General features: G+C 68.3%; 42 protein-coding genes and 1 pseudogene. 8 read left to right on the top strand and 35 right to left on the bottom strand.

All coding sequences use genetic code 11. The features are described from left to right. From ACHZD8_RS04090 to hisD, 3 genes and pseudogenes are all read right to left on the bottom strand, one after another. Positions 1-383: pseudogene (locus ACHZD8_RS04090) on the bottom strand (dihydroorotate dehydrogenase (quinone)); the annotation flags it as partial. A gap of 32 nt (positions 384-415) precedes the next feature. After that, positions 416-889, bottom strand: a complete 474-nt coding sequence (gene nrdR, locus ACHZD8_RS04095; RefSeq protein ID WP_394768876.1) for a transcriptional regulator NrdR — start codon at positions 887-889, stop codon at positions 416-418. Positions 890-934: 45 nt separating this feature from the next. After that, the gene (gene hisD / locus ACHZD8_RS04100; RefSeq protein ID WP_394768877.1) at positions 935-2,245 is read right to left on the bottom strand and encodes a histidinol dehydrogenase; all 1,311 of its coding nucleotides are present in this window, start codon (positions 2,243-2,245) and stop codon (positions 935-937) included. Positions 2,246-2,333: 88 nt separating this feature from the next. On the opposite strand from hisD, the gene ACHZD8_RS04105 reads away from it, so the two are divergent. Then, a complete protein-coding gene (locus ACHZD8_RS04105) occupies positions 2,334-2,843 on the top strand; it encodes a flavin reductase family protein (protein ID WP_394768878.1) in 510 nt (169 codons plus the stop codon). Positions 2,844-3,540: 697 nt separating this feature from the next. On the opposite strand, the gene ACHZD8_RS04110 is transcribed toward ACHZD8_RS04105, so the two are convergent. Continuing rightward, positions 3,541-3,765, bottom strand: a complete 225-nt coding sequence (locus tag ACHZD8_RS04110; RefSeq protein ID WP_394768879.1) for a hypothetical protein — start codon at positions 3,763-3,765, stop codon at positions 3,541-3,543. Between the two features lie 102 nt (positions 3,766-3,867). On the opposite strand from ACHZD8_RS04110, the gene ACHZD8_RS04115 reads away from it, so the two are divergent. The 3 genes from ACHZD8_RS04115 to ACHZD8_RS04125 all read left to right on the top strand — a co-directional run bounded on the left by ACHZD8_RS04115 (position 3,868) and on the right by ACHZD8_RS04125 (position 5,917). Further along, positions 3,868-4,038 (top strand): hypothetical protein, encoded by a 171-nt coding sequence (locus tag ACHZD8_RS04115; RefSeq protein ID WP_394768880.1) that lies wholly within the window; start codon positions 3,868-3,870, stop codon positions 4,036-4,038. Between the two features lie 71 nt (positions 4,039-4,109). After that, positions 4,110-4,568 carry a hypothetical protein gene (locus ACHZD8_RS04120; protein ID WP_394768881.1) on the top strand — a complete coding sequence of 153 codons (459 nt, stop codon included), beginning with the start codon at positions 4,110-4,112 and terminating at the stop codon, positions 4,566-4,568. 38 nt (positions 4,569-4,606) lie between these two features. Continuing rightward, positions 4,607-5,917 (top strand): wax ester/triacylglycerol synthase domain-containing protein, encoded by a 1,311-nt coding sequence (locus ACHZD8_RS04125; protein ID WP_394768882.1) that lies wholly within the window; start codon positions 4,607-4,609, stop codon positions 5,915-5,917. Here the strand turns inward: ACHZD8_RS04125 and ACHZD8_RS04130 are convergent. The 24 genes from ACHZD8_RS04130 to ACHZD8_RS04245 all read right to left on the bottom strand — a co-directional run bounded on the left by ACHZD8_RS04130 (position 5,862) and on the right by ACHZD8_RS04245 (position 31,548). Further along, complete coding sequence (locus ACHZD8_RS04130; RefSeq protein WP_394768883.1) at positions 5,862-6,224, bottom strand: iron chaperone; 363 nt, start codon at positions 6,222-6,224, stop codon at positions 5,862-5,864. The genes ACHZD8_RS04125 and ACHZD8_RS04130 overlap by 56 nt on opposite strands. A gap of 80 nt (positions 6,225-6,304) precedes the next feature. After that, complete coding sequence (locus ACHZD8_RS04135) at positions 6,305-6,574, bottom strand: hypothetical protein (RefSeq protein ID WP_394768884.1); 270 nt, start codon at positions 6,572-6,574, stop codon at positions 6,305-6,307. Positions 6,575-6,690: 116 nt separating this feature from the next. Then, complete coding sequence (locus ACHZD8_RS04140; protein WP_394768885.1) at positions 6,691-7,470, bottom strand: hypothetical protein; 780 nt, start codon at positions 7,468-7,470, stop codon at positions 6,691-6,693. Positions 7,471-7,719: 249 nt separating this feature from the next. Then, a complete protein-coding gene (dnaE, locus tag ACHZD8_RS04145) occupies positions 7,720-11,241 on the bottom strand; it encodes a DNA polymerase III subunit alpha (RefSeq protein WP_394768886.1) in 3,522 nt (1,173 codons plus the stop codon). Between the two features lie 58 nt (positions 11,242-11,299). Further along, positions 11,300-12,220: an RluA family pseudouridine synthase gene (locus ACHZD8_RS04150; RefSeq protein ID WP_394768887.1), complete on the bottom strand. Its 921-nt coding sequence runs from the start codon at positions 12,218-12,220 to the stop codon at positions 11,300-11,302. Positions 12,221-12,228: 8 nt separating this feature from the next. After that, the gene (gene lspA, locus ACHZD8_RS04155) at positions 12,229-12,828 is read right to left on the bottom strand and encodes a signal peptidase II (protein WP_394768888.1); all 600 of its coding nucleotides are present in this window, start codon (positions 12,826-12,828) and stop codon (positions 12,229-12,231) included. Continuing rightward, a complete protein-coding gene (locus ACHZD8_RS04160) occupies positions 12,815-13,603 on the bottom strand; it encodes a DivIVA domain-containing protein (RefSeq protein ID WP_394768889.1) in 789 nt (262 codons plus the stop codon). The genes lspA and ACHZD8_RS04160 overlap by 14 nt, the downstream gene beginning before the upstream one ends. 116 nt (positions 13,604-13,719) lie before the next feature. Then, the gene (locus ACHZD8_RS04165; protein WP_394768890.1) at positions 13,720-14,025 is read right to left on the bottom strand and encodes a YggT family protein; all 306 of its coding nucleotides are present in this window, start codon (positions 14,023-14,025) and stop codon (positions 13,720-13,722) included. A gap of 23 nt (positions 14,026-14,048) precedes the next feature. After that, the gene (locus tag ACHZD8_RS04170) at positions 14,049-14,522 is read right to left on the bottom strand and encodes a cell division protein SepF (RefSeq protein ID WP_394768891.1); all 474 of its coding nucleotides are present in this window, start codon (positions 14,520-14,522) and stop codon (positions 14,049-14,051) included. Between the two features lie 35 nt (positions 14,523-14,557). Then, entirely contained in the window at positions 14,558-15,238 is a 681-nt protein-coding gene (locus ACHZD8_RS04175) for a YggS family pyridoxal phosphate-dependent enzyme (protein ID WP_394768892.1), read from the bottom strand. A gap of 27 nt (positions 15,239-15,265) precedes the next feature. Then, on the bottom strand, positions 15,266-16,438 hold the full coding sequence (ftsZ, locus tag ACHZD8_RS04180; RefSeq protein WP_394768893.1) for a cell division protein FtsZ: 1,173 nt from the start codon (positions 16,436-16,438) through the stop codon (positions 15,266-15,268). Between the two features lie 175 nt (positions 16,439-16,613). Beyond that, positions 16,614-17,501, bottom strand: coding sequence for an FtsQ-type POTRA domain-containing protein (locus tag ACHZD8_RS04185; protein WP_394768894.1), 888 nt, complete (start codon positions 17,499-17,501; stop codon positions 16,614-16,616). A gap of 154 nt (positions 17,502-17,655) precedes the next feature. Next, the gene (gene murC, locus ACHZD8_RS04190) at positions 17,656-19,071 is read right to left on the bottom strand and encodes a UDP-N-acetylmuramate--L-alanine ligase (RefSeq protein ID WP_394768896.1); all 1,416 of its coding nucleotides are present in this window, start codon (positions 19,069-19,071) and stop codon (positions 17,656-17,658) included. Next, a complete protein-coding gene (locus ACHZD8_RS04195; RefSeq protein ID WP_394768897.1) occupies positions 19,068-20,159 on the bottom strand; it encodes a UDP-N-acetylglucosamine--N-acetylmuramyl-(pentapeptide) pyrophosphoryl-undecaprenol N-acetylglucosamine transferase in 1,092 nt (363 codons plus the stop codon). The genes murC and ACHZD8_RS04195 overlap by 4 nt, the downstream gene beginning before the upstream one ends. After that, a complete protein-coding gene (gene ftsW / locus ACHZD8_RS04200) occupies positions 20,156-21,475 on the bottom strand; it encodes a putative lipid II flippase FtsW (RefSeq protein WP_394768899.1) in 1,320 nt (439 codons plus the stop codon). Before ftsW ends, ACHZD8_RS04195 begins: the two co-directional genes overlap by 4 nt. Beyond that, the gene (murD, locus tag ACHZD8_RS04205) at positions 21,435-22,940 is read right to left on the bottom strand and encodes a UDP-N-acetylmuramoyl-L-alanine--D-glutamate ligase (protein ID WP_394768900.1); all 1,506 of its coding nucleotides are present in this window, start codon (positions 22,938-22,940) and stop codon (positions 21,435-21,437) included. The genes ftsW and murD overlap by 41 nt, the downstream gene beginning before the upstream one ends. After that, complete coding sequence (gene mraY / locus ACHZD8_RS04210; protein WP_394768901.1) at positions 22,940-24,037, bottom strand: phospho-N-acetylmuramoyl-pentapeptide-transferase; 1,098 nt, start codon at positions 24,035-24,037, stop codon at positions 22,940-22,942. Before mraY ends, murD begins: the two co-directional genes overlap by 1 nt. Then, positions 24,034-25,443, bottom strand: coding sequence for a UDP-N-acetylmuramoyl-tripeptide--D-alanyl-D-alanine ligase (gene murF / locus ACHZD8_RS04215; RefSeq protein WP_394768902.1), 1,410 nt, complete (start codon positions 25,441-25,443; stop codon positions 24,034-24,036). Before murF ends, mraY begins: the two co-directional genes overlap by 4 nt. Next, positions 25,443-26,981, bottom strand: coding sequence for a Mur ligase family protein (locus ACHZD8_RS04220; protein ID WP_394768903.1), 1,539 nt, complete (start codon positions 26,979-26,981; stop codon positions 25,443-25,445). The genes murF and ACHZD8_RS04220 overlap by 1 nt, the downstream gene beginning before the upstream one ends. A 31-nt stretch (positions 26,982-27,012) precedes the next feature. Then, entirely contained in the window at positions 27,013-28,767 is a 1,755-nt protein-coding gene (locus ACHZD8_RS04225; RefSeq protein ID WP_394768904.1) for a peptidoglycan D,D-transpeptidase FtsI family protein, read from the bottom strand. Positions 28,768-28,798: 31 nt separating this feature from the next. Beyond that, positions 28,799-29,443 (bottom strand): hypothetical protein, encoded by a 645-nt coding sequence (locus tag ACHZD8_RS04230; protein ID WP_394768905.1) that lies wholly within the window; start codon positions 29,441-29,443, stop codon positions 28,799-28,801. After that, entirely contained in the window at positions 29,440-30,393 is a 954-nt protein-coding gene (rsmH, locus tag ACHZD8_RS04235) for a 16S rRNA (cytosine(1402)-N(4))-methyltransferase RsmH (RefSeq protein WP_394768906.1), read from the bottom strand. Before rsmH ends, ACHZD8_RS04230 begins: the two co-directional genes overlap by 4 nt. Before the next feature lie 105 nt (positions 30,394-30,498). Then, the gene (mraZ, locus tag ACHZD8_RS04240; protein ID WP_331899676.1) at positions 30,499-30,930 is read right to left on the bottom strand and encodes a division/cell wall cluster transcriptional repressor MraZ; all 432 of its coding nucleotides are present in this window, start codon (positions 30,928-30,930) and stop codon (positions 30,499-30,501) included. A 252-nt stretch (positions 30,931-31,182) separates the two neighbouring features. Continuing rightward, positions 31,183-31,548, bottom strand: a complete 366-nt coding sequence (locus ACHZD8_RS04245; RefSeq protein WP_394768908.1) for a DUF3040 domain-containing protein — start codon at positions 31,546-31,548, stop codon at positions 31,183-31,185. Between the two features lie 77 nt (positions 31,549-31,625). On the opposite strand from ACHZD8_RS04245, the gene ACHZD8_RS04250 reads away from it, so the two are divergent. Continuing rightward, entirely contained in the window at positions 31,626-32,747 is a 1,122-nt protein-coding gene (locus tag ACHZD8_RS04250; RefSeq protein WP_394768909.1) for a polyprenyl synthetase family protein, read from the top strand. Between the two features lie 62 nt (positions 32,748-32,809). Here the strand turns inward: ACHZD8_RS04250 and ACHZD8_RS04255 are convergent, their stop codons facing one another. Continuing rightward, on the bottom strand, positions 32,810-33,151 hold the full coding sequence (locus tag ACHZD8_RS04255) for an Rv2175c family DNA-binding protein (RefSeq protein WP_147783354.1): 342 nt from the start codon (positions 33,149-33,151) through the stop codon (positions 32,810-32,812). Positions 33,152-33,320: 169 nt separating this feature from the next. Here ACHZD8_RS04255 and ACHZD8_RS04260 point away from each other — a divergent pair, with 169 nt between their 5' ends. Together ACHZD8_RS04260 and pknB are read left to right on the top strand one after the other, a co-directional pair. Further along, positions 33,321-34,601 carry a LysM peptidoglycan-binding domain-containing protein gene (locus ACHZD8_RS04260; RefSeq protein ID WP_394768910.1) on the top strand — a complete coding sequence of 427 codons (1,281 nt, stop codon included), beginning with the start codon at positions 33,321-33,323 and terminating at the stop codon, positions 34,599-34,601. A 58-nt stretch (positions 34,602-34,659) separates the two neighbouring features. Then, positions 34,660-36,624 carry a Stk1 family PASTA domain-containing Ser/Thr kinase gene (gene pknB, locus ACHZD8_RS04265; RefSeq protein WP_394768912.1) on the top strand — a complete coding sequence of 655 codons (1,965 nt, stop codon included), beginning with the start codon at positions 34,660-34,662 and terminating at the stop codon, positions 36,622-36,624. 132 nt (positions 36,625-36,756) lie between these two features. Here pknB and ACHZD8_RS04270 read toward each other — a convergent pair whose 3' ends face one another. The 3 genes from ACHZD8_RS04270 to ACHZD8_RS04280 form a co-directional block, all read right to left on the bottom strand. After that, positions 36,757-38,085 carry a class II 3-deoxy-7-phosphoheptulonate synthase gene (locus ACHZD8_RS04270; RefSeq protein ID WP_394768919.1) on the bottom strand — a complete coding sequence of 443 codons (1,329 nt, stop codon included), beginning with the start codon at positions 38,083-38,085 and terminating at the stop codon, positions 36,757-36,759. Positions 38,086-38,196: 111 nt separating this feature from the next. Then, positions 38,197-38,886 (bottom strand): lysophospholipid acyltransferase family protein, encoded by a 690-nt coding sequence (locus ACHZD8_RS04275; protein ID WP_394768913.1) that lies wholly within the window; start codon positions 38,884-38,886, stop codon positions 38,197-38,199. 78 nt (positions 38,887-38,964) lie between these two features. Further along, positions 38,965-39,915 carry an ROK family glucokinase gene (locus tag ACHZD8_RS04280; RefSeq protein ID WP_394768914.1) on the bottom strand — a complete coding sequence of 317 codons (951 nt, stop codon included), beginning with the start codon at positions 39,913-39,915 and terminating at the stop codon, positions 38,965-38,967. 181 nt (positions 39,916-40,096) lie between these two features. Here ACHZD8_RS04280 and ACHZD8_RS04285 point away from each other — a divergent pair, with 181 nt between their 5' ends. Then, positions 40,097-41,917: an AMP-dependent synthetase/ligase gene (locus ACHZD8_RS04285; protein WP_394768915.1), complete on the top strand. Its 1,821-nt coding sequence runs from the start codon at positions 40,097-40,099 to the stop codon at positions 41,915-41,917. Here the strand turns inward: ACHZD8_RS04285 and ACHZD8_RS04290 are convergent. From ACHZD8_RS04290 to ACHZD8_RS04300, 3 genes are all read right to left on the bottom strand, one after another. Beyond that, positions 41,914-42,402 (bottom strand): peptide deformylase, encoded by a 489-nt coding sequence (locus tag ACHZD8_RS04290; RefSeq protein ID WP_394768916.1) that lies wholly within the window; start codon positions 42,400-42,402, stop codon positions 41,914-41,916. The two genes, ACHZD8_RS04285 and ACHZD8_RS04290, sit on opposite strands and share 4 nt — an antisense overlap. A 149-nt stretch (positions 42,403-42,551) precedes the next feature. After that, positions 42,552-43,868 carry an AAA family ATPase gene (locus tag ACHZD8_RS04295; protein ID WP_394768917.1) on the bottom strand — a complete coding sequence of 439 codons (1,317 nt, stop codon included), beginning with the start codon at positions 43,866-43,868 and terminating at the stop codon, positions 42,552-42,554. Positions 43,869-43,967: 99 nt separating this feature from the next. Next, a partial coding sequence (locus tag ACHZD8_RS04300; protein WP_394768918.1) for a pyruvate carboxylase occupies positions 43,968-46,620 on the bottom strand: 2,653 nt, incomplete at its 5' end.

A 46,620-nucleotide genomic window follows, 5' to 3' on the forward strand; every position in this document is an offset into this window, starting at 1 on the left:
GGTGCAGCATCCGCCGCTCCCTGATTGTTGAATCCCATGCGGTTGATCACTGCGCCGTCCGCGACGAGGCGGAAGAGTCGAGGGCTCGGATTGCCCGGCTGGGCGATTGCCGTGATCGTGCCGACCTCGACGTGCCCGAATCCGAGCTGGCCAAGTCCCCGGATGGCGCGGCCGTCCTTGTCGAAACCGGCAGCGACGCCGAATGGCGAGGCGAACCGCAGGCCGAGAGTGTCGACCGCGAGGGACGGATCCGGTTGGCTGAGCCGGCGCAGGATGGCGCCGACTCCGAGGCGAGGGAGCCAGCGAATTATGTCGAACGCGAGGTGGTGGGCGGTCTCCGGGTCGAGCCGGGTGAGGACGAGCCTGAAAAGTAGTCGATACATGCCGTGTTCAGGCTAGCGGGCCGCCGACGCCGTCAGTTCTCAGTGACCTCTTCCGCCGCATCGTGTTCGACGCGGAGAAGGGTGATTGCCGCCTCGAAGTCCTCGAGCGAGTCGAACCCCTGGTACACGCTGGCGAAGCGCAGGTAGGCCACTTCGTCGAGCTCGCGAAGCGGAGGGAGGATCGCGAGTCCGATGTCGTTGGCGTCCACCTGGGACGCGCCGGTCGCACGGATCGTCTCCTCCACCCGCTGGGCGAGCATCGCGAGATCAGTGTCGGTGACCGGTCTGCCCTGGCACGCTTTGCGCACTCCGGACACGATCTTCTCGCGGCTGAATGGCTGCACGACACCGCTTCGTTTCACGACGTTGAGGCTCGCGGTCTCGGTCGTGGAGAATCGCCGTCCACAATCCGGGCACTGCCGACGGCGACGGATAGACATCCCGTCGTCGCTCGTGCGCGAGTCGATGACGCGGGAATCTGGGTGCCTGCAGAAGGGGCAAAACATGGTTCTCAGGATACCGGCTGCCCGGCGCGTTCGTGCGAGGGCGGGTCAGCGCTCGGAGAATCGGGCGGTGACCGCCGCGGCGTGGGCCGGCAGGTCCTCGGCGGTGGCGAGGGCCACGATGTCGGCCTCCACCGCGCGAAGCGCCTCCCGGTTGTAGCGGATCACCTGCTGCGGACGAAGGAAGGTGTACGCCCCGAGGCCCGGCGTGAACCGGGCCTGGCCGCCGGTGGGCAGCACGTGGTTGGAGCCAGCGAGGTAGTCGCCGAGGCTCACCGGGGAGTTGTCGCCGAGGAAGATCGCCCCGGCGCTTTCGATCAGGTCGAGCACCGCACCCGGCTCCGCCGTCTGGATCTCGAGGTGTTCCGGGCCGTACACGTTGCTGAAGGCGGCCGCGGCCGGCAGGTCGTCGACGAGCACCACGGCGGACTGCTGCCCGCGGAGCGCCGTGTCGACCCGGGCGCGATGCGGCGTGAGCGGTGCGATCCGCTCCAGCTCGACGCGCACGCGATCCGCGAGTTCCGGAGAATCGGTCACGAGCACCGCCGCCGCGAGTTCGTCGTGCTCGGCCTGGCTGAGCAGGTCGCTCGCCACGAGGAAGGCGTCTGCCGTGGCATCCGCGATCACCAGGATCTCGGTGGGACCCGCCTCAGAGTCGATTCCGACCTGGCCCCTGACTAGCCGCTTGGCGGCGGCGACGTAGACGTTTCCTGGCCCGGTGATCACCTGAACGGGGTCGAGGCCAAGCTCCGCGACCCCCCAGGCGAAGGCGCCGATCGCCCCGGCGCCGCCCATGGCGTAGACCTCGTCGATGCCGAGCAGGCCGGCGGCCCCCAGGATCGTGGGGTGAACCAAGCCGCCGAATTCCCTCTGCGGAGGCGAGGCGAGGGCGATCGACGAGACGCCGGCGATCTGCGCCGGCACGACGTTCATGACGACGCTCGACGGGTAGACGGCCTTTCCGCCCGGAACGTACAGCCCCACTCGCTGCACGGGGCTCCACCGCTGGATCACCTCGGCCCCCGGGCCGAGCCGGGTGACCGTCGGGGTGGGAAGCTGGGCGCGTGATGCGGAGCGCACGCGATCGATGGCCTCCTCGAGCGCGTCGCGCACGTCGGGACGCAGCCCCCGCACGGCAGCGGACACGGTGGCGACGTCCAGGCGCACCCGGTCGGGGCGCACGCCGTCGAGTCGGGCCGCCTGGTCGATGAGGGCCGCCGCGCCCCGGCGCCGCACATCGTCGATGAGCTCGCTCGCGACGGCGGTGGCGGCGGACACATCGGTGAGCGACCTCGGGATCAGATCCAGGAGTTCGGCACGGCTAGGCTTGAGACCCCGCAGGTCTATCGTCTGGATCATGGCCAGACCATCCTATTCGACGGCGGCGCCGGGCATCCGCCCGGGAATAACGACCGCGCCGCACTGATTGGCATTGAGGATGAATGACATGGCCCCGGCGCCCCACACCGAAGAGCCGGATGGGCTCGCGGCGTTCAAGCACGCCTTCCGGCGGCACGCGGCCGGCGTTGTCGTGATCACCGCCCTCACCCCGGAGGGCAAGCCGGTCGGCTTCACCGCCACCTCCCTCGCGTCTCTCGCCGCCGTGCCCCCGCTCGCAACCTTCAACATGGCCCGCACCGCCAGCGCCTGGCCGGCGATCGTCGGCACGGACTACGTCGCGATCCAGACGATGGGCGTGCGCACCCGCCATCTGGCCGAGCGGATGTCGGGCGACCACGCCCTGCGTTTCGACGGCGACCATTGGTACGAGGGGCCGCACGGCATCCCGATTCTCAAGGGCGTCACCTCCTGGATGATCGGACGCATCGTCGAACGCCTCAACGTGGCGGGAAACGCGGTGATCGTGGTGCAGATCGAGGAGGGTGCGCTCGGCGAGCCCGACGACGCGCTCCTCTACCACGAACGCCGCTACCTCAAGCCGGGCGACGAGGTCTAGCGAGGTGTACTGCCCAGGCAGATTGGTTGATTGGGTGTGACGACTCGCTTCAGTCGGTGAACGTGAGCGAGGTCCTCCTGTCCCACGCTGATGCTGCTGTGACTCCAAACACCGTTACGGACCGACCGCGTGTGGCCGTCGGCGACGGTGCGAATCTCGTGGCCGTGGACCTCGACCCCCGTCGCGGCCGCCCTCCGCCATATGCCGCCTGCCGCATGCCGGTCGCCGGTCGCCGCGACGATGCTCGCCGGAAGCTGGAACTTCTCGGCCCTCTAGCTGTTAGCAGTGCCGCCCGCGTCGGTCGGGCCGTGTTCTGCAGGACGGGCCCCGGAGGCGCGGATGCCTACTCCACAGACTCCAGTTGTGCAGGACAGCTTCTGCAGGACAGCTTGGGCAAGACAGCTTGGGCAAGACAGCTTGTGCAGGACACGGCAGGGGTGTGGCGACCCGCACGGTCCCGGTCTGCAGGACGTTCCCGTCGGGTCTGCACTTATCACACTCGCTATCCGCCCGAGCCATCCTGCACAACCCGTCCTGCCGTCCTGCACAACCCGTCCTGCACAACCAGAGTCTGCAGAGCGGACACCCGTGGACGCCGGAGCCGTCCTGCACACGAATCCAATCAACACAGGTCCCACACCGCGATCGGAGGCCGCCCACTCATCAGCCGGTTAACCAACGTCCCTGGGCAGTACAGCTAGCCGCGGGACTGCGGCTTCTGCACCTGCCGCCGAGCGATCACCCGCGGGGCGATCCAGAACAGGGCGAAGGTTCCGATCGCGGCGCGCACGCCCGCGAACACGAGCACCCACCAGCCGACCGTCATCCCCGAGAGCAACAGCCCCACCCCGAACAAGACGAGGACCGCGTCCGCGGCGTACGGCACCTTGAGCCAGAACAGCAGTCGCTTCGTCGGGTCCATGCCTCCATGATCCTCCGTCCGGCTGGGCACTGGACGCGCGCGCCGAACGGGCCTACCGTTCAGGCCAGCGAGGTGTTCGCTGCGACGACGCGGAGGTGCACAATGAGCGGCAACAACGGAGAGTCCCCCGACGAAACTCCGGTGGGCGACATGACGGGCGATGGCCAGACCGAGGTCGGTCCATACCCGTCACTGACCAACATCGAGAACATGGAGCAGGCCGACCTCGAGGCGGAGGCGAACAAGCCGGGGCAGCCGTCCGAGAAGGACTGACGACCCCGTGGCGGGGAAACCGGGACCTTCGCACCTAGTGAGGGGCCCGGGTCTGCCGGGAGACTTCTCGCATGTCGACCATCGCCCCGCGCCGCACGGAAAGCGCGACCGCCAGGCGCGTGGGATACGCGCTCGCCGTCGGGATCAACGGGCTGCTGCTCTACGGCGTCAACGTGTGGCCGGGGTGGAGGGCGCTGCCGTTCCTCACCGAGGACACCACGCAGGTGCTCGGCCTGGTCACTCTCTCACTTGTCGCCGGGGCGATCGTGAACGCCGTCTATGTCGTGACGGATCGAACCTGGCTCAAGGCGCTGGGCGACCTGGTCACGCTGGCCATCGGCATGGCGACGCTGGTGGCGTTCTGGGAGGTGTTCCCCTTCGATTTCTCCGGCTCGTCGCTAGGTTGGGCCACAGTGGCGCGCGTCGTGCTGATCGTGGCGATGGTCGGCACGGCGGTGGGGCTGGCCGTGCAGTTCGTGGTGCTGATCGCCAGTCTCCTGCACGGCAGGCGATCCCCGGGCCGACGGTGAGCCCCCCGAGAGTCGACCGTGCTAGCAGCGACGACCTCATGTCGCTGGCCTCGGACCGCGGATCCGCGCCGATGCAGGTGGGCGCCGTGCTGATGCTCGACGTCGGCCAGGGATTCGAGCCGGAACGCCTGGTGCGGGCGATCGAGCAACGGCTCCCCGCAATCCCGCGGCTGAGACAACGGCTCGAGCGGGCGCCCTTCGGATGCGGGAGGCCGATCTGGGTCGACGATGCAGAATTCCGGCTGGCCGACCACCTGTCGATAGTTGCCTGCTTGTCGCCGCCCGGCCCGGCCTCGGTGCTCGACGTCGCCGCCGGCCTCATCACGAGTCGACTCCCCCACGACCGTCCGCTGTGGCGCGCGAGTATCGTCACGAGCCTCGGCGACGGCGGCGCGGCACTCGTGATCGTCTACCACCACGTGCTCGCGGACGGCATCGGCGGACTCGCCGTGCTGGCCGCGCTCGCCGGCGCGCCCTCGGAGGACCCGCTGTTCCCGAGGTCGCGCCCCGGCACCGCCGAGCTTGCGAGGGACGCCGCCCGCGATCGGGTCTGTGCCCTGACGCGCCTTCCGTCGGCACTCGCGCGACTGGCCCGGGCCGCGCTGCAGCTCGGTCCTGCGCTGCGGACGCGCCCGCCGCGGTCCTCCCTCAATCGGCCCACCGGGCGGCGCCGGAGGTTCGCCACGGTCGCCTGCGAGCTTCAGCGGGTGCGCGAGACCGCGCACGGCCATCAGGCGACCGTGAACGACGTCGTGCTCAGTGCCATCACCGGGGCCCTGCGTCGGCTGCTGGCCGAGCGCGGCGAGCCGTCAGAGACCATCGTCGTCTCGGTGCCGTTCTCCGCCAGACGCACGACCGCCGCCTCACGGCTCGGGAACGCGAGCGGGGTGATCCCGCTGCGCCTGCCCGCCACCGGCGACCCAGACGAACGCCTCGATGCTGTGGCCGTCATCACCCGCGCGGCGAAACGATCGGGGCCCGGAGCCTCGACCGCCATGCTCGGGCCCGGCTTTCGCCTGCTGGCGCGCGCCGGTCTGTTTCGGCGGTTCATCGACCACCAGCGCCTCATCCAGACTTTCGTCAGCAACCTGAGGGGTCCCGAGAACAGGCTCACCATCGGCGACTGGCCCGTCGTGTCCGTGATCCCCCTCAGCGTCGCTGTCGGCAACGTGACGGTCTCCTTCTCGGCGCTCTCCTACTGCGGCACCCTCACGATCAGTCTCGCTGCCGATCCGGACGCCTGCCCGGACCTCGACCGGCTGCGGCAACTGCTCGAGCACGAGTTGGTCGACGTCACCCGGAGACGCGCCGCCGGAGTCGCACGAGATCGTCGGCGAGCCGTCGGATGAGGCCGTAGGGCACCGGCTCCGAGTACGGGAAGGACAGCGTGCCCTTGTCACCGCGGTACGGGGCGAGCTGCCGCTCGAGGTCGTCCCTCATCGGCGGCACGGCGTAGAGGGCCACATGCCGTCTCCAGCCGGCGAAGTACGCCAGGCGTCGTCCGTCGAGCATCATCGTGGGCATCCCATAGCTGATCGTCTCGATGGACGAGGGTGCCGCGCCGTGCAACTCCCCGCGAACCCGCTCGAGCACGGGTTGAACCTCCGCGGGAAACGAGGCGATGTACTCATCGACGGTGGCGAACTGTTCTCCCATCGGCTTCCTCCTCGGCGGCACCGACCATTGGGCAGAATCGTACCCGGGTACCGCGAAACGATCCACTGCCGCGGAATCGCTCAGGATCCGGTCGATTGGGCGTGTTGCCCGAAGCCCTGGCCAGGGACGGAGGGGCCCACCTGCTGTTGGCTGCCGTCGTCGGAGAATCCGGACTGGTTCGGGTCGGAGTCGTCGCCGCGCTGCACAGTCGATGTCCCGACCGACGAGGCGGGCCGCGCCGTGCCGAGCCAGAGCGCCAGGGACACGATGCCGGTGGCCGCGAGGCTCACCACGCCCACCACCACGGTCACGCTCGCCGCGAGCTCCCTGCCCTGGGATCGAATGCTCATGCCGCCACCTCTCGATCGTCGACAGCCGCCAACCACGATCAACGGTGCTCCCGCGAGCTTGGATTCGCATAAGAACCCCCGGAGAGCGACCTGCGAGTCAGATTCCCCTCACGCGATCAGGCGGCGTCCGGCTCCCTCGTCGCGACGGGGAATGCTACTGGCCGACTTATCGGCTGGGTGGTCACGGCCGCCGCCAGCGCCGCTCCCCACTCGGCGTACATCCGCCGGTACGACGAATCCCGTGACTCGGGGAGCCAGAGCTCCTGGTGCAGCGAGGCCGGAAAGGCGACAGAACTGACCCGCGGCCTGGTCGCCACGACCTCCCGGGTGATCCGGTTCAGTACCCTGGCCTGGTATCCGGAGGCCAGCCGAGCCGCACGGGAGATCGATCCGGCATTGTCCATCGGCGGAATCTCGGCGACGAGAACCTGCCCATCGCTCGCGAGGTGGGCGGAAAGCTGGTCTACGGTGATCGCGATCAGCCGCCGCCAACTGGCCCGGGATGTCAGGCGCAGAGCGTCGGTGATTCCGATCATCAGGATCACCACGTCGACTCGGGCGAAGGTCGCCGCGGAGGAGGCGATGGCCGGCGCGGATCGCAGCCGGCCGTCCGGGAAGCCGACCGACGACCAGTACACGCCGGAGCCCGCGGCGCGCGCGAGCCGACGCGCGCACTGCGCGGCCGCGCCGAACTCGTGGCTGCGCACCCCAAGGCCGACCGCGGTGCCCTCACCGATCGTCATGATGCGGTACGAATCCTCACCGGCGACCACTCCGCTCGCCGCGTCGCTCGCAAAGATGTCGCCCCTCGCGTCCTGGCGGCGAGAAACGAATTCGGCGAGGTTGAGGGACCTCGCCACGACACGGAAGGCCGATCGAAGAGGCTGAAGTGACACTGCCATCCGTTCGGTCCCCTCGTGCGCGCCTGCCCGGGGTGCGTCCCCGGGACAGTACATCACGAGATACTCTCACAAAACGGCGACGCCCCGAACTGGGGATGGTACTCCCGCCGTCGACGCCCCATCTCAGGGCCGCCACGACCGTCGTCGAGTCGGGGCGAATGGCCGCTTCGCCACGCGAAAACCGGCCACTTTTCCCGACTCGTCGCACCGCGCGGGCGCTCTACCGAGCCAACTCGGGGCGGTCTAGCCCAGGCAGCTCGGCCCGAGCAGGGACTTGAGCTCGCCGTAAAGATCGGCGTTCACGGACACCGGATACGGCACCTCGAACACCCGGGCCGTGTCGCCCTTCACGAGCTTGAGCCGCACCTCCGTGTCGCCGGAGTGCCGGATGAGCACGTCGTTGAGCGCCGTGACGATGTCGGTAGTCGCCCGCTGCTCGGGCACCGAGATGACGAGCGGGCCGGAGCCCAGACTCTGCCCGATGTCCGGGCTGAACATGCTGACCGCGTGCAGGTTCATGCCGTCGTCGCGCACGCTGACCCGGCCGCGCACCACCACGATGGAGTCGTTGGTGAGGGCCGGCGAGAACTCCTGGTAGGTCTTGCCGAGGAACATCACGGTGATCTCCCCGGCGAAGTCCTCCACCGTGATGAGTCCGTACTGGTTTCCGGAGTTTCGCGCGGTGCGGTGCTGCACCGAGGTGATGAGTCCGGCGACCGTCACGTGCTCGCCGTCGGCCGCGACATCCCCGCCCAGGATCTCCATGATGCTCGCGCTCGCGTGCTTGGCGAGCTGCACCTCGAGGCCGGCGAGCGGATGATCGGAGACGTAGAGCCCGAGCATTTCGCGTTCGAAGGCGAGCTTGTCGCGCTTTGACCACTCCGGCCGGTCCGGAACCTGGTTCACCGCCTGCGGCTCGTCCCACAGGCTGTCGAAGTCGAAGCCGACCTGGCCGTTCGCCTCGGCGCGCTTGTCGCTCACCGCCGAGTCGATGGCGTCCTCGTGGATCTCGAGCAGGGCGCGCCTGGTCGCGGCCGTCGAGTCGAAGGCTCCCGCCTTGATCAGGGACTCCACCGTGCGCTTGTTGGCCACCTGGATCGGCACCTTGCGCAGGAAGTCGTGGAAGGACTCGAATCGCTCCTTCTCGTCCCGGGCGCGCTTGATCGACTCCACGACATTCGACCCGACGTTGCGGATCGCGCCGAGGCCGAAGCGGATGTCGCCGGCGACGGCGGTGAAGTCGCCGGAGGACTCGTTCACGTCGGGCGCGAGCACCCGGATGCCCATGCGCCGGCACTCGCTCAGGTAGAGCGCGAGCTTGTCCTTGGAGTCACCGACGCTCGTGAGCAGGGCGGCCATGTACTCGGCCGGGAAGTTGGCCTTGAGGTACGCGGTCCAGTAGCTCAGCACGCCATAGCCGGCGCTGTGGGCCTTGTTGAAGGCGTAGTCGGCGAACGGCATCAGGGTGTCCCAGAGCACCTTCACGGCGTTCGCGCTGTAGCCGTTGGCCTTCATGCCGGCCTCGAAGTCGGCGTACTGCTTGTCGAGCTCCGACTTCTTCTTCTTGCCCATCGCGCGCCGCAGCACGTCGGCCTGCCCGAGCGTGAAGCCGGCCACCTTCTGGGCGACGGACATCACCTGCTCCTGGTACACGATGAGGCCGTAAGTGATGCCGAGGCTCTCCCGCAGGGGCTCCTCGAGCTCCGGGTGGATGGCCTCGATCTTCTGCAGGCCGTTCTTGCGCAGCGCGTAGTTGGTGTGCGAGTTCATGCCCATGGGGCCGGGGCGGTACAGGGCGATGACGGCCGAGATGTCTTCGAAGCTCGTGGGCTTGAGTTGCTTGAGCAGCGAGCGCATGGGGCCGCCGTCGAGCTGGAACACGCCCAGCGTCTCTCCCCGGGCCAGCAGGTCGTAGGTCTTCTGGTCCTCGTCGAGGTCGAGGTCCTCGATCACGAGCTTGTTGCCCGTGTTCTGCTCGATCATGCGCAGCGCGTCCTCGATGATGGTGAGGTTGCGCAGGCCGAGGAAGTCCATCTTGATCAGGCCCAGGGACTCGAGCGGAGGCTGGTCGAACTGCGTGATGATCGCGCCGTCGTCCTCGCGCTTCATGATCGGCAGCACATCGAGAAGCGGTTCGGCCGACATGATCACGCCGGCGGCGTGCACGCCCCACTGGCGCTTGAGGTTCTCGATGCCCTTCGCCGTGTCGAAGACCTTCGCGGCCTCCTGGTCGGTCTCGAGCACCGCCCGGAAGTCGGCGGCCTCCTTGTAGCGCGGGGCATCCTTATCGAGGATCTCGCTGAGCGAGATGTCCTTGCCCATGATCGCCGGCGGCATGGCCTTGGTGAGCTTCTCCCCCACCGAATACGGCATGCCGAGCACCCGGGCGGAGTCCTTGAGCGCCTGCTTCGCCTTGATCGTGCCGTAGGTCACGATCTGGGCGACCCGGTCGTCGCCGTACTTTTCCGTCACATAGCGGATCACCTCGGGCCGGCGCCGGTCGTCGAAGTCGACATCGACGTCGGGCATGGAGACGCGCTCGGGGTTGAGGAAGCGCTCGAAGATGAGTCCGTGCGCGAGCGGGTCGAGCTCGGTGATGCCCATGGCGTACGAGGCCATCGATCCGGCGGCCGACCCCCGACCCGGGCCCACCCGGATGCCCTGCGCCTTCGCCCAGGCGATGAAGTCGGCCACGACGAGGAAGTACCCCGGGAAGCCCATCTGCTTGATGACGTCGACCTCGTACTTCGCCTGGGCGAGGTGGGCCTCGGATGGCGCGTTCTTGAAGCGCCGCATCATGCCGACGCCGACCTCCTTCTCGAACCAGGAGGCCTCCGTCTCGCCCTCCGGCACGGGGAACCGCGGCATGAGGTCGCGGTGCTCGAACGACACCTCGCAGCGCTCGGCGATGAGCAGCGTGTTGTCGCAGGCCTCCGGGTAGTCGCGAAACAGGTGACGCATCTGGTCTGCCGACTTGAGGTAGAACTCGTCGGAGTCGAACTTGAAGCGATTCGGGTCGTCGAGGGTGGAGGCGGACTGCACGCAGAGCAGGGCGGCGTGCGCCGTCGCGTCGTGCGCGTGGGTGTAGTGCAGGTCGTTGGTGGCGACGAGCGGCAGGTCGAGGTCCTTCGCGAGGCGAAGCAGGTCCTCCATGGTGCGGCGCTCGATGTCGATGCCGTGGTCCATGATCTCGGCGAAGAAGTTGCCCTTGCCGAAGATGTCCTGGAAGTCCGCGGCGGCCTTGCGTGCCTCGTCGTACTGGCCGAGGCGCAGCCGCGTCTGCACCTCGCCGCCGACGCAGCCCGTCGTGGCGATGATGCCCTTGGCATAGCGGCTCAGCAGCTCCCGGTCCATCCGCGGCTTGAAGTAGAAGCCCTCGATCGAGGCGAGCGACGACAACCGGAACAGGTTGTGCATGCCCTCGTTGTTCTCCGAGAGCAGGGTCATGTGGGTGTACGAGCCCGACCCGCCCACGTCGTCCTGGTTCTGGTGGTTCGCCCCCCACTTGACCCGGGTGCGATCCTGCCGGGCGGTCCCAGGAGTGATGTACGCCTCGGTGCCGATGATCGGCTTGACTCCGCTGGCCGTCGCGGTCTTCCAGAAGTCGTATGCGCCGAACATGTTGCCGTGGTCGGTCACCGCGATGGCGGGCATCTTCTGCTCGGCGGCGGCCTGGATGAGCGGGCCGACACGGGCGGCACCGTCCAGCATCGAGTACTCGCTGTGCACGTGCAAATGCACGAAAGATTCATTGCTGGCTGGCACCGATACTCCGACTAACCGAGGGCTGGATGTTTTCCCCGGCCTTTAGCTTAAGCCCGGCTCAGTCGCGTCGAAGCACGTCGAGCGCGTGTTGCAGGTCGGCGGGATACCGACTGCGGAAGACCACCGGTTCGCCCGTCGCCGGGTGCCGAAAGCCGAGTTGCATGGCGTGGAGCCACTGCCTCGTCAGGCCCAGCCTGGCCGAGATCGTGGGGTCCGCGCCGTACATGGCGTCGCCCACGCAGGGGTGCCGCTGGGCGGCCATGTGCACGCGGATCTGGTGGGTCCGACCCGTCTCGAGGTGCACCTCGAGCAGCGACGCGCTGGGAAATGCCTCGAGGGTCTCGTAGTGGGTCACCGAGTCCTTGCCGTCGATAGTCACGGCGAACTTCCAGCTCGAGCTGGGATGCCGCCCGATCGGCGCATCGATGGTTCCGGCGAGCGGGTCGGGATGGCCCTGCACCACGGCGTGGTAGATCTTCTCCACCTCGCGGTCGTGAAAGGCGCGCTTCAGCTCCGAGTATGCCCGCTCGCTCTTGGCCACCACCATGAGGCCGCTCGTGCCCGCATCGAGGCGGTGCACGATTCCCGCGCGTTCGGATGCCCCGGAGGTGGAGATCCGGAAGCCGGCGCCGGCGAGGGCTCCGAGCACGGTCGGCCCGGTCCAGCCCACCGACGGATGTGCGGCCACGCCCACCGGCTTGTCGACGACGACGATGTCGTCATCGTCGTAGACGATCGTGAGGTCCGGCACGACCACCGGTTCGATGCGCGGGGCCTCCTTGGGCTGCCAGGTGACCTCGAGCCAGCTGCCGGCCGGCAGGCGATCGGACTTGCCGAGCACCACGCCGTCGGCCGTCACTCCCCCGGACTCGGCCACCTCGGCCGCGAAGCTGCGGGAGAACCCGAGCAGCTTCGCGATCGCCGCATCGGTCCTCTCGCCGGCCAGTCCGTCGGGCACCGGCAGGCTGCGTGTTTCCATCGAGGTGCCTACTTGCTGTCGTCTGGCGTTGAGGGCCGCGGCTCGGCATCCTGCGCGGTGTCCGCCGCCGGCGTCTTGCCGTGGCTGCGCTTGCCGTCCAGCCCGACGCCGCGGATTGTGAGGATGATGAACAGCCCCATGCTCGCGACGATGAACGAATCGGCGATGTTGAAGATCGCCGGGAAGCCGATGACCTGGATGAAGTCGACCACGTGGCCGACCCCGAAGCCGGGTTCCCGGAAGAGCCGGTCGGTGAGGTTGCCTGTGGTGCCGCCCAGGAGCATCCCGAACAGCACGGCCCAGCCGACCGATCGGATGCGCCGGGAGAACCCGATGATGAAGATCGTGACGGCGGAGGCGGCTATCGAGAAGATCCAGGTCGAACCGCTGGCGAAGGAGAAGGCGGCGCCGGAGTTCTTCACGAAGTGGAACTGAAGAACCTCACCGAGAACGCGTACCAGTTCGCCCTCGGTGAGGTTCGAGACAATCAGGAACTTGGATAGCTGGTCGAGACCGTAGACAGCGACCGCCACAACGGACAGCGTGACGAGAGCACGAACGCTGACCGGTGTAGAGCGAACCTCCGCCTGCGGCTCAGTTGCCGCCAAAGCCCTGGTAGCTGGCTGGTGGAGGCGTCTGGCTGCTGACCGGAGCCGAGTCGAACGGCACCGCGTCGACCGGCGCGGAGTCGACCGGAGCCGAGTCGAACGACGACGACGACGCGAACGAGGCGCTGCCCGGTGCGACCGCCGCAGCGGCGCTGTTCGAGGTCACCTCGGTGGCGTCGAGTTCGTGCAGCTGGCCCTCGATGTAGCTCTTGAGCTTCTGGCGGTACTCCCGCTCGAATGTGCGGAGCTCTTCGATCCGGGTCTCGAGCGCGGCGCGCTGCTGGTCGAGCGCGTTGATCTGGGTGCGCTGGGCCTCCTCGGCCTCGCTCACGATGCGGGCCGCCGTGGCGTGGCCCTCGGCGATGAGAGCGTCGCGCTTCTCGATGCCCTCGCGCACGTGCTCCTCGTGAAGCTTGCGGGCAAGCTGGAGGAGGTTGTTCGTGTTGCTCGGGTCGATGGCGTTGGGGTCGGAAGCCTGGTAGGGAGCCGGGGCGGCGACCACGGGGGCGGCGGCGACGACGGCCGGAGCGGCGGCGAACTGAGGCTGCGGAGCTGCCTCGACGGCTGCCGGGCCGGATGCCGCGCGCTGAAGCTCGCTGATGCGGGCGTCGCTCGCGATCAGGCGCTGGCGAAGCTCCTCGTTCTCCTGGTTGAGGCGGCGCAGCTCGACGACGACCTCGTCCAGGAAGTCATCGACCTCGTCCTGGTCGTATCCTTCGCGGAATTTCGTCGGCTGGAACCGCTTGTTGACTACATCTTCCGGCGTCAGGGCCATTGGTGTCACCTCAAGAACTCTCTGGTACTGCGTTTATTGACAATGAACTAACGCTAGCAAACAACCCGGGTCACGGGGGTCATGAACTCGCGCGGTCGGCGACCGCAGTTCACAGGTTACACAAGTGCACGGATTACCTGAACGACGTAGATCAGGATGATTACCGCGAGCATCACGATCGACCACGAGAGGTCGAGCGCTATGCCGCCGATCCGGATCGGACGCACGAGCCTGCGCACGGCCTTGATCGGTGGATCGGTGGCGGAGAACACGAATTCCGCGATGACCAGGCCGGCGCCCTTCGGACGCCAGCTCGGCAGGAAGGTGCGCGCGACATCCAGCGCGAGCCGACCCCACATGACGAACGAGTAGATGAGCAGAAGGACATAGACGAGGGTCGCGATGAGCGACAGTACAAACACGGAACTCCCGGCCGGGTCCGAGGTCAGGACTGGGCGAAGAAGGACGCGTCGACGTCAGGCTCAACCTCGGCCTGGTCGCCGCTCACGGCCACGTGCGCCGGCGACAGCAGGAACACCTTGCTGGTGACGCGCTCGATCTTGCCGTAGAGGCCCTGCGAGAGGCCGCTGGCGAAGTCGATGAGACGGCGCGCCTCCGGCTCGCTCATCTGGGAGAGGTTGATGATCACCGGGATGCCGTCGCGGAAGCTCTCGGCGATGACCTGGGCGTCCTTGTACTGGCGCGGGTGCACCGTCAGGATCTCGTTCATCTCGGCGGGTGCGGCCGACCGCTGGCTCGGCGCGCGGCGCAGGGGGGTCACCGGGGCACGGTTGCTCACCGGCTGCGGCACGTGATGAGCGACCGGCGCGGCTGGCGCCGCCGGTGCGGTCTCCTCGTACTCGAGCTCTTCATCCGCAAGGCCCAGATAAACCATGGTCTTGCGTAGCGGGTTAGCCATTTCGTGCCTCCTGTGGTGAAACTCTTGTGTTCAGATTAACCGGCGGGTGGCCGGTTTCCCGTGATTGCCGACCCGATGCGCAGGTGTGTCGCGCCTTCGAGAACGGCTTCGCGATAGTCGCCGGACATTCCGGCGGATATGTAGCGGGCGGCGGGCGCGATCGCCCTCACCCTGTCCGACGCGGCGCGCACCCTGGCGAACGCCGCGCGGGGTTCTTCGCCGACCGGGGCGACGGCCATGACGCCCAGAAGGCGCAGACCGCTCGTCGCCAGCACCCGCTCGGTGAGGGCCTCGAGGTCGGCGTGCCGCACTCCGCCCCTCGCCGGGTCGTCGGTGAGGTTGAGCTGCACGAAACAGTCGACGGTCGAGTCGGCAGAGGCGAGCGCATCAACGACGGAGTCGCGATCCAGCGAGTGGATGACGCGCGCGTATGCCCGCACCTGCCGCGCCTTCTTGCTCTGAAGCTGACCGATGAAGTGCCAGGTGAGGTCGAGGTCGGCGAGTTCCGCCGCCTTGGCCTGCGCCTCCTGGTGCCGGTTCTCGCCGAAGTCGGTGACCCCGAGCGCGAACAGGTCGCGCACGAGCTGCGGCGGGTGGAACTTCGTGACGACGATGAGCGAGATCTCGGCGGCACTCCGCCCGGCCTCGGTCGCGGCATCCGCGATTCCCCGACGCACCTTCTCGAGTCGCTCGGGCAGCGCAACGCCCGCGGTCATGAGATCGCTTCGCCGCGGACGTGGGCGCTACTTGAGGAAGTCCGGAATGTCCAGGTCGTCATCGTCATCGTCGAACACCGGGTCCTTCTGGGCGCTGGGCGCACTGGGCAGCTCGGGCTCGGGCGACCAGGCCGGCACCGCGGCCGGCTCGGCCTCGGTGTAGCCGGTGGACGCCGCTGCGCCGACGCCGACGGCCACCGGAACGGCGGCATCGACGAAGTTGGAGCGGTGGCCGTTCTTCTTGACGACCGGTTCCCCGCCGTCGAAGCCGGCCGCGATCACCGTGACGCGCACCTCGTCGCCGAGGGTGTCGTCGATGACGGCGCCGAAGATGATGTTGGCCTCGGGATGCACGGCCTCCTGCACGAGGCGGGCCGCGTCGTTGATCTCGAAGATTCCGAGGTTGGATCCGCCCTGGATGGACAGGAGCACCCCGTGCGCCCCGTCGATCGATGCCTCGAGCAGCGGCGACGCGACGGCGAGCTCCGCGGCCTTGATGGCTCGATCCGCACCGCGCGACGACCCGATGCCCATGAGCGCGGATCCGGCTCCCTGCATGACCGACTTGACGTCGGCGAAGTCGAGGTTGATGAGGCCCGGGGTGGTGATCAGGTCGGTGATGCCCTGCACGCCGGCGAGCAACACCTGGTCGGCGGTGGCGAAGGCCTCGAGGAACGAGATGCCGCGATCGCTGATCTCGAGCAGGCGATCGTTGGGCACCACGATGAGCGTGTCCACCTCGCTCTTGAGCGCCGAGACGCCGACGTCCGCCTGCGCGGCGCGACGCTTGCCCTCGAAGCCGAACGGACGGGTCACGACACCGATGGTGAGCGCACCGATCGACTTGGCGATGCGGGCCACGACCGGGGCGCCGCCCGTACCGGTGCCGCCGCCCTCTCCGGCGGTGACGAAGACCATGTCCGCGCCGGCCAGCGCCTCTTCGATCTCTTCTGCGTGGTCCTCGGCGGCGCGACGGCCGACCTCGGGGTCCGCGCCGGCGCCCAGGCCGCGGGTGAGCTCGCGTCCGACGTCGAGCTTGACGTCGGCATCGCTCATGAGCAGCGCCTGCGCGTCGGTGTTGATGGCGATGAACTCGACTCCTCGGAGCCCGAGTTCGATCATCCGGTTTACGGCGTTAACGCCGCCGCCGCCAATGCCGACGACCTTGATCACGGCGAGGTAGTTTTGGTTCGATGTCACGTCCGGCCTCCGCTTGAAAAAACTCTCAACCTTTACTAGAGCCTTAAAGTTATGCTCGGTATAGGTTTCTTGATTTGACGGTAAGCGCCGCGGGCACACGCAGGCGTGAGGCGCGCCAGCGTGTCGCGGAATCTGGTCGCGAGAAACGCGGATTCCGAGCGAGCGGGACGATCGCTCAGACCGGGCCGACGACCGGATTCGTGGGAGCGGACACGTCGTACTTTACGGGGGACGACGCGCTCTGGGTCTTCATGAGGGCGACGAGCACTCGCGCCTTGAGCTGCGAGTTCTCGGCGCTCCCCCACACCACGATCTGGCCCGCCCCGGTGAGCGTGAGGGTGACGTCGTCGTTGGTCTGGGCCGTGACGCTGTCGACCTTGCCGAGCACACTCGGCGGAAGGGCGAGCAGCACCGCGACCGCCGCCTGGAAGGCCGGTCCCTTGGCGTTCGTCTCACCGACGTCGATGAGTGGCAGGGACGGCGGACGGTCGGCGGACTTCTCGATCTCCACGCCGGCCGGATCAACCACGGAGAAGCCGGAGGCGGTGGCGACGCTCCCCACCGGCGCGCGCTCGGTGACCCGAATCACGAGGGTGTCCGGCGGCACGGTCTCGGTGACGAAACTGCGGATGAGCGGGAAGTGGGACAGCTCGGCCTTCAGCCGCGCGAAGTCCACGAGGGCGAGCGGCTTGCCGACCTGGTCGGCGACCGCGTCCCGCACCGCTGCCGCATCCACCCGCGTGGTCCCGACGACCGTCACAGTGCGCAGGGCGAGCAGCGGGGAATACACGGCCACGGTCACGAGACCCACCAGAACGACCGCGGTGATCGCCGCCGTCAGCCAGGCGACTCGGCGGCGACGCGAGCGCCGGGTGAAGCGGCGGACCTCGCCGCGTTCGTACCGCCGCCGTGCCCGCGCGGCCTTCTTCAATTCGCGCTCGGCGACCGGCGGATCCGTCGGAGGGAGCGTGCGCGTCGCGGCCTTCTTGGACGCGTTCGCGGCGGGCTCTGCGGGCGGGGTGGTCGGAGAGGTAGCCGGCCGCACCGGTGACGTGGGTCGCACCGGTACCGTCGGCGCGGGCGTCGATGCACGACTCTTTGCCGGGGGCACGGCCGGAGCGGCCTTGGCAGACTTCGGCGCCGTGCCCGCGACCGGTGCTGCCGGTTGCTCCGTCCGTCGCCGGTCGAATCCCTGTGGTCGTTTCACTCGCGGCCGCTCATTCGTCGGTCGCGGCGGCCCGCGTCCGTTTGTCGAGGGCCTCCAGCAGTCGGGGGATGATCTGGTAAATGTCTCCGCCGCCCATCGGGATCACGAAGTCCCCTGGCCGGGCGATCCGCGCCGCGTAGTCGACGGCATCCTGCCAGTCCTCCACGTAGCGGCCCGACGACGGATCGGTGAACCTGCCGGTGATCAGCTCGCCGGTCACGCCGGGCTCCGGATCCTGCCGTGCCCCGTAGATCGGCACGACGATGGTGTGATCGGCGAGGGACTCGAAGGTCTCGGCGAACTCCTGCGCCATGTCCCGCGTGCGGGTGTAGAGGTGCGGCTGGAAGATCGGGATCAGACGCCCGGCCCCCACGACCCCTCGTGCGCCGGAGAGCGCGGCCCGGATCTCGGTGGGGTGGTGGGCGAAGTCGTCGTACACGCTCACGCCGCCCACGCTTCCGCGCAACTCGAAGCGCCGCTCGGTGCCGTCGAACAGCGCGATCGCGTCGAGCGCCGCCTGCGGTTCGAAGCCGAGGGACACGAGCACGCCGAAGGCTCCGGCGGCATTGATCGCATTGTGCAGGCCGGCCACGCGCAGGCGAGTGCTGTAGTCGGTGCCCAGGTAGCGCAGGGTGAAGGCCACGGTCGCGGCGGTGTCGAGCGAGTGGAGTCGGATGTCGGCGTCCGGATGCTGCCCGAAGGTGAGCACGCCGCGGTCGCCGAGACGGGTGGTCACCGATACGGCTCGTGGGTCGTCGCTCGAGATGACGACGCGCTCCGTGGCCGTGCGGGCGAAGGTGACGAACGCCTCCTCGAAGGCCTCCTCGGAGCCGTAGTGGTCGAGGTGGTCGGGGTCGACGTTGGTGATGAGCGAGATCGCGGTGTCGTAGAGCCGGAACGAGCCGTCGGACTCGTCCGCCTCGACCACGAACACCTCGCCGGTTCCGGGGGCCGCGCTCACGCCGAGCGAGCGGATCACTCCCCCGTTGACGAAGCTCGGGTCAACGTCGAGGGCGAGCATCGCGGTCACGATCATCGCCGTCGACGTGGTCTTGCCGTGGGCACCGGCGACCGCAACCACCCGGTGGTCGCGGGTGAGCCAGGCCAGCGCCTGCGCGCGATGCACGATCGGCAGACCACGCTCGCGGGCGGCGAGGAACTCGGGGTTGTCCTCGGCGATCGCCCCGGTCACCACGAGGGTGTCCGCGTCGCGGATGTTCTCGGCGGCGTGCCCGATCGCCACGTCGATCCCGCTCGCACGGAGGGCCTCGACGGTCTCCGTCGCGCGGATGTCCGAGCCGGTCACCGGCACACCGGCCGCGTGGAAGAGCCTCGCGATGCCGCTCATGCCGGCGCCGCCGATGCCGACGAAGTGTACCCGGCCGAGATCGTCTGGCACGGACTGGGAGAAATCTGACTTGATCATCGTGACAAATGTACTTGTCCGTCGGCCGCGCTCGTGACGAGGGCGACCATGCGATCCGCTCCGTCCAGCACCCCCACCGACCTGGCGCGCGCGGCCATGTCGGCCACGAGCGCGCGGTCCTCGAGCAGCGGCACGAGGGTGCCGGCCACCCAGCGCGGGGTGAACTCGGCGTTGGCCACGATCACGGCTCCGCCGGCGGCGACCACCTCGCGCGCGTTGAGTCGCTGCTCGCCGTTGCCGATCGCCAGCGGCACGTACGCCGTCGCCAGGCCGAGCGCGGTGAACTCGCTCACGGTGGCAGCGCCCGCTCGTGCGACGGCGAAGTCGGCGGCGGCGATCGCGAGATCCATGCGGTCGCAGTACGGCAGCACGTGGTAGCCGGCGAGGTCGCTCGAGGTGATCTCCGAGCGCTGCCCGGTGATGTGCAGGATCTGCCAGCCGGCTCCGAGGATGGAGGGCGCCGCGGCGAAGACGGTCTCGTTGATGCTCTTCGCCCCCTGCGATCCGCCGGTCACCAGCAGGGTGGGCTTCGCCGGCGACAGGCCGAAGAAGTCGGCGGCCTCCCGCCGCGCCCTCGCACGGTCGAGGGTCTCGATCTCGCGGCGCAGCGGCATGCCGACAAAGGTGGAGTGGGGCAGCCGCGTGCCGCGGAATGCGACACCCACCGAGCGGGTGAACCGCGCTCCGAGCCGATTCGCCATCCCGGGCCGGGCGTTGGCCTCGTGCACGGCGATCGGGACGTGCTCGGCGCGGGCGGCGAGGTAGGCGGGGGCCGAGACGTAGCCGCCGAAGCCCACGACGACGTCGATCGAATTCTCGGTGATGAGCGTGCGGATGAGCGAGACGAGGTGCCGGAATCGGCCGGGAAAGCGCAGCGCGGCCCGGTTGGGCCGGCGCGGGAACGGCAGCCGGGGAACGACGAGCAGCTCGTAACCCCGCTCGGGCACGAGGCGGGCCTCGAGGCCCTCCGCCGTGCCGAGCACGAGGATCACGGCATCCGGGTCACGGTCACGCAGGCGATCGGCGACGGCGAGCAGCGGATTGACGTGCCCGGCGGTGCCCCCTCCCGCGAGAAGGTACCGCGTCACCGGGAGCGCCCAGTCCTCGGCGTGTCCAGAGCGGGCTCCGGCGTCTGCCGGGCGAAGGAGAGCACGATTCCGATCGCGATGAGCGAGGTGATGAGGGCCGACCCTCCGGCGGAGATGAGGGGCAGCGGCACCCCGAGCACCGGCAAGATGCCGAGCACCACCGCGATGTTGACGAAGGCCTGCCCGATTATCCAGACCATGACGGCGCTCACCGTGATGCGCGCAAACGGGTCGGTGTTGGCGCGGATGATCCGCACGAAGCTGATGGCCAGAACGATGAAGAGGGCGAGCACCAGGATGGCGCCGATGAGCCCGAGCTCCTCGCCGACGATGGCGAAGATGAAGTCGTTGTCGGCCTCCGGCAGCCAGGAGTACTTGGCCTTGGAATTGCCGAGACCAACTCCGAATACTCCACCGGAGGCGAGAGCCCACCAGCCCTGCACGGTCTGGAAGCAGTTGCCCAGGTAGTCGCTCGCCGAGGTGCACCCGGACGCGAAGGCGGCGATCCGGTCGCGCCTCGAGGTGCTGGCCAGCGAGAGGATCGTGGCGGCAAAGGCGATGAGCAGGATCGGCACCGCGAGGTAGCGCAGGCGCACCCCGGCGAAGAAGACCGCCCCCAGCACCACCAGGGTGAGGATGATGGACGTGCCGAGGTCGCCGCCGAGCACCACGAAGCCGATGGCCGCCCCGGCCACCGGCACGAGCGGCACCACGAGCTCGCGCCAGTTGTCGAACGAGCCCTGCTTGCGGGCCAGGATGTAGCCGAGCCAAGCGACCAGGCCCAGCTTGACGAGCTCGGACGGCTGACCGCTGAACGGCCCGAGGCTGATCCAGTTCTTGTTTCCGCCGTGCTCGACGCCGAGCGGTGTCGCCACGACGAGCAGCTGCAGCACGATCGCGAAGAGCAGGAAGGTTCCGGCCCAGCGCTTCCAGAACCGCGCGGGCATCCGCGATGCGATGAGCATGAGCGGGATGCCGAGGGCCGCGAAGAGCACCTGGCGCACGAAGCCGTTGAAGAAGTCCCCGCTCGCGAGGAAGGACTCCACCGACGAGGAGGAGAGAACCATGATGAGCCCGAAGACCACCAGAAAGAGGGTGGCGCCGAGCAGGACGAAGTAATTGCCGGTCTCCGCGGCGAAGATGCGGCGCACGGCGACGAAGGCGGCCGGTGCGTGGCGCGGCTCGCGCGCCTCGGCGGCGGGGAGGCCGGCGGTCGGCCGCGGGGCGGCCCCCGGGGTCCTGATGGGTCGCCGGGCCTGGGCCGGCGGCGCCGTCCTAGAGTTCGTCGCGCGGGGGCGCGGGAGGCTCGTGGTCATCTGCCCTGCCTCCCAACATCTCGTGCACTGCGGTCGCGAATCGGTTTCCCCGGTCGGCGTAATCGGTGAACTGGTCCATCGACGCAGCCGCCGGGGCCAGGAGCACAGTGTCCCCGCTCCGCGCGACCGCAGCCGACAGCCTCACGACCGTCGGCATTACCTCTATAGTGTCAGCGGTGTCGACCTCGAACAGCGGCGTTTCGGGCGCGTGTCGCGCGAACGCGTCGACGACAGCGCTCCGGTCGGCCCCGATCACCACCGCGGCCCTCAGGCGCGGGGCGTTGGCGGCAACGAGCGCGTTCACATCCACTCCCTTGAGCAGTCCGCCCACCACCCAGACGACCGAGTCGAATGCCTCGAGGGAGGCGGCGGCGGCGTGCGGGTTGGTGGCCTTGGAATCGTCGACCCAGCGGATGCCGTCGGCCTCCGCCACGGTCTCGGTGCGGTGATGGTCGAGCAGGAACGCGCGCAGCGCGAGCCGGATCACGCCGGGAGCGACCCCGAGGGAGCGCGTGAGGGCGCACGCCGCGAGCACGTTCGCGACCATGTGCGGGGAGCCGAGACCCACCACCTCGAGCTCGTCGATCGTGGTGAGCTCGATCGCCGACCTCTGGCGATCATCGAGAAACGCCCGGTCCACCACGATGCGATCGACGACACCGAGGTCGCTCGGACCGGGAAGGCCCAGCCCGAATCCGATGGCGCGGCAGCCGTCCACCACCTCGGCCCGCTCCACCATGGTCCTGGTCGCCTCGTCCTCGATGTTGTAGACGCACGCGGTGACCGTGCGCTCGTAGACCTTGGCCTTGGCCTCGCGATAGGCCTCGGCCGAGCCGTGCCAATCGAGGTGATCCTCGGCGACGTTGAGACAGACGCTTGCCCACGCGGACATGCTGTCGAGGTAGTGCAGTTGGAAGCTGGAGAGCTCGACCACGAGCACGTCGAAACCGATCGGGTCTCGAACGGCGTCGAGCACGGGCACGCCCACGTTTCCGCAGGCCACCACCCGCTTGCCGGAGGCCGCGATCATCGCCGTGGCGAGCTGCACGGTGGTGGTCTTGCCATTGGTGCCGGTGACCGCGATCCACTCGGCCACCCTCACGGTCTTGTCGCGCAGCCGCCAGGCGAGTTCCACGTCGCCCCACACCGCAATGCCACGGGACGTCGCCCGCTCGACCAGCGGATGATGCGGCGCGAACCCGGGAGACACGACCACGAGTTCCGGGGCGAAGACGTCGAACGCCTCGGGGAGGCCGTCACGCACGAGCGGCACGCCGATCACCCCGAGCAGGTCCGCGGTCTCCTCGTCGGCCCGGTCCGCGAGCACGAGCAGCTCCGCGCCGAGTTCGGCGAGGGTGTCGGCCACTGCGAATCCGGTCACCCCGAGTCCGAGCACCGCCACGCGCAGGCCGCTCCAGTCGGCGTGCCAGCTGGTGAGACCCGCGATCTCTTCTGCGGACCGCATCAGCGGGAGACCCACTCGAGGTAGAAGATCCCCACCCCGAGGGCCACGAACAGCCCGGAGATCACCCAGAAGCGCACCACGATGGTGATCTCCGCCCAGCCCTTCATCTCGAAGTGGTGGTGCAGCGGGCTCGCCCGCCAGATCCGTTTGCCCTTGGTCAGCTTGAAGTAGATGCGCTGGATGATCACCTGGCCGGTGACGACGAGGAAGAGACCGCCGATGAGCACGAGAAGCAGTTCGGTGCGGGAGAGGATCGCGAGGCCGGCGAGGGCGCCACCGAGGGCGAACGATCCCGTGTCGCCCATCATGATCTGGGCGGGAGACGTATTCCACCAGAGGAATCCGACGAGGGCGCCGGCGATACAGGCTGCCACGACGGCGAGATCGAGCGGTCGGGAGACCAGGTAGCACTTGAACAGGTTGTCCTGATCGATGGTGGGGCTGAAGCAGGACTGGTTCGACTGCCAGAACCCGATGATCACGTAGGAGCCGATCGCGAAGATCGACGAGCCGGCGGCGAGGCCGTCGAGGCCGTCGGTGAGGTTGACCGCGTTCGAGACGCTCGTGGTGATGAGCACGACCCAGACGACGAAGAGGATGACCCCCGCGGTGAGGCCGAACACCTTCACGAAGTTGAAGTCGAGGTCTCGCACGAACGAGATCGCCGTCGACGCCGGGGTGCGGTTGTTCGCATCCCGGTAGGTGAGGGCGATCACCGCGAAGACGATGGCGACGATCACGGTGCCGAGGATCTTGTACCAGCCGGCGAGGCCCAGGCTGTTCTGCCGTTTCACCTTGAGGAAGTCGTCGAGGAACCCGATGAAACCAAGGCCGCCCATCATGGCGAGCACGAGCAGCCCCGCCCCGGAGACGGAGTCCCGCGCCACGAGATGGCCGACGAAATAGCCGATGATCGATGCCGCGATGAAGACGATTCCGCCCATCGACGGCGTGCCGCGCTTCATGACGTGGGCCGTCGGGGTGTCTGCCCGAACGAACTGGCCCAGGTTCAACGACCGGAAGGCCCGCGCGAAGAGCGGGGTGAGAAGCAGGGTGAAGACCATCGAGACGCCGGCGCCCACGAGCAGGGCGATCACGCGGGCACCTCGCCCAGCCGGTCGCCCAGCAGCCGGAGTCCGGCAGAGTTCGACGACTTCACGAGCACGACATCCCCGGCCCTCAGATCCTGATTCATCAGATCGTAGGCCTCGTCGAGCGAGCCGACGAGAACCGACTCGCCGTCCCACGATCCCTCGAGGCCGGCGGCATTGTGGATGTGGCGGGCACCGTGGCCGACCACGACGAGCTTCTGGATGTTCAGCCGCACGACGAGGCGGCCGATCCGGTCGTGTTCCTCGTTCGCGTCGTCGCCGAGCTCCGCCATCTCGCCGAGCACGGCGATCGATCGCTCCCCCGGTGCCACGATCTGGGCAAGAGTCTTCAGCGCGGCGGACATCGAGTCCGGGCTCGCGTTGTACGCGTCGTTGATCACGATGACGCCGTCGGCCCGGCGCAGCAGTTCCATCCGCCAACGCTCGGCGCGCTCCACCGCCTCGAGGGACGCGATGGCGTCCTCCAGCGGGATGCCGAGCTCCCGGGCGACCGCGAGGGTCGCCAGCGCGTTCATCACGTGGTGCTCGCCGAGGATGCGCAGCGATACCTCAGCGCGCCCCTCCGGGGTGATCAGGGTGAAGCGGGTGCCCGTCGCCGTGGCGCGGAGATCGTCCGCCCGCACCTCGGCCCGAGCATCCAGTCCGAACCAGACGGGACGCGCGCGGGTGAGCGCGGCCATCGCGGCAACCCTTTCGTCGTCGACGTTGAGCACGGCCACCGCCTCGGGCGGCAGCCCGGTCACGATCTCGGCCTTGGCCCGCTGGGTCGCCTCGATGCCGCCGAACTCGCCGCTGTGGGCGAGGCCGACCTTGAGCACCACGGCGATGTCCGGCATCACGATGCCCACGGTCCTGGCGATCTCTCCGGCACCGCTCGCCCCCATCTCCACGACGAGGAAGCGGGTGTCGTGCTGCACCGAGAGCATCGACAGTGGCGCGCCGACCTGGTTGTTGAACGACCCCCGGGGAGCGACCGTCGGTCCGACGGCCGACAGCACGGCGCGCAGCATGTTCTTGGTGGTGGTCTTGCCGTTCGAACCCGTGATGCCGATCACCCTGAGGTCGCCGGCCGAACGCACCCTCGCGACGACCGTTCGGGCCAGATCGGCCAGGGCCTGGAGGGCGTCGTCGACGACGACCTGGGCCACCGGCAGATCGAGCGATCGCTCGACCACGAGCAGCGCCGCGCCGTTCTCGACGGCGGCCGGTGCGAACAGGTGCCCGTCGGTGGTCTCACCGCGCAGGGCGAAGAAGATCGACCCTGGTTCGACGAGTCGGGAGTCGGTCTGCGCGGTGGCGGAGACGGAGACCGCGCCTGGCTCGGCTCCGGAAGGCAGTTCGAGAACGCCTCCCACGGCCGCGGCGATTTCGGCCGGTGTCATGGCGATCACTACGACCAACCCGCTTCGCGCAGGGCGTCGCGCGCCTGCTCGCGCGCCGAGTACGGCGTGCGTTCGCCGCGGATGTCGCGGTAGTCCTGGTGGCCGGGTCCCGCCCAGAGGATCGAGTCGCCCTCCTCGGCGAGCGAGATCGCGAAGCGGATGGCCCGCTCCGGCGGGCTCACGACGTGAAGCTCGGCGGGGTGCTCGGCGAGGTTCGCACCCTCGACGAGGGTGGCCCGGATCGACTCCGGGTTCTCGAAGCGGGGATGGTGGTCGGTGATCACGAGGATGTCCGAGCCCTCCGAGGCCACTCGACCCATCTCGTGGCGCTTGGTCGCGTCCCGGTCGCCGTCGGCACCGAAGACCATGATGACGTTGCCGGTCGTCACCTTGCGCACCGCGGCGAGGGTGTTGAGGAAGGCATCCGGGCTGTGCCCGAAGTCCACGTAGACGGAGGGGCCGCGCTCCCCGGAGACGAGTTCGGTGCGCCCGGGAAGATACGCCTTTATGCCACCCTCGATCGCCTGGCCGATCGCCTCGAGCTCGAAGCCGGCCTCCACGAGCATCACGATCGCGAGCCCCGCGTTGGCGGCCATGTGCCAGCCGATCACCGGCACGCGAGTGACGAGAGAGCGGTTCTCCGGACCGGTGAGACGGAACTCGGTGTATGCCGCCTTCTCGTCCAGAATCTCCACATTCCACTCGCCGACGACGCCCGGTGTCGCAGAGATGGTGGTGACGGGGATATGGGAGCCCTCGACAACGCGCTGGCCCCACGGCGTGTCGAGGGAGACCACTCCGCGCCTGCCGCGCTCGGGTTCAAAGAACGCGAGCTTGGCGGCGAAGTAGTCCTCCATCGTCGCGTAGTCGTCGAGATGGTCGTGGCTGAGGTTGGTGAACGCGACCACGTCGAAAAGCAGCCCGTCAACCCGATTGCTGGTGAGGGCCTGGGCGCTCACCTCCACGACCACGGCACGCACTTCGCTCTCCCGCATCCGCGCCAGCAGCGCGTGCATCTCGCTGGCCTCGGGCGTGGTGAGCCGGCTGACCACCGTGAGATCGCCGATGTGCCGCTCGGCGGTGGAGCTGAGTCCGGTGACGAGACCGAGCTGCTTGAGGATGCCCTCGACGAGGTAGGAGACCGAGGTCTTGCCGTTCGTGCCGGTGACGCCGAGCATGAGCGGCGGGTGCTCGTTGGTGCGGTAGACCCATGCCGAGACGTCGCCGAGCGCCGCCCTCGGCGAGTCGACGATCACGATCGGCAGGCCGCTGTCCGCGCCCAGGGTGGCCCCGACCCGGTCGGTGAGCATGGCGACGGCGCCGCTCTCCGCCGCGAGGGTGGCGAACTCCGCGCCGTGGCTGTGCAGCCCGCGGATGCCCACGTACAGGTCGCCCGGCTCCACCTCCGTGCTGCGGAGGGTCACACCGGTGATCTCGACCCCGTCGATGTCGCCGACGTACTCCAACCCGAACTCTGTGACGAGTCCCGAGAGAGGCCTGGCTAGCGGATGTTCCGGTCTGAGAACCGGGGGGATCCGTGCTGTCAAGGCGTCCCCTCCCTTACTGAATCGTGTCGCGTCACCAGGTTGTGGCTGGACTGGTGGATGGTGTCGTCGACGGGGGCACCCGGTACTTCGTGAGTACCTCGCTCATAATCTTGTGGAACGTCGGCGCCGCCGCGGCGGAACTCTTCATGATATCCGGCTTCGTAAAAGTGACGATCACTGAGTACTGAGGGTCCTCCGCCGGCGCGATACCCGCGACCGAGACCACGCGATCGCCCGTGTACCGGCCGTTCACGGCGACCTCGGCCGTGCCACTCTTGGCCGCGACGCGATAACCGGGGATCTTGAGGTTCTTGGAGAGCTCGCCGCCCATCACCACGCTCTCGAGCATGTTGACCACCGTCTTGGCCGCCTGCTCCGAGACGACCCGCACCCCGGTGGTGGACGGCAGGTCGGTCGTGGTCCCGTCGGCCTGCTGACAGCCCTCCACCAGGGTGAGCGGCAGTCGAACGCCCCCGTTGCCGAGCGTCTGGTAGATGCCGGCCATCTGCACGGCGGTCGCCGACACGCCCTGGCCGTACATCACGTTGTACTTGGTCTGGTCGTCCCACTTCTTGGAGAGGATGCCGGCCGACTGCTCCCCGCCCAGGTTGATGGCGGTCTTCTCGCCGAGCCCGAACTTGCGCATGTAGTCGTAGCGGATCGACGGGGCGAGCCGGGAGCCGATCATCGAGATTCCGACGTTGGACGACTGCTGCAGCACGCCGGTGAGCGTGAGCTGCTCGGTGGGGTGCCCGGTCGCGTCGCGGATGAAGCCGCCCTCCGGAGTGGTCCAGCGCGCGGGCACCGTCGCCTGGGTGAGCGGGGTGGCGGTGCCGGAGTCGATGAGCATGGCCGCCGTCATGGCCTTGAACGTGGATCCTGGCTCGTATGGCGTGCTGAACGACAGGGCACCGAGGTTGGCCACCGGAGTGCCGTTGACGTCGTTGGGGTCCACGGCGGGCCAGTCGACGAGGGCCATGAGGTGGCCGTCCTTGATGCGCGTCACGCTCACCGTGGCCGACTTCGCGCCGATGGCCATGGCCTGCTCGGCCACCGCCTGGGCGGAGAACCACTGGAGGTCGCTATCGATCGTGGTCTTGAGCGTGCCGCCGGGCTTGGCCGCCTTGGTCGTGATGGAGCTGCCGGGAATCTGCACACCGTCGGCGCCCTGCTCGTAGGTGAGGCTCCCGTCGGTGCTCCTCAGGCACTTGTCGTCTGCCGCCTCGAGTCCGGCCTGCGGGCCGTCCGTGCCGACGAAACCGACGAGGTTGCCAGCCACCGACCCGTTGGGGTATGTGCGCTTGGAATGGGTCTCGAACCCCACCCAGGGGATCTTGAGGGCGCGCACCTCGCGGAGTGCCGCGGTGTCGAGTCCCTTGGACACGACGGAGTAGTTGGAGTTCGGGTCCTTGGTGAGGGCCTGGAACACCTCGGCCGGGTCCTGTTTCGTGACGGAGGCGATCTCGTTCGCGGCATCCATCACGGTGATCGTGGTCTTGACCTTGTTCTTGTCGACTCGGGAGAACGAGTCGACGTTTCGCGGCGCGACGATGATCCAGTAACGGTTGACACTCGTCGCCAGGATCACCCCGTTGGCGTCGACGATGTCGCCTCGCGGCGCGTAACTCGTGACCGCGATCGCCCGCTTGCTGAGCGAGTCCTTGTTGAGTTCGTCGGCTCGCACGACCTGGATGTCGACGAGGCGAACCGTGAAGACGGCCACCACGGCGAAGCAGACGACGATCGCCATCACGAGGCGCCGACGGCTGCTGCGCAGGGGGTTCACGGGCGGTCCTTTCGAGAAGCCGGAGCGCGGGTCAGTGGGTGTTGGGCGCCGGGAGAGCTCCCGGTTGCGACGCTACCGAACCACCGGTTCCCGCGGTGGCAGGCGCGCCAGCGGTCGATCCCGTCGTGCCTGCGGCCGTGGTGCCCGTCGCGGCCGCGCCGGTCGCTCCTGGCGCGGCAGCCTGGCTGGCGAGCATCTCCGGGGTGAGCAGCACATTCGGGATGATGGCCGCGCCGTTCGCGCCGACCGTGCTCGCGGCATCGGCGGCCGTCGGTGCGGCGAGCACCGCGCCGTCGGAGAGCCTGAGCCAGCCGTACCCGCTGGTGTTGAGCACCATGCCGAGCTGTTCCGCGCGGCCGGCGAGGTTCTGCGGCGACTCGAGCACGCGGAGGTTCTCGCTCAATGCCTGCTGGTCGCGCGACAGCTCCTTGTGGGTGGCCTGCAGCGCCGAGATGTCGTACGAGCCCTGCGAGAGCACGATGCTCAGCAGGAGCTGGGCGATGAGGATGACGAAGAGGCCGGTGACGGCGACAAGGGCGTAGACCACGCGAGGGCGCGCCCGGCGCTGGCTTCGGGTGGTGACGATCTCGATGTGGCGCGGGTGGTCCTCGACCTCGCGAGGTGTCCGGGCCGGCATCGACAGCTCTGGCTGTGCCAGGGCGAGGTTCATGGTCATGCTGCCCTCCGCAGTCTTTCTGCCGCGCGAAGTCGCACGGGCGTGGCTCTGGGGTTTTCCGCCTTTTCGGCGTCGGATGCGAGCTCGGCTCCACGGACGAGCAGCGCGAACTCCGGTCGGTGCTCCGGCAGCTCGATCGGAAGGCCGGCCGGGGCCTTCGAGGCTGCCGCGGCGGCGAGGGCACGCTTCACGATGCGGTCTTCGAGAGACTGGTAGGCGAGCACGACGATTCGTCCGCCGACCTCGAGCGAGTCGAGAGCGGCCGGAATCGCCCTGGCCAGCACGGCGAGCTCCTGGTTGACCTCGATGCGCAGGGCCTGGAACACGCGCTTGGCCGGATGACCGTTGCGCTGCACTGCCACCGGGGTGGCCGCGGTGATGAGTTCCACAAGCTGGGCGGAGCGCACGAGAGGCTCCGTGGCCCGCCTCTCCACGATCCGCTGCGCGTAGCGTGGAGCGAGCCGCTCCTCGCCGTACTCCCAGAAGATGCGGCGAAGTTCGGTCTCGCTGTACTCGGCGAGGATCTTCTCGGCCGTGAGCTCCGAGGTGGCGTCCATGCGCATGTCGAGCGGTGCATCCTTCGAGTAGGAGAATCCGCGCTCCACCCGGTCGAGCTGGAGTGACGAGACGCCGAGGTCGAAGAGGATGCCGGACACCTCGTCGATGCCGAGCCCCTCGAGGGCCTCGGTGAAGCGGTCGTAGACGGTGTGCACGAGGTGGACGCGGTCGCCGAAGGGCGCGAGGCGCTCCGCGGCGATGGCGAGCGCATCGGTGTCCCGGTCGAGGCCCACGAGCACGAGCTCCGGGAAGCGCCGCAGGAACGCCTCGGCGTGCCCGGCCATGCCGAGGGTGGCGTCCACGAGCACCGCTCCGGGCTTGGCGAGCGCCGGAGCGAGAAGCTCGATCGTGCGTTCGAGCATCACCGGAGTGTGGATTTGGTTGTCGACCATGATGACCGGTGTTCCGGCCCCTGGCCCCTGATCCCCATCCGGTCCGACCTGCCACCGGGGAAGTGTGGCAGGGCGTGAGATCGGCTGGGAGTCACGGGCAAGGCGCTAGAAGAGTCCGGGGATCACCTCCTCCGTGGTGTCGGCGAACGCGCTTTCCTGTTCGGCGTAATAGGTCTCCCAGGCGGCGGTGTCCCAGATCTCGGCGCGGTTGCCTGCGCCGATGACGGTGAGGTCGCGGCCGAGGCCGGCGTACGCGCGCAGTGCGGCGGGAATGGTGACGCGGTGCTGGCCGTCTGGCACCTCCGCGTTGGCTCCGGAGAGAAAGAGGCGTAGGTAGTCGCGCGCCTGCTTGCTCGTGACCGGCGCCTGACGGATGCGGTCGTGCAGTTCCTCGAACTCGCGAGTGCTGAACACGTACAGGCAGCGTTCCTGGCCACGGGTGATCACGATGCCGGACTCGAGTTCCGACCAGAACTTGGCCGGAAGGATGATGCGGCCCTTGTCGTCGAGCTTGGGGGTGTGCGTGCCAAGAAACATCGGCGGCTCCCCCTCCTTCTCCGGCCTGGATTCAGGTAATCTCCACTTTACTCCACTTCCCACCACAAAACAACGAAATGGACCCGCGCGCCCCTCGAACTGGGGCATTTTGCCCCGGAATCACAGGGTTTTTACAGGTGGAGGAAGGTGGAGGAGATTTCCCCGAATTTGGGCAAGAAAAAAGGCCGACCTTTCGGTCGACCTCTTGACTGCTCCTAATGCGCCAGGCGCACCAGCTCAGAGAGACTCGGGTTACTCGTGGCGGTCGTCCTGTCGCTTCTCCCAGCGGTCGTTCATGCGATCCATGAAGCCCACCTTCCTGGGCTTCGGCGCAGCCGGTGCCTCGGGCAGCGTGAGCCGCTTCGGCGACGAGACGGACATCAGCACTCCCACGAACATCACGACGAAGCCGGCTACCCCGATGAGCGGCTGTCGCAGCATCACGCCGGTGACGATCACCCCGACTCCGAGGAGCCCGACGAGGATTCCGACGACGATCGCACGGTAGGAGGGCCGCCCGTGGCGACTCCCCACGGTGGCGACGAAGTCAGCATCGTTGTGATAGAGGCTTCGCTCCATCTCTTCCAGGAGACGTTGTTCCTGTTCCGACAACGGCATGGTGACTCCTTTCGGGCTCGAGACCGACCAATGGTAACTCTCAATTGTATGCTCCCGAGCAAAGCTAGGCTAGGACCGTGGCTGAGAGTACGCGGTTAGTTGACCTAGTTCAGGCTGATATCGATGCCTTTCTCGACGGCAGGGAACCACTCCTGTCCTCGATCGGCCCCGACCTGTTCCCCTTTATTGATTTCTCGCGCGATCTTCTCCGCGGCGGAAAGAGATTTCGAGCATTGTTTTGCTACTGGGGCTGGCAGTCGGTGAGTGGTCACTCCACGGGCTTCGACCCGGCCCAGGACGGCAAGGAGCGCGGCGCCCTCGCCGCCGTCGTGAAGGCCGCGAGTGCGCTCGAGATCTTCCACGCCGCCGCCCTCGTGCACGACGACATCATGGACAGCTCGGACACGCGGCGGGGCATGCCCGCGGCGCACAAACGATTCGAGTCCCTGCACACCGAGGGCGGCTGGAACGGAAGCCCGCGCACCTTCGGCCAGTCCGCCGCCCTTCTTCTCGGTGACCTTCTGCTCGGGTGGAGCGACGAGCTCTTCGACTCCGGTCTGCGGGAACTGCCAGACCTCGCCGCGCGCGAGGCGGCCCGGCTCGAATTCAACCGCATGCGGACCGAGGTGACCGTGGGCCAGTACCTCGACATCCTCGAGGAACGGTCCTGGCGTTCGTACCCCGAGCCGGAGCTGCTGGCCCGCGCACACCGCGTGATCGTCTACAAGTCCGCCAAGTACAGCATCGAGGCCCCGCTCGCCATCGGCGCGGCCCTCGCCGGCGGCAGCATCGCCCAGGTGTCCGCCCTGCGGGAGTTCGGACTCCCCCTCGGCGTCGCCTATCAGCTTCGGGATGACCTGCTCGGCGTGTTCGGCGATCCGCAGACCACGGGCAAGCCGGCCGGCGACGATCTGCGCGAGGGAAAACGCACGGTGCTGATCGCCCTCGCGCGCAACAACCTGGAGCCCAATGCCACCCGCGTGCTCGACGAACTGCTCGGCGACCCCGAACTCAGCGCCCAGCAGGTCTCCATGCTGCAGGCCTCGATTCGCGACTGTGGGGCCGTGGACCAGGTGGAGCGGATCATCGAGCACAACGTGGGCATCGCCATCGAGGCCATTGAGAACGCGCCGGTGAGCGCCGCCGCGCGCGAGCAACTGGTGCAGCTCGCAGACACCGTGAGCAAGCGTTCGGCCTGAGGCGAACCGTTCGACGCCGTCAGGTACGGGCGCCGAGGTCGTGAGCCGGAAGTCGAGCGGCCCTAGAACCCGAGAGCTTGGGCGACCCGGCGAACCTCTGCCTTACGTCCCGCGCGCAACGCGTCGACCGGCGGGATGCCGATGCTCTCCTCCGAGGTGAGCAGCCAGTTCATGGCTTCCTCGTCGCTGAAGCCGCTGTCGTGCAGCACCAGGAGGGTGCCTCGGAGTTCCGGAAGCGGCTCCCCGTCGCGGATGAACGACTCGGGGACCTTCCACACCCCATCGACCTTCGCGGCGAGCAGGCTGCGATCCTCGATGAGCCTCCGTACCTTACTCACGCCGATGCCGAGCAGTTCAACGAGGTCGGGGATGGTCAGCCAGCGAGTTTCTGGAGCAATGGTCACGAGGCAATGCTGCCAGAACTGGCCGCCAGCGCAAACTCAGCGTATGTTTCCGACAGGTTACGCGAAACCCCAACAGCCACGGTAATTGACACTGAGTATCTTCTGTGTCAGCGTTGTTCGATTGAGTAACGACCTTCTCGGGGCCGGGGAGATGGACGGGGAACCAGACATGACAAGCACATTCGACCAGGGCGCGAGACACGCCGCGCCCAAAGATCGCAGTCGCCTGAGCAGGAACCTGATGTCGACGCTGCCGATCGTGCTCGCCGGATCGATGGCCATGAGCATGACTCTCACCGGTCCGATCGACACTGCGGACGCCAAACCGCCCGCCAAGCCGCGTTCCAGCCCGTCCGAGCTGGGAAAGACCATCCGCGAGGCGTTCGCCGCAGCCACCCGCGCCGCCGCCAACCCGACTCCGATCACCGTGTCCGAGGCGCAGACGAGCACCGCGGCGGCTCCGGCCACCTACAAGGTCGCCGCCGGCGACAGCGTCAGCAGCATCGCCGGTCGCTTCGGCCTGGCCACGGCATCCGTGCTCGCCCTCAATGGCCTCGGCTGGAAGTCGGTGATCTTCCCGGGCCAGGTGCTCAAGCTCACCAGCGGTGGGCCGGTTCCTGTTGCGGCGCCCGTGGTCGGGTCACCCACCTCCCGCTACACGATCGCCAAGGGTGACACGATCAGCCACATCGCCGCCCGCTTCGGAGTGAGCGTTCAGAATCTCCTCAGCGCGAACGGTCTCGGCTGGGCGAGCATCATCTACCCCGGGCAGACCCTCGCGATTCCCGGCGCGTCGACCGCCGCGGTCTCGTCCACCCCGATCGTGGCGGCACCGGCCCCCGCGAAGCCGACGGTCGCACCCGGCGCGTACGTGATCGCCACCGGCGACACGATCGCGGGCATCGCGTCCCGCTTCGGCGTGACGACCGGGGCGCTGCTGGCGGCCAACGGACTCTCCTGGTCGAGCATCATCTACACGGGACGCAGCCTCGTGATCCCGGCCAAGCCGATCGTGCCCGCCGCGTCGGTGACGCCGTCGATCGTGCTCACCGCGGAGATGGCCACGAACGCGAAGACCATCATCCGCGTCGGTCGCTCGCTCGGCGTGCCCGACTACGGTCTCGTGGTCGCCCTCGCGGCCGCGGCTCAGGAATCCGGCCTCCGCAACCTGAACTACGGCGATCGCGACTCGCTCGGCCTGTTCCAGCAGCGCCCGAGCACCGGCTGGGGATCGCCGGCCCAGATCCTCGACCCGTCGTACGCCGCCAGACTCTTCTTCGGCGGCCCGAAGAACCCGAACGCTGCGAACACGCGCGGGCTGCTCGACATCCCGGGATGGAAGTCGAAGACCGTCACCCAGGCCGCGCAGTCCGTGCAGCTCTCCGCCTTCCCCGACGCGTACGCGAAGTGGGAGACCGGGGCTCGCGCGTGGCTCAAAGACCTCGGCTAAACCCGGCTTCACGGTGTTTTGGCAGGCCTTCGGGCCCGGCCAACTTTAGACTCGTGCGGTGAGCACCAACAGCACCGATCCCCTCATCGGCCGTCTTATCGACGGCCGGTACCAGGTGCGCTCACGCATCGCCCGCGGCGGCATGGCCACGGTCTACCTGGCCACCGACCTGCGCCTCGAGCGCCGGGTGGCGATCAAGGTGATGCACGGCCACCTCGCGGACGACTCGCAATACAAGGCCAGGTTCATCCAGGAGGCCCGCTCGGCCGCGCGACTCGCGCATCCGAATGTCGTGAACGTCTACGACCAGGGACAGGACGGCGAGACCGCCTACCTGGTGATGGAGTACCTGCCGGGCATCACCCTGCGCGACCTGCTTCAGGAGCACAAGGTGCTCACGACGGTGCAGGCCATGGACATCATGGAGGCGATCCTCGCCGGCCTCGCCGCGGCGCACAAGAACGGCATCGTCCACCGCGACCTCAAGCCCGAGAACGTGCTTCTGGCGGATGACGGGCGCATCAAGATCGGTGACTTCGGGCTCGCGCGCGCCGCCTCGGCCAACACGGCCACCGGCAACGCGCTGCTCGGCACCATCGCCTACCTCTCCCCCGAGCTCGTGACCCGCGGGGTGGCGGACACGCGAAGCGACATCTACGCCGTGGGCATCATGCTCTACGAGATGCTTGCCGGCGAGCAGCCGTTCAAGGGCGAGCAGGCATTCCAGATCGCGCACCAGCACGCGAACGACACCGTGCCGATGCCGAGCGCCAAGAACCCCCGTGTGCCGGCGGAGCTCGACGAGCTCGTGCTCTGGGCGACCGCGCGCGATCCGGACCAGCGTCCGCGCGACGCGAAGACCATGCTCGACCAGTTGCACGAGACGGAGGCGGCGCTGCGCCACGACGATTCGTCGACCGCGGCGACCGCCGTGCAGCGCACCGTGGTGATGCCGTCAGCCGTCGCCTCGTCCTCCTCCACCGCCGAGACCCAGATCTTCGCCGCGAAGGCCAGGCACCGCACGGGCCCGATCCTCACCGAGTCGGCGGCGACCCTCTCGAACAAGGCGGAGCGGCGCCGGTCCAAGGGCTTCTGGCTCTTCGGCCTGGTGATTCTTCTCGCGGCCCTCGCCGGCGGCACCGGCTGGTACTTCGGCGCCGGGCCCGGCGCGCGCGTCGGCATCCCGGATCTGGCAGGACAGACGCCGACCGACGCGACAGCCCAGCTCGTGAAGCTCGGTCTCACGGTCGACCCGACCGTCGTGCCCACCGACTCCCCCACCGTGGCGAAGGATGCGGTGGTCAACACCGATCCGCCGAGCGGCACCCTCATCGTGCGCGACACGGTCGTGAAGCTCCTCGTCTCCACCGGCCCGAAGCTGCTCGACCTCCCCGACCTGCGGGGCCTGCCGGAGCAGCAGGCGATCGACAGGATCAAGACCCTCGACTTCACCTACGACGGCACGAAGTCCGCCCAGCAGTTCGATGGCAAGGCGCCGCTCGGCACGGTGATCGCGGCGCTCGGCGCGGATGGCACAGATCTCTCGACTGTCAAGCAGTACGGCCAGCAGCAGAAGATCTCGCTCGTGATCTCCGCCGGACCGCTGCCCGCCGTCGCCGGGCTGAGCTTCGACGAGGCGTCGAAGCTCCTGCAGGCCTCCGGCCTCACCGCCACCAAGGGCGTTGATGCGTTCAGCGCCGACGTGCCGAAGGATGACGTGATCGGCATCGAGATGCCCAAGGACTCCGCGGGCAAGGACAAGCCGATCCGCCCGAACGACACGGTTCGGTTGACGATGTCGCGGGGGCCGGAGCAGGTGATCGTGCCGGATGTCGTCAACATGACCTGGGACAAGGCCAGGGACGCACTCACCGCCGCCGGACTGGTCGGCACCTCGGGAACCCAGGCGAATCTGACGCCTTCCGCCTGCACGGTGAAGAAGACTTCGCCAGGAGCGGGCACGAGCGTCGACAAGGGCTCGACCGTGAAGGCCACGGCCTTCTGCGGGATCTTCTCCGGCTAGCTCCGTTCCCTCGCGGAGGGAGTCGGAGCGCGCCAGGGCGGGGAAACCACGTCGCGGCGGGAGGCGTAACCCCCGCCGCCGAACGGTATCCCCCGCCGCGAGCAACACGCGGGGTGACCGGAACGAGCGGCCTCAGCGCGCGCCGAGCTCCTCGGCCACGAGGAACGCCAGCTCGAGCGACTGCATGTGATTGAGCCGGGGGTCGCAGAGCGACTCGTAGCGCGTGGCGAGGTCGGTCTCATCGATCTGCTCGGAGCCGCCCAGGCACTCCGTGACGTCGTCTCCGGTGAGCTCGATGTGGATGCCGCCCGGGTAGGTCCCGGCCGCACGGTGCGACTCGAAGAAGCCCTTGACCTCGTCCACGACGTCGTCGAAACGACGCGTCTTGTAGCCGTTCGGGGTGGTGAGTCCGTTGCCGTGCATCGGGTCGGTCACCCAGAGCGGATTCGCGTCCGCCTGCTTGATGGCCTCGAGCAGCGGCGGGAGGGCATCCCGCACCTTGCCGGCGCCCATGCGGGTGATGAACGTGAGGCGTCCCGGCTCGCGGTCGGGGTCGAGCTTGTCGATCAGACGCAGCATGTCGTCGATCTTGGTCGTCGGGCCGAGCTTGACGCCGATCGGGTTGCGCAGGCGGGACATGTAGTCCACGTGCGCGCCGTCGAGGTCGCGCGTGCGCTCCCCGATCCAGAGGAAGTGGGCCGAGGTGTTGATCGGCGTGCCGTTGCGGGAATCGATGCGCGTCATCGGGCGCTCGTAGTCCATGAGCAGGCCCTCGTGGCTGGTGTAGAACTCCACGCGCTTCAGCTCGTCGAAGTCGGCGCCGGCCGCCTCCATGAACTTGATGGCCTTGTCGATGTCGTGGGCCATCTGCTCGTAACGCACGTTCGCCGGGTTGCGGGCGAAGCCCTGGTTCCAGCGGTGCACCTCGCGCAGGTCGGCGAAACCGCCCTGGGTGAAGGCGCGCACGAGATTGATGGTGGAGGCGGAGGTGTGGTAGCCCTGCACGAGCCGACGCGGGTCGGCCTCGCGCGACTCGGGGGTGAAATCGTAGCCGTTGACGATGTCGCCACGGTAGGCGGGCAGGGTCACGTCGCCCCGCGTCTCGGTGTCGCTCGAGCGCGGCTTGGCGAACTGGCCGGCCATGCGGCCCATCTTGATCACCGGCGTGGAGGCGCCGTAGGTGAGCACCACGGCCATCTGCAGCACCGTCTTCACGCGGTTGCGGATCTGGTCGGCGGTGGCCCCGGCGAAGGTCTCCGCGCAGTCCCCGCCCTGCAGCAGGAACGCATTGCCGCTGGCGGCGGCGGCGAGCCGCTCGCGAAGCACGTCCACCTCGCCGGCGAAGATGAGCGGCGGGAGGGTGGCGATCTCGTCGGAGGCGGCCTGCAGGGCCGTGGAGTCCGGCCACTGCGGCTGCTGCTTGATGGGGAGTGTGCGCCAATAGTCGAGCCCGGCGATCACGGAAGGATCGGCAATAACCACGGGATCTTCGAAACGACTAAGCACGAAAAGAATTCCTCAATGCAACGGTGCTGGCGGTGGGTGTGGGGCAACGGGGCCCGATTGGCCAGCCTACCGGCTTGCCGAGCCCTGCTTCTCCTTAACCGAAGTGGCATAGACATCCACATATTCCTGCCCGCTCAGGCGGTCGAGCTGGTACATGATCTCGTCGGTGATGGAGCGGAGGATGAAACGGTCGCCCTCCATCCCCTCGAAGCGGGAGAAGTCGAGCGGTTCGCCGATCACGATGCCGATGCGGCGCACCTTGGGCAGACGGCGTCCGATCGGCATCACCTTCTCGGTGTCGATCATCGCCACGGGCACCACGGGAACGTGACCCTCGAGAATCATCCGGGCGACTCCGGTGCGGCCGCGGTACAGCCGGCCGTCCGGGCTGCGGGTGCCCTCCGGGTAGATGCCGAGCATCTCGCCGCGCGCCAGCACGCCGAGGCCCGTCTGCAGCGACGCCTCGGACGCCTTGCCGCCGGAGCGGTCGATGGGCAGCATCCCCGCCGCGGTGAGAAAGTTGCGGATGAACCAGCCCTTGATGCCCTTGGCCGTGTAGTAGTCGCTCTTGGCGAGGAAGCTGATGCGCCGGTCGATCACGAGCGGAAGGAACACCGAGTCGATGAACGACAGGTGGTTGCTCGCCATGATCACGCCGCCGGTGCGGGGGATGTTGTCGTGGCCGGTGACCCAGGGCCGGAAGGCGGTCTTGAGAATCGGCCCTACGACCAGGTTCTTCATGAACCAGTAGAACATCGACACCACCTTTGAGAGACAAAGCTCAGCTTAGCGGTGCTCGCGAGGCTCGGAGTGTCGCACGGGCGTTCCCCGCGGTCAGGCTCGATTCGCCGCGTGCAGCCGCGCCAGGTCGGCCGCGCCGACCACGCCGGCGTCGTTCACGAGTTCGGCGATCACGAAGGCGGGCTCGGGGTGGAAGCCGCGGGCGGGCAGATGAGAGAGGTACGCCTCACGGATCGGGTCGAGCAGCAGGTCGCCGGCGACGGCGACCCCGCCGCCGAAGACGAACACCTGCGGGTCGAGAATCGCGCTCAGCGACGCGCAGGCCTGCCCGAGCCAGTGACCGAGCTCGCGAAGCGCCTGAAGCGCCCCCGGGTCGCCGGCCACGATGAGCGCCGCGACGTCCGGTCCGGTCAGCGAGCCCTTCTGCTCGCGAACCGCGGCGAGGCCGAGGCCGATTCCGCCGACATCCGCGATGCCGTTCGCCATGCGGAGCAGGGCACGGCCGGAGCCGTACTGCTCGATGCAGCCGCGGGCTCCACACCCACAGGGGAGGCCGTCCGGCACGACGCGCATGTGACCGAGTTCGGCCCCGGCGCCGAACCCGCCCCGGAACAGGCGGTCCTGGGTGACGATGGCGCCGCCCACGCCGGTGCCGATGGTGAGCATGGTCATGTCGCTCACGAGCCGGCCGGCGCCGAACCGGAACTCCGCCCAGCCGGCCGCGTTCGCGTCGTTGTCGATGGTGATGTCGAGGTCCAGGCGCTCGGTGAGTCGCTGCCGGAGCGGCTCGTGCCGCCAGCTGATGTTCGGGGTGTAGTAGACGATGGACTGCGCGGCGTCGATGAAGCCGGGTGCCGCCACCCCGGCCGCGGTCACCTCGTGCCCCTCGCGGAGCTTTTCGATCATCGCCACGACGGCGTCGACGATCGCGTTCGAGTCGCCGGCCTGCGTCGCCACACGGTCCTCGGCGATGATCTCGCCCTCCTCGCTCACGAGGGCTCCGGCGATCTTCGTTCCACCGATGTCAATTCCAATTGCGTGCACGGGCGCTTGACCTCTTCTTGGTGATACGGAGGGAACGGCATCCTGACCGGCGGCGAAAGGTCGCCCGGATGCACCACCTAGAGTTTAGGCAAGAGCAAGGCTCCCCGCCACGCACACAGGTTCGCCCGAGTGCGCCGGGTAGGCTTGAATCATTGAATTGACCGGTGCCAAGGGAGTTGCCGTGGAACAGTACGACGTACCTGCCGTAGTCGAGGCCGACCCGCAAGCGAACGCGACGGACCTGCTGATCGATCGTGTAGCCGCCACCCCGGACCTCGCGCTCTTCGCGCTTCCGACTGCCGACGGAGGGTGGACGGATGTCACGGCATCCGAATTCCTCCGCCAGGTCGTGGCGCTCGCGAAGGGGCTCGTCGCCTCCGGGATCCAGCCGGGCGACAAGATCGGGCTGATGTGCAAGACCCGCTACGAGTGGACGCTCATCGACTTCGCCACCTGGTTCGCCGGCGCCGTGCTCGTGCCGGTGTACGAGACCTCCTCCCCCGCGCAGGTGCAGTGGAACCTGTCCGACTCCGGCGCGATCGCCATGATCACCGAGACGCCCGACCACTTCGCCCGGTTCGACGAGGTGTACGCCGACCTCCCCCTGATCGACAAGGTGTGGAAGATCAACCTCGGCGACCTCGACAAGCTCGCCGCCGCGGGCGTCGCGGTGCCGGACGAGGAGATCGAGCGTCGGCGCACGATCGCGAACGCCGCGGATCTCGCCACGCTCATCTACACGGCGGGCACGACCGGCAGGCCCAAGGGTTGCATCCTCACCCACGCCAACTTCGTGGAGCTCTGCCGCAACTCGGCGAAGGCGATCCCCGAGGTCGTGAACACGCAGTCGAGCACCCTTCTGTTCATCACCACCGCGCACATCTTCGCCCGCTTCATCTCCCTGCTCTGCGTGCACGGCGGGGTGAAGGTCGGCCACCAGTCGGACACGAAGCAGCTTCTGCCCGCGATGCAGTCGTTCAAGCCCACCTTCCTCCTCGCGGTGCCGCGGGTGTTCGAGAAGGTCTACAACTCGTCGGAGCAGAAGGCGGAATCCGGCGGCAAGGGCGCGATCTTCCGCCGCGCGGCCGCCGTGGCGATCGAGCACTCGAAGGCGCTCGACGCCGGGTCCGTGCCGTTCGGCCTCAAGGTGCAGTTCGCCGTGCTCGACCGGCTCGTGCTCTCCAAGATCCGGTCGGCCATGGGCGGCAACGTCAAGTTCGCCGTCTCCGGCTCGGCCCCGCTCGGGCTTCGACTCGGACACTTCTACCGCAGCCTGGGCATCACGATCCTCGAGGGCTACGGGCTCACCGAGACGACGGCGCCCATCTCGGTGAATCTCCCCTCCAAGTTCAAGATCGGCAAGGTGGGGCCGCCACTTCCCGGTGTCTCGGTGCGGATCGCGGCGGACGGCGAGATTCAGGCCAAGGGAGTCAACGTCTTCGACGGCTACTGGAAGAATCCCACCGCCACGGCCGAGGCCTTCGACGGTGACTGGTTCAAGACCGGGGACATCGGCGAGTTCGACGAGGACGGCTACCTGTCGATCACCGGTCGCAAGAAGGAGATCATCGTCACGGCCGGCGGCAAGAACGTCGCCCCCGCCCAACTCGAGGATCCGATCCGGGCGAACCCGATCATCAGCCAAGTGGTCGTCGTGGGCGAGCAGAAGCCGTTCATCTCGGCGCTCGTCACCCTCGACGAGGAGATGCTGCCGGTGTGGCTCAACAACATCGGCGAGGACGCCACCCAGTCGATCGACGAGGCCCGGAAGAATCTCAAGGTGATCGCAGAGGTGCAGCGCGCTGTCGATGCCGCGAACGCCACCGTCTCCCGCGCGGAGTCGATCCGCAAGTTCGTGATCCTGCCGAAGGACTTCACCGAGGCGACCGGCTACCTCACGCCCAAGCTCAGCGTCAAGCGCAACGAGGTTCTCAAGGACTTCCGCGACGTGATCGAGAGCATGTACCAGGGCGCCCCAGCCACGGAGGGCATTGCGAGCTAGAACCAGGGCGCCTGGCGGATCTGGGACATCGCCTCGCGTCTGACGTCCTTCTCGAGGCCGTCGATGTAGAGCGTTCCGTTGAGATGGTCGGTCTCGTGCTGCAGCGCCTGCGCCATCACCCCGGTGCCGCTGAGTTCGATCGGCGTTCCCTGGATGTCGGTGCCCGTCACGCGCGCGAACGGGTACCGCAGCCGCTCGAAGTAGAACCCGGGGATCGACAGGCAGCCCTCGTCGACGAGTTCCGGTTCGCCGGACACCTCGACGAGAACCGGGTTGAGGATGTAGCCGATCTTGCCGTCGACGTTGTAGCTGAACGCCCGCTGGTTCACGCCGATCTGCGGGGCGGCCACGCCCGCCCGGCCCGGCACCTTCACGGTGTCGAGAAGGTCCTCGACCAGTCCGGTCACGTCATCCGACGGCCGGATCGGGTCGGACACCGTCTTCAATACCGGGTCTCCGAAGATCCTGATCTGTCGTTCCGTCATGCCGTGGTGTTCCGTTCTGTGAGCTGGGCGATCGGCGCGTGGGGCACCGCCGTGGCGGGGGCTGGGACGGCGAGCAACATCAGCACGTCGACGATGGAGCTGCCTCGCCGACGACCGCGAGGTCGAGTTGCCTCGACGGCCAGGAGTACTCAGCCACCCTGACGCGAGGGCAGGCCGTCCGTCACGAGCGCCGCGAGCTCGAGCGCCGAGGCCTTGGTGAGGGGCTTCAGGTCCTTGTAGTTGATCACCGAACCGGCGGCGAGCTGCGGGTCGTACGGGATCCGCACGATCTCGCGCACCCGCGACTTGAAGTGCGCCTCGATCTCCTCGAGCTTGACGAGATTGGTGCCCTGCGTCGCCGTGTTGAGTGCAACGATCGCGTTGCGCACGAGGTCCCCGTAGCCGTTGGCCTCGAGCCAGGTGAGGGTCTCTGAGGCGAGGCGCGCCTCATCCACGCTGCCGCCGGAGACGATCACGACCGAGTCGGCGCGCTGCAGCGTGGCGCGCATCACCGAGTGCACGATGCCGGTGCCGCAGTCGGTGAGCACGATCGAGTAGAACCGGGCGGCGAGATCGGCCACCACGTTGTAGTCGTTCTCGTCGAAGGCCTCGGAGAGCAGCGGGTCGGTGTCGGAGGCGAGGATGTCGAGCCGCGTCTCGTCCCGGGAGACCATGGTGGTGAAGTCGTTGAAGCTCGTGATCGTCGGAGCCATCGTCACGACGTCCCGCACGGTCGAACGGGTCTGCTTGTTGACCCGCTCGGAGAGGGTGCCGCGGTCGGGGTTGGCATCGATCGCGATGATGCGGTCCTCGCGCGTCTCGGCCAGGGCCATTCCCAGGAGCGCCGTGATGGTGGTCTTGCCCACGCCGCCCTTGCGGGTGAGCACCGGAATGAAGCGGGCGCCGCCCTCGAACCTCTTGTCGATGCGAGCCTCGACGGCCTTGCGGGCGATCACCTTGGGAGAGTCGCCGAGGTTCACGAAATGGAGGGTGATGGCATAGACGAAGGCGTTCCAGCCGCCCTCCGGCCGGCCGCGCAGCCGGCGCTTGCGGTCAATGAGGCGGTCCGGGGTGAGCATGGATGCCGCCTCGGGCGAGGTGGACACCTCGCCGCGCATGCGCCCGCGCCGCGTCGATGCCCGATCGTCGCCGGCGGGGAGCTCGGGAATCACCGGGGGCTCCGGCTTCTTCTCCACCACCTTCGGCGGCACGACGGTGATGGACATCGTCGACGGTTCCGCGGTCTCGATCGCTCCCGGATTCACCGGAACCTCCACGATCGCGACGGCGAGCTCGTCTTCCGGTGCGGCGTGAACCGTGGTCGGGAGGCTCACCTCGATCGTGAGACTCTCCGGCAGGCGCGATGCGATGTCCCGGGACGGGGAGTCGATGAGGTCGACGGAAGCAGCGTTGTCGGCACCGAGGTTGGCCTCGTGGTCGTCCGACTCATTGCGTTTAGTTGTCATGACAACACCACCCTTCGCTACTAGAGAACCCCTTATTTTACCCTCACGCCAGCCCCGCTCGGGGGCGCGGCCGTTCCGGCTGTGGGGGCGGGCGCCGCGTCAGCTCGTCGTGACCTCCAGCAGAAGGTCCCCGGCGTCCACCTGCTGGGTCTTCGGAACGGCGAGGCGCCGCACGATTCCGCCCACCGGAGTGGTGATCGCGGCCTCCATTTTCATGGCCTCGATCGAGGCCACGGCCTGCCCGGCCTCGACGGCGTCGCCCTCGGACACCTGCAGGGTGACGACTCCCGAGAAGGGGGCGGCGACCTGGCCCGGCCGGGCCGGATCCGCCTTCTCCGCCGCCTTGCTCTCGACGGTGATTCCCCGGTCACGCACGAAGACGGGACGCAGCTGTCCGTTGAGGATGGTCATCACGGTGCGCATGCCCTTGTCGTCGGCCTCGCCGATCGCCTCGAGCCCCACGAAGAGAGTCACGCCGCGATCGATGTGGATCGCGTGCTCCGTGCCCTGCCGCAGGCCGTAGAGGTAGTCGACCGTGTCGACGACCGACAGGTCGCCGTAGAGCTCGCGCACGTCTTCGAACTGCTTGGTGGGCCCGGGGAACAGCAGCCGGTTCAGGGTCGCCCGCCGGGAGGCGGCGTCGCCGGCGAGCCCGGCGCGGGCGGCATCGGAGATCTCCTCGACACCGATCTTCACCTTGCGCCCAGCGAGCACCTTGGTGCGGAACGGCTCCGGCCAGCCGCCGGGCAGGTCGCCGAGCTCGCCGGCCATGAAACCGATCACCGAGTCCGGGATGTCGTACTTGTCCGGGTTCTCCTCGAAGTCCTTGGGGTCGGCGTTCGCCGCGGCCAGGGAGAGCGCGAGGTCGCCGACAACCTTCGAGGACGGGGTGACCTTGGGGGGCCGGCCCAGAATCTGGTTCGCGGCGGCGTAGAGGTCCTCGATCTTCTCGAACTGGTCGGCGAGACCGAGGGCGATGGCCTGCTGGCGCAGGTTGGAGAGCTGGCCGCCCGGGATCTCGTGCCGGTAGACGCGGCCGGTCGGGCCGGGCAGGCCGGACTCGAACGGCTTGTACGCGTGACGCACCGCCTCCCAGTACGGCTCCAGGTCGGAGACCGCCTTGAGCGACAGCCCGGTGTCCCGCTCGGTGTGCGCGAGCGCCGCGATGAGCGCCGATGCCGACGGCTGGCTGGTGGTTCCCGCCATGGGCGCGCTCGCGACATCCACGGCATCCGCCCCGGCACGGCTCGCCGCGAGCAGGGTCGCGAGCTGGCCGCCCGCGGTGTCGTGGGTGTGCACGTGCACTGGCAGGTCGAAGCGCTCCCGCAGCGCCGCCACGAGCTTCTCGGCCGCCCCGGCACGCAACAGGCCGGCCATGTCCTTGATGGCCAGGATGTGCGCCCCGGCCTCGACCATCTGGTCGGCAAGTCTCAAGTAGTAGTCGAGGGTGTAGAGGGTCTCGGCCGGGTCGAGCAGGTCGCCCGTGTAGCAGAGAGCCACCTCGGCGACGGCGCTCCCGGTCGCGAGCACGGAGTCGATGGCCGGCCGCATCTGCGACACGTCGTTGAGGGCGTCGAAGATGCGGAAGATGTCGACACCGGTGGATGCCGCCTCGCGCACGAACGCGTCGGTCATCTCCGTGGGGTACGGGGTGTAGCCCACGGTGTTGCGGCCGCGCAGGAGCATCTGGATCGCGACGTTCGGCAGGGCCTCACGCAGCGAGGCGAGTCGGTCCCACGGGTCCTCGCCCAGGAAGCGCAGCGCGACGTCGTAGGTCGCTCCGCCCCAGGCCTCGACCGAGAGGAGCTCCGGCGTCATCCGCGCCACGTACGGCGCGACGGCGAGCAGGTCCTTGGTGCGCACCCTGGTGGCGAGCAGGGACTGGTGGGCGTCACGGAATGTCGTCTCGGTGACGGCAAGCGCGGTCTGGGCCCGCAGCGCGGACGCGAAGCCGACGGGTCCGAGCTCGAGCAACCGCTGCCGCGACCCGGCCGGGGCCGGCGCCGAGAGGTCGATCGACGGCAGCTTGACCGCCGGGCTGATGATTCCGGCGCCGTCTCCGTTCGGGTGGTTGACCGTGACATCCGCGCGCCAGTTGAGGATCTTCGTGCCGCGGTCCTTCGACTGGTGGGTGAGGAACAGCTCCGGGCGCTCCTCGATGAAGGCGGTGCTGAGATCCCCGGCGACGAACGACGGGTCGTCGAGCACGGCCTGCAGGAACGGGATGTTGGTGGACACCCCGCGGATGCGGAACTCGGCGAGGCCTCGCTTGGCGCGGGCGACCGCGGCCGGGAAGTCGCGGCCGCGGCAGGTCATCTTCACCAGCATCGAGTCGAAGTGGGGCGAGATCTTGTCGCCGCCATAGACGGTTCCGCCATCGAGACGGATACCCGCGCCGCCCGGCGAGCGGTAGGTCGTGATCTTGCCCGTATCCGGACGGAACCCGGCGGCCGGGTCCTCCGTCGTGATGCGGCACTGCAGCGCTGCGCCGCGCAGGTGCAGGTTCTCCTGCTGCAGGCCCAGCTCGGCGAGGGTCTCGCCCGCCGCGATCCGCATCTGCGACTGCACGAGGTCGACATCCGTGACCTCCTCGGTCACCGTGTGTTCGACCTGGATGCGCGGATTCATCTCGATAAAGAAATGCTTACCCTTGCGCTCACCGACGGTGTCGAGCAGAAACTCGACCGTTCCCGCGTTCTCGTAGTTGATCGACCGGGCGAACGCGATCGCGTCCCTGTACATCGCCTGGCGG

It is taken from the genome of Lacisediminihabitans sp. (assembly GCF_043726815.1).
In the GTDB taxonomy this organism is placed as follows: Bacteria; Actinomycetota; Actinomycetes; order Actinomycetales; family Microbacteriaceae; genus Lacisediminihabitans.

Bases quoted from the DNA above. Each gene is read 5' to 3' on its own strand.
- ACHZD8_RS04295 (WP_394768917.1), bottom strand. From the start codon at position 43,868: ATGACAACTAAACGCAATGAGTCGGACGACCACGAGGCCAACCTCGGT.
- ACHZD8_RS04175 (WP_394768892.1), bottom strand. From the start codon at position 15,238: ATGACCGCGGGCGTTGCGCTGCCCGAGCGACTCGAGAAGGTGCGTCGG.
- ACHZD8_RS04130 (WP_394768883.1), bottom strand. From the start codon at position 6,224: ATGGGAGAACAGTTCGCCACCGTCGATGAGTACATCGCCTCGTTTCCC.
- hisD (WP_394768877.1), bottom strand. From the start codon at position 2,245: ATGATCCAGACGATAGACCTGCGGGGTCTCAAGCCTAGCCGTGCCGAA.
- ACHZD8_RS04150 (WP_394768887.1), bottom strand. From the start codon at position 12,220: ATGGAAACACGCAGCCTGCCGGTGCCCGACGGACTGGCCGGCGAGAGG.
- ACHZD8_RS04275 (WP_394768913.1), bottom strand. From the start codon at position 38,886: ATGTTCTACTGGTTCATGAAGAACCTGGTCGTAGGGCCGATTCTCAAG.
- ftsW (WP_394768899.1), bottom strand. From the start codon at position 21,475: ATGACCACGAGCCTCCCGCGCCCCCGCGCGACGAACTCTAGGACGGCG.
- murD (WP_394768900.1), bottom strand. From the start codon at position 22,940: ATGCGGTCCGCAGAAGAGATCGCGGGTCTCACCAGCTGGCACGCCGAC.
- ACHZD8_RS04120 (WP_394768881.1), top strand. From the start codon at position 4,110: ATGTCGACCATCGCCCCGCGCCGCACGGAAAGCGCGACCGCCAGGCGC.
- ACHZD8_RS04170 (WP_394768891.1), bottom strand. From the start codon at position 14,522: ATGGCTAACCCGCTACGCAAGACCATGGTTTATCTGGGCCTTGCGGAT.
- ACHZD8_RS04135 (WP_394768884.1), bottom strand. From the start codon at position 6,574: ATGAGCATTCGATCCCAGGGCAGGGAGCTCGCGGCGAGCGTGACCGTG.
- ACHZD8_RS04115 (WP_394768880.1), top strand. From the start codon at position 3,868: ATGAGCGGCAACAACGGAGAGTCCCCCGACGAAACTCCGGTGGGCGAC.
- ACHZD8_RS04125 (WP_394768882.1), top strand. From the start codon at position 4,607: ATGTCGCTGGCCTCGGACCGCGGATCCGCGCCGATGCAGGTGGGCGCC.
- nrdR (WP_394768876.1), bottom strand. From the start codon at position 889: ATGTTTTGCCCCTTCTGCAGGCACCCAGATTCCCGCGTCATCGACTCG.
- ACHZD8_RS04105 (WP_394768878.1), top strand. From the start codon at position 2,334: ATGGCCCCGGCGCCCCACACCGAAGAGCCGGATGGGCTCGCGGCGTTC.
- ACHZD8_RS04260 (WP_394768910.1), top strand. From the start codon at position 33,321: ATGACAAGCACATTCGACCAGGGCGCGAGACACGCCGCGCCCAAAGAT.
- ACHZD8_RS04230 (WP_394768905.1), bottom strand. From the start codon at position 29,443: ATGACCATGAACCTCGCCCTGGCACAGCCAGAGCTGTCGATGCCGGCC.
- ACHZD8_RS04110 (WP_394768879.1), bottom strand. From the start codon at position 3,765: ATGGACCCGACGAAGCGACTGCTGTTCTGGCTCAAGGTGCCGTACGCC.
- rsmH (WP_394768906.1), bottom strand. From the start codon at position 30,393: ATGGTCGACAACCAAATCCACACTCCGGTGATGCTCGAACGCACGATC.
- murC (WP_394768896.1), bottom strand. From the start codon at position 19,071: ATGATCAAGTCAGATTTCTCCCAGTCCGTGCCAGACGATCTCGGCCGG.
- mraZ (WP_331899676.1), bottom strand. From the start codon at position 30,930: ATGTTTCTTGGCACGCACACCCCCAAGCTCGACGACAAGGGCCGCATC.
- ACHZD8_RS04245 (WP_394768908.1), bottom strand. From the start codon at position 31,548: ATGCCGTTGTCGGAACAGGAACAACGTCTCCTGGAAGAGATGGAGCGA.
- ACHZD8_RS04160 (WP_394768889.1), bottom strand. From the start codon at position 13,603: ATGGCCCTGACGCCGGAAGATGTAGTCAACAAGCGGTTCCAGCCGACG.
- ACHZD8_RS04290 (WP_394768916.1), bottom strand. From the start codon at position 42,402: ATGACGGAACGACAGATCAGGATCTTCGGAGACCCGGTATTGAAGACG.